This window comes from Sphingomonas sp. S6, assembly GCF_043498045.1.
In the GTDB taxonomy this organism is placed as follows: Bacteria; Pseudomonadota; Alphaproteobacteria; order Sphingomonadales; family Sphingomonadaceae; genus Sphingomonas.
In genome coordinates this window covers 1-57671 of the sequence record NZ_JBIEOE010000016.1, presented here as the reverse complement: position 1 = coordinate 57671, position 57671 = coordinate 1, and the positions used below count along the sequence as shown (strand labels likewise).

The 57671-nt window shown below is 61.5% G+C and carries 44 protein-coding genes, 3 pseudogenes and 1 riboswitch; of the genes and pseudogenes, 18 read left to right on the top strand and 29 right to left on the bottom strand.

Annotated elements, in window-relative coordinates:
- The first annotated feature begins 207 nt into the window (after window positions 1–207).
- The gene (wzx, locus tag ACGVWT_RS16680) at window positions 208–1629 is read left to right on the top strand and encodes an O-unit flippase-like protein (protein ID WP_394427385.1); all 1422 of its coding nucleotides are present in this window, start codon (window positions 208–210) and stop codon (window positions 1627–1629) included.
- A gap of 112 nt (window positions 1630–1741) precedes the next feature.
- The gene (locus ACGVWT_RS16675) at window positions 1742–2728 is read left to right on the top strand and encodes a glycosyltransferase family 2 protein (RefSeq protein ID WP_315472115.1); all 987 of its coding nucleotides are present in this window, start codon (window positions 1742–1744) and stop codon (window positions 2726–2728) included.
- A gap of 247 nt (window positions 2729–2975) precedes the next feature.
- Here ACGVWT_RS16675 and ACGVWT_RS16670 read toward each other — a convergent pair whose 3' ends face one another.
- The 15 genes and pseudogenes from ACGVWT_RS16670 to ACGVWT_RS16600 form a co-directional block, all read right to left on the bottom strand.
- On the bottom strand, window positions 2976–3845 hold the full coding sequence (locus ACGVWT_RS16670) for an NAD-dependent epimerase/dehydratase family protein (protein ID WP_315472116.1): 870 nt from the start codon (window positions 3843–3845) through the stop codon (window positions 2976–2978).
- Window positions 3846–3848: 3 nt separating this feature from the next.
- On the bottom strand, window positions 3849–4400 hold the full coding sequence (gene rfbC, locus ACGVWT_RS16665; RefSeq protein WP_315472117.1) for a dTDP-4-dehydrorhamnose 3,5-epimerase: 552 nt from the start codon (window positions 4398–4400) through the stop codon (window positions 3849–3851).
- A gap of 13 nt (window positions 4401–4413) precedes the next feature.
- A complete protein-coding gene (gene rfbH, locus ACGVWT_RS16660; RefSeq protein WP_315472118.1) occupies window positions 4414–5745 on the bottom strand; it encodes a lipopolysaccharide biosynthesis protein RfbH in 1332 nt (443 codons plus the stop codon).
- A gap of 12 nt (window positions 5746–5757) precedes the next feature.
- Window positions 5758–6846, bottom strand: a complete 1089-nt coding sequence (gene rfbG, locus ACGVWT_RS16655) for a CDP-glucose 4,6-dehydratase (RefSeq protein ID WP_394427392.1) — start codon at window positions 6844–6846, stop codon at window positions 5758–5760.
- Window positions 6840–7610, bottom strand: coding sequence for a glucose-1-phosphate cytidylyltransferase (gene rfbF / locus ACGVWT_RS16650; protein WP_315472120.1), 771 nt, complete (start codon window positions 7608–7610; stop codon window positions 6840–6842). Before rfbF ends, rfbG begins: the two co-directional genes overlap by 7 nt.
- A 12-nt stretch (window positions 7611–7622) precedes the next feature.
- Window positions 7623–8312 carry an NAD(P)H-flavin reductase gene (locus ACGVWT_RS16645; protein WP_315472121.1) on the bottom strand — a complete coding sequence of 230 codons (690 nt, stop codon included), beginning with the start codon at window positions 8310–8312 and terminating at the stop codon, window positions 7623–7625.
- 132 nt (window positions 8313–8444) lie between these two features.
- Window positions 8445–8612 (bottom strand): annotated as a pseudogene (locus ACGVWT_RS16640) (2Fe-2S iron-sulfur cluster-binding protein); the annotation flags it as partial.
- Between the two features lie 362 nt (window positions 8613–8974).
- Window positions 8975–9919, bottom strand: a complete 945-nt coding sequence (locus ACGVWT_RS16635; RefSeq protein WP_315472122.1) for a GDP-L-fucose synthase — start codon at window positions 9917–9919, stop codon at window positions 8975–8977.
- Window position 9920: 1 nt separating this feature from the next.
- Window positions 9921–10985 carry a GDP-mannose 4,6-dehydratase gene (gmd, locus tag ACGVWT_RS16630; protein ID WP_315472123.1) on the bottom strand — a complete coding sequence of 355 codons (1065 nt, stop codon included), beginning with the start codon at window positions 10983–10985 and terminating at the stop codon, window positions 9921–9923.
- A gap of 93 nt (window positions 10986–11078) precedes the next feature.
- A complete protein-coding gene (locus ACGVWT_RS16625) occupies window positions 11079–12335 on the bottom strand; it encodes a glycosyltransferase (protein WP_394427376.1) in 1257 nt (418 codons plus the stop codon).
- Window positions 12260–13048, bottom strand: a complete 789-nt coding sequence (locus ACGVWT_RS16620) for a WecB/TagA/CpsF family glycosyltransferase (protein ID WP_315472125.1) — start codon at window positions 13046–13048, stop codon at window positions 12260–12262. The genes ACGVWT_RS16625 and ACGVWT_RS16620 overlap by 76 nt, the downstream gene beginning before the upstream one ends.
- Before the next feature lie 51 nt (window positions 13049–13099).
- Window positions 13100–14329 (bottom strand): hypothetical protein, encoded by a 1230-nt coding sequence (locus tag ACGVWT_RS16615; protein ID WP_315472126.1) that lies wholly within the window; start codon window positions 14327–14329, stop codon window positions 13100–13102.
- A 20-nt stretch (window positions 14330–14349) separates the two neighbouring features.
- Window positions 14350–16545 carry a polysaccharide biosynthesis tyrosine autokinase gene (locus tag ACGVWT_RS16610; protein ID WP_315472127.1) on the bottom strand — a complete coding sequence of 732 codons (2196 nt, stop codon included), beginning with the start codon at window positions 16543–16545 and terminating at the stop codon, window positions 14350–14352.
- A gap of 21 nt (window positions 16546–16566) precedes the next feature.
- Window positions 16567–17250 (bottom strand): polysaccharide biosynthesis/export family protein, encoded by a 684-nt coding sequence (locus tag ACGVWT_RS16605; protein WP_315472128.1) that lies wholly within the window; start codon window positions 17248–17250, stop codon window positions 16567–16569.
- 62 nt (window positions 17251–17312) lie between these two features.
- Entirely contained in the window at window positions 17313–18389 is a 1077-nt protein-coding gene (locus ACGVWT_RS16600; protein WP_394427369.1) for an O-antigen ligase family protein, read from the bottom strand.
- Between the two features lie 666 nt (window positions 18390–19055).
- Between ACGVWT_RS16600 and ACGVWT_RS16595 the strand changes: the two genes are divergently transcribed.
- The gene (locus ACGVWT_RS16595) at window positions 19056–20345 is read left to right on the top strand and encodes an O-antigen ligase family protein (RefSeq protein WP_394427366.1); all 1290 of its coding nucleotides are present in this window, start codon (window positions 19056–19058) and stop codon (window positions 20343–20345) included.
- A 50-nt stretch (window positions 20346–20395) separates the two neighbouring features.
- On the top strand, window positions 20396–21883 hold the full coding sequence (locus ACGVWT_RS16590) for a right-handed parallel beta-helix repeat-containing protein (RefSeq protein ID WP_394427363.1): 1488 nt from the start codon (window positions 20396–20398) through the stop codon (window positions 21881–21883).
- A gap of 22 nt (window positions 21884–21905) precedes the next feature.
- Here the strand turns inward: ACGVWT_RS16590 and ACGVWT_RS16585 are convergent.
- A pseudogene (locus ACGVWT_RS16585) lies at window positions 21906–22595 on the bottom strand (IS5 family transposase); the annotation flags it as partial.
- Window positions 22596–22780: 185 nt separating this feature from the next.
- Between ACGVWT_RS16585 and ACGVWT_RS16580 the strand changes: the two are divergent.
- Window positions 22781–23815 (top strand): tyrosine-type recombinase/integrase, encoded by a 1035-nt coding sequence (locus ACGVWT_RS16580; RefSeq protein ID WP_315472088.1) that lies wholly within the window; start codon window positions 22781–22783, stop codon window positions 23813–23815.
- Window positions 23816–24007: 192 nt separating this feature from the next.
- A complete protein-coding gene (locus ACGVWT_RS16575; protein ID WP_315472089.1) occupies window positions 24008–25120 on the top strand; it encodes a DUF5694 domain-containing protein in 1113 nt (370 codons plus the stop codon).
- Here ACGVWT_RS16575 and ACGVWT_RS16570 read toward each other — a convergent pair.
- Both ACGVWT_RS16570 and ACGVWT_RS16565 read right to left on the bottom strand, forming a co-directional pair.
- Window positions 25117–25554, bottom strand: a complete 438-nt coding sequence (locus ACGVWT_RS16570; protein WP_315472090.1) for a hypothetical protein — start codon at window positions 25552–25554, stop codon at window positions 25117–25119. The two genes, ACGVWT_RS16575 and ACGVWT_RS16570, sit on opposite strands and share 4 nt — an antisense overlap.
- 168 nt (window positions 25555–25722) lie before the next feature.
- Window positions 25723–29151, bottom strand: a complete 3429-nt coding sequence (locus ACGVWT_RS16565; RefSeq protein ID WP_315472091.1) for a S8 family serine peptidase — start codon at window positions 29149–29151, stop codon at window positions 25723–25725.
- Between the two features lie 204 nt (window positions 29152–29355).
- Between ACGVWT_RS16565 and ACGVWT_RS16560 the strand changes: the two genes are divergently transcribed.
- Window positions 29356–29733, top strand: a complete 378-nt coding sequence (locus tag ACGVWT_RS16560) for an antitoxin Xre/MbcA/ParS toxin-binding domain-containing protein (RefSeq protein WP_315472092.1) — start codon at window positions 29356–29358, stop codon at window positions 29731–29733.
- Entirely contained in the window at window positions 29726–30448 is a 723-nt protein-coding gene (locus ACGVWT_RS16555; protein WP_394427357.1) for an RES family NAD+ phosphorylase, read from the top strand. The genes ACGVWT_RS16560 and ACGVWT_RS16555 overlap by 8 nt, the downstream gene beginning before the upstream one ends.
- A 142-nt stretch (window positions 30449–30590) precedes the next feature.
- Here the strand turns inward: ACGVWT_RS16555 and ACGVWT_RS16550 are convergent, their stop codons facing one another.
- Window positions 30591–31757 (bottom strand): PQQ-dependent sugar dehydrogenase, encoded by a 1167-nt coding sequence (locus ACGVWT_RS16550; protein ID WP_315472094.1) that lies wholly within the window; start codon window positions 31755–31757, stop codon window positions 30591–30593.
- Window positions 31758–31937: 180 nt separating this feature from the next.
- Here ACGVWT_RS16550 and ACGVWT_RS16545 point away from each other — a divergent pair, with 180 nt between their 5' ends.
- The 4 genes from ACGVWT_RS16545 (at window position 31938) to ACGVWT_RS16530 (ending at window position 39169) form a co-directional block, all read left to right on the top strand.
- Complete coding sequence (locus ACGVWT_RS16545; protein ID WP_315472095.1) at window positions 31938–34307, top strand: TonB-dependent receptor; 2370 nt, start codon at window positions 31938–31940, stop codon at window positions 34305–34307.
- A gap of 76 nt (window positions 34308–34383) precedes the next feature.
- Window positions 34384–35229, top strand: coding sequence for a tyrosine-protein phosphatase (locus ACGVWT_RS16540; RefSeq protein WP_315472096.1), 846 nt, complete (start codon window positions 34384–34386; stop codon window positions 35227–35229).
- Between the two features lie 122 nt (window positions 35230–35351).
- Window positions 35352–38153: a TonB-dependent receptor gene (locus tag ACGVWT_RS16535; RefSeq protein ID WP_315472097.1), complete on the top strand. Its 2802-nt coding sequence runs from the start codon at window positions 35352–35354 to the stop codon at window positions 38151–38153.
- On the top strand, window positions 38150–39169 hold the full coding sequence (locus ACGVWT_RS16530; protein ID WP_315472098.1) for a phytase: 1020 nt from the start codon (window positions 38150–38152) through the stop codon (window positions 39167–39169). The genes ACGVWT_RS16535 and ACGVWT_RS16530 overlap by 4 nt, the downstream gene beginning before the upstream one ends.
- 21 nt (window positions 39170–39190) lie before the next feature.
- Here the strand turns inward: ACGVWT_RS16530 and ACGVWT_RS16525 are convergent, their stop codons facing one another.
- The 7 genes from ACGVWT_RS16525 to rfbB form a co-directional block, all read right to left on the bottom strand.
- Entirely contained in the window at window positions 39191–40621 is a 1431-nt protein-coding gene (locus ACGVWT_RS16525) for a M20/M25/M40 family metallo-hydrolase (RefSeq protein WP_315472099.1), read from the bottom strand.
- 85 nt (window positions 40622–40706) lie between these two features.
- A complete protein-coding gene (locus tag ACGVWT_RS16520; RefSeq protein ID WP_315472100.1) occupies window positions 40707–41036 on the bottom strand; it encodes a WGR domain-containing protein in 330 nt (109 codons plus the stop codon).
- An 81-nt stretch (window positions 41037–41117) separates the two neighbouring features.
- Window positions 41118–41249 (bottom strand): hypothetical protein, encoded by a 132-nt coding sequence (locus ACGVWT_RS16515; RefSeq protein WP_315472101.1) that lies wholly within the window; start codon window positions 41247–41249, stop codon window positions 41118–41120.
- Window positions 41250–41483: 234 nt separating this feature from the next.
- Window positions 41484–42857 (bottom strand): sugar transferase, encoded by a 1374-nt coding sequence (locus tag ACGVWT_RS16510; RefSeq protein WP_315472102.1) that lies wholly within the window; start codon window positions 42855–42857, stop codon window positions 41484–41486.
- 189 nt (window positions 42858–43046) lie between these two features.
- Entirely contained in the window at window positions 43047–43985 is a 939-nt protein-coding gene (gene rfbA, locus ACGVWT_RS16505) for a glucose-1-phosphate thymidylyltransferase RfbA (RefSeq protein ID WP_394427347.1), read from the bottom strand.
- Window positions 43986–44009: 24 nt separating this feature from the next.
- Window positions 44010–44579: an NUDIX domain-containing protein gene (locus ACGVWT_RS16500; RefSeq protein WP_315472103.1), complete on the bottom strand. Its 570-nt coding sequence runs from the start codon at window positions 44577–44579 to the stop codon at window positions 44010–44012.
- 10 nt (window positions 44580–44589) lie between these two features.
- Window positions 44590–45660 (bottom strand): dTDP-glucose 4,6-dehydratase, encoded by a 1071-nt coding sequence (gene rfbB, locus ACGVWT_RS16495; protein WP_315472130.1) that lies wholly within the window; start codon window positions 45658–45660, stop codon window positions 44590–44592.
- Between the two features lie 285 nt (window positions 45661–45945).
- On the opposite strand from rfbB, the gene ACGVWT_RS16490 reads away from it, so the two are divergent.
- Window positions 45946–48612, top strand: a complete 2667-nt coding sequence (locus ACGVWT_RS16490; RefSeq protein WP_315472104.1) for a TonB-dependent receptor — start codon at window positions 45946–45948, stop codon at window positions 48610–48612.
- Window positions 48613–48630: 18 nt separating this feature from the next.
- Window positions 48631–50211 carry an alkaline phosphatase D family protein gene (locus ACGVWT_RS16485; protein ID WP_315472105.1) on the top strand — a complete coding sequence of 527 codons (1581 nt, stop codon included), beginning with the start codon at window positions 48631–48633 and terminating at the stop codon, window positions 50209–50211.
- Between the two features lie 147 nt (window positions 50212–50358).
- On the opposite strand, the gene ACGVWT_RS16480 is transcribed toward ACGVWT_RS16485, so the two are convergent.
- Complete coding sequence (locus tag ACGVWT_RS16480; protein ID WP_315472106.1) at window positions 50359–51765, bottom strand: L-serine ammonia-lyase; 1407 nt, start codon at window positions 51763–51765, stop codon at window positions 50359–50361.
- 124 nt (window positions 51766–51889) lie between these two features.
- A riboswitch (glycine riboswitch) is annotated at window positions 51890–51978 on the bottom strand.
- 352 nt (window positions 51979–52330) lie between these two features.
- Here ACGVWT_RS16480 and ACGVWT_RS16475 point away from each other — a divergent pair.
- The 4 genes from ACGVWT_RS16475 to ACGVWT_RS16460 all read left to right on the top strand — a co-directional run bounded on the left by ACGVWT_RS16475 (window position 52331) and on the right by ACGVWT_RS16460 (window position 55924).
- Window positions 52331–53266 (top strand): replication initiator protein A, encoded by a 936-nt coding sequence (locus ACGVWT_RS16475; RefSeq protein WP_315472107.1) that lies wholly within the window; start codon window positions 52331–52333, stop codon window positions 53264–53266.
- Window positions 53267–53925: 659 nt separating this feature from the next.
- Window positions 53926–54744, top strand: coding sequence for a helix-turn-helix domain-containing protein (locus ACGVWT_RS16470; RefSeq protein WP_315472108.1), 819 nt, complete (start codon window positions 53926–53928; stop codon window positions 54742–54744).
- 248 nt (window positions 54745–54992) lie between these two features.
- Window positions 54993–55655, top strand: a complete 663-nt coding sequence (gene parA, locus ACGVWT_RS16465; RefSeq protein ID WP_315472109.1) for a ParA family partition ATPase — start codon at window positions 54993–54995, stop codon at window positions 55653–55655.
- The gene (locus tag ACGVWT_RS16460) at window positions 55652–55924 is read left to right on the top strand and encodes a ribbon-helix-helix domain-containing protein (protein ID WP_315472110.1); all 273 of its coding nucleotides are present in this window, start codon (window positions 55652–55654) and stop codon (window positions 55922–55924) included. The genes parA and ACGVWT_RS16460 overlap by 4 nt, the downstream gene beginning before the upstream one ends.
- Before the next feature lie 363 nt (window positions 55925–56287).
- On the opposite strand, the gene ACGVWT_RS16455 is transcribed toward ACGVWT_RS16460, so the two are convergent.
- Both ACGVWT_RS16455 and ACGVWT_RS16450 read right to left on the bottom strand, forming a co-directional pair.
- The gene (locus ACGVWT_RS16455; protein ID WP_315472111.1) at window positions 56288–57124 is read right to left on the bottom strand and encodes a glycosyltransferase; all 837 of its coding nucleotides are present in this window, start codon (window positions 57122–57124) and stop codon (window positions 56288–56290) included.
- Between the two features lie 160 nt (window positions 57125–57284).
- Window positions 57285–57671: pseudogene (locus tag ACGVWT_RS16450) on the bottom strand (hypothetical protein); the annotation flags it as partial.

The window sequence follows — 57671 nt, the reverse complement described above, 5'->3', positions numbered from 1 at the left end:
GCGAATCAACACTCTAGGGCTATGAGCTAAAACTGCCTAATTGGCTCTAAGGCTAATCACTTACCCCCTCCAGCCCTATGCCTTTCAGAACGTCGATCCAATGAATTTATTCGATAATAATATAGATCGGTCGACGCATTTTAGTTCATATAAATTTAATTCTATAATAATTTCGGCCAATTCCGATTAGATTAATTATAGAAAACGGTGGGCGCGGGCCATAAAACGGAAACGGTAATGTCACGAGTAAAATCATTTTATGATAATATGATTTATGCTGGACGGTCAAGATTGGTAAAACAGCGCCGCTTCATTATTGGATTTGTGGCTCAAGCGCTGCAATATGGTGCATCGCTGATGCTGCTGCCATTTCTGGGTAGTAGGTTGTCATCCTCCGAAATTAGCGTGTGGTATCTACTGATAACTATACAGGGTTTAGCTGTCATAGCCGACTTTGGGTTTGGTGGATCTTTTGCTCGCGGTATTGCGACCGCCATGGCGGGAGCTGACCGCTTACAGGAAAAAGGATTTGTTGAGCGGCGTTGCGATGCGCCAAACTCTCAACTCATCGCCGATCTCATCAATGCAGCAAGGTCGTGGTATGCCCTGTTGGGGTTGGCGGTCTTTGTCATCATGACAACCATTGGTCTAACCTATGTGTTGAACGTAACCGCTGGTTCCCACCTCGATACCACGGATGTTGTCATGACATGGTGCGTTATGGCGTTCGCTACCGCGCAGTCGATGTACTTCTCATGGGTCAATCCGATTCTTGTTGGTGCGAATCGCATTGAACAGGATCTCATCAGCCTGATCATCGGCAAGGGGGGAAGTGCGCTGCTCGGCATCGGCGCGCTCTTGGCAGGAGGCGGAATGCTGTCTCTGGCGATATCGCAACTGATTGCGCTGGCATGCGGTCGCTTAGCAGCTGCCATATTCCTACGTCCGATTACCCGCAGCCTGCCTAAAGTGCCTCATGATCGGACCCGTACCTGGGCATTGCTTAGGATCATCGCACCGAATGCCACCCGCTCTGGTGTGGCATCGCTGTCTGGTTTTCTGATTACCCGCTCGAGTGTGTTTGCGGCGACCAGTTTCGTTGGGCTTGCTGCGGGGGGGGGGTATGCCATCACCCTGCAACTCCTCAGCGCCGTAATGCAGGTGTCTCAGCTGCCTGTGCAGTTCACTATGCCCCGCCTGGTCGCCCTCCAGGCAAAAGGCGATGGTCTGACCCTCCGGCGCGAGGCTATCCAACTGTCTGGTATTTTCATACTTCTTTTTTTATTCGGAGCGGCGTTTTTAGCCACGATAGTACCAGCAATTTTCGCCCACATTGGCCGTAGTATTACGTTATTACCTACGCCGTTATTGCTGTTTTTGAGCATCGTGATGCTATTAGAGGGATTGCACGGGGTAAGTGCTTTCATTCTCACAACAGGGAATAAGATTCCCTTTTCTCGCGCTGCGGTGCTATCTGCAGTTGCCGTAGCGATAGGAACAATTTTCGCCGGATGGCAGGGATGGGGAATTGGAGGAATCATCGCCGTCCAAGGACTTGTGCAGCTAAGTTACAATAATTGGCGTTGGCCATTGATGCTACTACAGGATACGCGCCTCGCGAAGGCATAAAGTCGACCGTATCCTTTTGCATGTTAATACCAGTGCCAGCGTAACGTTGGAGATAAATGTGATACTTACAGACCCGCAGTCGTTTCCCACTTATGCTCCACCAGCAATGTTGATGGCCAAGGGTGACGACGATCGTATACCCGACCTGTCGATTACAATTCCGACCTTCCGACGTTTTCAAATGTTACGCGAGACAGTGGAAAGCGCCATTGCACAACGGTCGTCACGGGTTATCGAGATCGTTGTCGTCGACAACGATCCGGCATCGATTGATGCTGACCGATTGATCGCGGAGTTGCCACACGTAAAACAGGCCAATTTTCGTTATTATCGAAATAGCGAAAACATCGGCATGACGGGTAACTGGAATCGCTGCATCGAACTCGGTCGTGGCCATTGGCACACGATGTTGCATGATGATGATCTACTTGATCCCGATTTTTCGGAAGCTATGCTGATGGTGCTTAGCGCGAATCCCCATATAGATGGGATCGCCTGTCAGAAACGCAACCTTGATCAGCGGAAAACGCTTGGTGAAAAACTCATCCAGTATGAGAATGGCTCACATCGAGTGCTTCATAACATAAAGCGGAAACTGATTGAATTCAGGCGTTATGGCCTGTCCGATCATCGTCGCGTAACGCCGCAAGCCTTATTTTGGGGCAACCCAATTGGTAATCCGATCGGTTTTATCTGCCGTAAGGCAGACGCGATCACCATCGGAGGATATGACGAATGTGATTATCCTGCGGCGGACCATTTGTTCTATGCGCGTTTCTGCCAGCGATTTCATCTGGTTCAAGATCGTCGAGCATTTGCAAGCTATCGCATTGCTGTAAACGAGACGCTGGGGGAGCCGGTGATTCGCGCCATGGTCCTCAGCACGCATCGTTTACAAGAGGAATATGTTGGGACGGGGGTTCCACTGTGGTGGCGTCATCTAATCCCGTTGAATACCGCGTGTGAAATCCAACGCTGGAACACGTTTTGGAACGTAAGCATAGATCGCCGTGCTATAGAGAAAGAGATTAAGACAATATTGCCTTACCCTAGAAAGTACTTGTACAATATAATTCGTACCGTACTCGGGGGAGTTTGAGCTAGGTATATATGTCCGAGTTGCTGTTTGATCAGAAAGCTGGCACACCGCCTCCCGCAGACAGCCACGTTCACGCTCTCCTGGCAATAGTGGCCCGATCAACGCATTTTTCGTCTATCAATTGGTGCCGCTTGCCCGCTCTTGTCGTCCGAAGGGCAGTGATCAGTCCCGGCATCACGCTGTCAGGCACTTACTAGGAATGCATGGGGGTAATAGACCATTATCACTGACGGGATCAGTTTATCAATCAGGTGGATATCATTGCCGGCAGAGCCTCAGCCAATGAGCGCTGTGGTCGCCAGTCCGGCAGGATCTTTTTGCTGGGATCAGTGGGAACCATCACTTCCCGATCACGATACGGTCTTCCACCAAAATTTACATTCAATGACAAAGCCAAAGCTTGTTCTACCTTGGTCACCAGACCGCGAAGTGTCTGTCGTTCCCCACTGACGAACCAGTCCTCCGCCAACGGATCCGGTGTGGTGATCAATCGCTGTCCCGCCGTCATGAAGGCGGCGACCACATCATCAACGTGCGTAAGATCAACAATCTGCTCGCCAGGCGACATATCCAGCACTTCACCGCTGCGGGCTGCATCTAGAAGGATACGAATTAGTTTGCGACGTGGATCGCCGGGACCATAGGTGTCAAAAAGTCGCAGTGATACGACAGATAAAGCCTCAGCGTCCTGATAATACGTCAGGATAGCGTCAAAAGCTTGCTTTGTTGCGGCGTAAAGATTGACAGGCAGTGGCGCTCCCGTTTCGGCAAATTGCCACGCTGTACCGGTGTTAACTAGGCGCCGACAGCCTGTTCTTACCATTGCTTCTACCAACTGCAATGGGAAGACGATGTTCGCCGTTGCAAGATCCTCTGCCTGCTCCGGCGTATGGGTGGCCAGGAATAGTGAGGCCAGATGGAACGTCACGTCAGGTTGCACATCCGACAGGATCGCCTGCAAGCGTTGTTGCGAGCCATCTAGCCAATGTATTTGCGCCGGGTGAGGTGGTGGCGTCGTTCGCGCTAGTGCGTGAACCTCCCATCCCGCTCGGGCCAAAACATCGACCAGATGGCCGCCGATGAAGCCGGTTGCACCAGTAACGAGCGCACGTGGCATGGATCAGTCCTGCGCAAATATGAAAGGAGTGTCGAAATCGCCAAAGGCTGGGTGTGACTTATCGCGCTTTGACAAAACGGGATCAGTCGTTGGCCAGTCAAAACCTATACTATCCCAAGCGATACCTGCATCGTATTCCGGTGAGTAAACGCTGGTAACCTTATAATACATACCGCTTGTTTCACTCAACGATACAAAACCATGGGCACAGCCAACCGGAAGATAAAGTCCCCGGCCGTTTTCGGCACTTAATTCGAAACTGAGCGCTCGTCCGAAGGCCGGAGATCCTTTGCGAAGATCGACTACGACATCCAACACTCTGCCGGTAAGGCAGAAAACCATTTTGGCGTGCGCAGCCGGCGGAAGTTGGAAATGCATGCCGCGCACCACGCCCTTTTTTGAAAGGGTGAAGTATTCCTCCGCCCAATCGGTGCGCAGCTTTGCATCTTCAAACAAGAGAGCGTGAAACGTTTTGGTGAACGCGCCACGTTCATCGCGGAGTACCGTTGCCTGAAGAACGTGGCAGCCTGGTATTTCGGTGTCCTCCACCAACATCGTCACAGCGTCCTCAGAAATTCAGCCCGAAGAATTCTTCGAGCTTCTCGCCGACATAATCGAAATGCTCCTGGCCCAGGGCCGGGAAGAGGCCCAGCCAGAAGGTGTTGTTCATGATCTGATCGGTGCGGGTCAGGTCGCCGACGACGCGATAGTTGACGTGCTCGAAATAGGGCTGACGCGTCAGGTTTCCGGCGAACAGCAGGCGCGTGCCGATCTTGTTCTGGTCGAGGAAGCGGGTCACATCGACGCGCTTGGTGTCAACGCCATCGCGCAGCATCAGCGGATAGCCGAACCACGACGGGTTCGAATTCGGCGTCGCTTCCGGCAGGATGAAGATCTCCTCCATGCCCTTCAGCCGCTGGGTAAGCAGGTCGAAGTTGCGGCGACGCGCCTCGACGAAACCCTCCGCACGATCGAGCTGGGCAAGGCCGCAGGCAGCCTGCATGTCGGTGATCTTCAGATTGTAGCCCAGGTGGCTATAAACGTACTTGTGGTCGTAGCCGAAAGGGAGCGAACCGTGTTGCTGGCCGAAACGGCTCCCGCAGGTGTTGTCGCAACCCGGCGCGCAATAGCAGTCGCGGCCCCAGTCGCGGATGCTCTCGATGATCGGCTTGAGTTCCAGCGACTGGGTGAAGACCGCGCCGCCTTCGCCCATCGTGATATGGTGCGCGGGGTAGAAGCTGACCGTTGCGACATCGCCCCACAGGCCGACGTTCTTGTACTGGCCGGTCTTGGCGTCGAAATAGGTGGCGCCGAGCGCGTCGCAGCAATCCTCGACCAGCCACAGGTCGTGCTCGTCGCAGATGCGCCGCACTTCGGCGAGGTTGAAGGGATTGCCGAGCGTGTGCGCGATCATGATCGCGCCGGTCTTCTCGGTGATCGCCGCCTCGATCAGGCTGGCGTCGATATTGTAGGTCGGCACATCGACATCGACGAACACCGGCACCAGGCCGTGCTGAATCGACGGGTTGACCGTGGTCGGGAAGCCAGCCGCGACGGTGATCACCTCGTCCCCCGGCTTCAGGCGACGATCGCCGAGCTTGTGGCTGGTGAGGCACGATAGCGCGAGCAGGTTAGCCGACGACCCCGAGGTGGTGGTGAGCACGAACGGTGCGCCGAGCAGCTTGGCGAGGCCAGCCTCGAATTCGGTGTTGAAGCGGCCCGTCGTTAGCCAGCCGTCGAGGCTGGCTTCGACCATTAGTTCGATCTCGGGTGCACCGATCACCTTGCCGGCGGGCGGGATCACGGTTTCGCCGGGGACGAAGGGGCGGGGTGCGAACTGGGCGTCGGCATACTGGGTCACCAGCGCGCGGATCTGCTTGCGAAGGTCGTCAGCGGTCATCGATCTGTCTTTCTATGCGGCGTGGGCGAGCGGGGTGCGGACGAAGCGCTCCAGCTCGGCGTTGCAATGGTCGTGCATGTCGGCACCGGACAGCCAGGCTCGATGCCAAGCGACGATGCCTTCCAATGTCTCTCCGAGCGACCAGCGCGGGCCCCAGCCGAGGCCGGCGCGCGCCTTGGAGATGTCGAGCTTGAGGTAACGCGCCTCGTGCGGCTGGACGCTGTCGTCGTGCGTCCAGCCCGCATCGTCACCCCAGGCTACGCACATCCGCTCGACGATCCACTGGACCGGGCGGGCATCGTCGTCGCGCGGCCCAAAATTCCAGGCTTCGGCGGCCGTCTGCGGATCGTTCCACAGCGCCTGGCACAGGACGAGATAGCCCGACACCGGCTCCAGCACATGCTGCCAGGGTCGGATCGCCAGCGGGTTGCGGATCAGCACCTTGTCGCCATCGGCGATCGCGCGGAGGATGTCGGGGATCAATCGATCGACCGCCCAGTCGCCCCCGCCGATGACGTTGCCGGCGCGGCCCGATGCGAGCGCGACCGTGCTGCCCTCGCCGAAGAACGAGCGGCGATAGGCGGACACGACGAGCTCGGCGCAGCCCTTGGAGTTGCTATAGGGGTCGTAGCCGCCCATCGGCTCGTCCTCGCGATAGCCCCACACCCATTCGCGGTTTTCATAGCATTTGTCGGTGGTGACGACGCACACCGCACGCACGTTGGCCGCCTTGCGCACCGCCTCGAGCAGGTGCACCGTGCCCATGACGTTGGTGGCATAGGTGCCGACCGGATCGTCGTACGAAGCGCGCACCAGCGGCTGCGCGGCCATGTGGATGACGATCTCGGGATCGGCCGCGACCAGCGCGTCTTCCAGAACCTCGCGATCACGGATGTCGCCGATGATCGAGATCATGCCGTCGGCGACGCGTGCGACGTCGAACAGCGCCGGGCGGGTGGGCGGCGTCAAGGCAAAGCCAGTGACCTGCGCCCCCATCTGTTGGAGCCACAGCGCCATCCAGCTGCCCTTAAACCCGGTATGACCGGTCAAAAAGACACGCTTGCCAGCCCAGAACGAAGCATCGACGGTGCCGCTCACCATACGCGCCATGGTGCCTTCTGACTATCCCAAAGCTTCTCGAGGTGTTGCTTGTCACGCAATGTGTCCATCGGTTGCCAAAAGCCGTGATGCTCGAACGCCATCAACTGACCATGCTCAGCAAGATTACGCAGCGGCTCCTGCTCCCACACCGTCGCATCGTCCTCGATATACTCCAGAACTTTGGGATCGAGAACGAAAAAGCCGCCATTGATCATGCCGCCATCCCCCTGCGGCTTCTCGAGGAAGTTTGTGACCTGCGCCTCGTCCATCTGCAAGGCGCCGAAACGTCCAGGGGGATAAGTCGCCGTCAAGGTCGCGGCCTTTCCATGTGCGCGGTGGAAGGCAATCGATGCCGTGATATCAATATCGCCGACGCCGTCACCGTAGGTGAATAGAAAGAGTTCTTCATCCCGTACATGCTCAGCCACTCGCTTGAGCCGACCGCCAGTCATGCTGTCATCGCCAGTATCCACTAGCGTCACACGCCAAGGCTCCGCGCGCTTCGTATGGACGATCATTTCGTTGGCGCGCATGTCGAACGTCACATCGGACATGTGAAGGAAATAATTGGCAAAATACTCCTTTATTATATAACCCTTATAACCGCAGCAGATCACAAAATCGGTAATACCATGTGAGGCGTATATTTTCATAATATGCCATAAGATCGGTCGCCCACCAATCTCAATCATGGGTTTGGGGCGCAAACTGGTTTCCTCGGCGAAACGCGTGCCGAGACCACCTGCTAGGATAACTGCCTTCATTCTTGTCCTATCTCAGTTCGAGCTGACGAACGCATCGGAGACGAAGCGGCGTGGAGGCAATCCGAGTGCGCTCAGGGCGTTACGTGCCGATGCGATCATTACGCTGGAGCCGCAAGCATAAACTATGGTGTCGGTAGGATCGACGCCATCGTCGATTGCTGCCTCGTGTACGTACCCTCGTCTACCGGCCCAATTGGGATCACCCCCGGATAGCAAGTGATGAAAGCCGATATTTAGTCCAAGGGAGACGGGGTCCCAGCAGAAATTCTCCGCCTCGCGATTGCCCCAAAACACGCGAATGCGCTGATGCGAGCTCGCCTCGCGGTCAACAGCCATCTCTTCCAATAGGGCTTTGACCGGAGCAATTCCCGTGCCCGTCGCTAGGAACAGGATGTTCTTCGATTCTGAGTTCCGACGGAAAAAGGTGCCGAATGGTCCTTCGAGGCGGATCAGATCATTCGGCTTGGCACGTTCGAACCAGAACGAACTTAGATGCCCGCCGGGATATCGCTTTATGATCAATTCAAGTAAGTTATCACTCCGAGGCGAGTTGGCAAGGCTATAGCTTCGGCGAACGCCATCGGCGATAACATCAATGTATTGACCGGCAACAAAATGTAATGGCGTGGCCGGCGGGGTCTTCAAGACAACACGGACGATTTCCGGGGCTAATCTGTCCATCAGAACAATACGCGCAGGCATCGTTCGTATCTCTATACCAGCCAAGCGGTCTAGCGGTTCAAGATCAAGTAAAATATCACTTTCTGCTGACCGGCAACAGGTCAGAATCATTCCGTCTAGAACGTCTTTTTCTGTAAGACTTTCGTCTTCGGAGCGTAGGACGGCGGATTTTCCTGCAAGCAACGGTGCTTTACAAATTCCACAACGACCTGTGCGACAGCTATACTCCAAGGTTATTCCTGCGGCTTGGGCGGCCTCAAGGATCGAAACCGCGGGGTCCGCGAGGAAGGACCGACCGTTGCTGAGAGTGACCGTGGGCATGACTGGTACGCGGATAACGATTTTTGCTATCTAGTCCAGTATTGGCGCGTCACCTTCTAGTGAGGTCGCACCCGCCTTGCACGCAACTGCCCGCGCCTGCTCATGCCCGTTTCGCTAAATATATCACGCACCCCCCCCCCTTTTTTTTATTGAAAGGAGGTATAATAGGATTATTTTATATTACGATTTCAATCGCACAAATAATCTGCGAAAGCATTAAATATAATGCGTCAAAGTAGACACCGAAATAAGATCAACGGGCTCAAGCTTTCGATTAAGGCAAATGACGTTTGTTGTAATTTCAGAGATGTTATTGTCCTGTGTTTGATAAATTATATTAATTCAAATTAAATGGAAATAGATCAATGGGATGAGATGCGATAGTTGCCCTGTTTGAACGCCTGGTAACTGAGGGCAATCCCATCGCGAAGCGAGACGGATGGCTCCCATCCAAAACTAGCAAGTTTGCTACTGTCCATCAGTTTGCGAGGCGTTCCGTCTGGTTTGGACGTGTCGTAAATGATGGTGGCGTCATAATCTAAAACGCTCATGACAAGCTTGGTTAAATCAGTAATAGATATATCTTGTCCTGACCCTATATTGACATGGCCCGCATCAGAGTACATTTTCATCAGATGCACGCAAGCATCTGCACAATCGTCGACGTACAAAAATTCACGCATTACTGTCCCGGTTCCCCAGACGACAACATCACCTTTTTCCGCTTTGGCTTGATCGACTTTGCGGATTAGCGCGGGCATGACATGGCTTGATGACAAATCAAAATTGTCTCCAGGTCCATAGAGATTGGTCGGCATTGCGGAAATAAAATCAGCGCCGTACTGGCGACGAAAGGCTTGAGTAAGTTTTATTCCGGCAATCTTCGCAATTGCATACCATTCGTTGGTGGGTTCAAGCGAACCGGTTAGCAATGCTTCCTCGACAATGGGTTGCGCAGCATATTTGGGATAGATGCAACTTGATCCTAGGAATAGGAGCTTTTCCACATCAGCCCGATGAGCGCCCGCAATGATGGCGGTCTCAATCAGCAGATTGTCGAGTAGGAAGTCGGCGGGATAGCTATCATTGGCTACGATTCCGCCGACTTTTGCAGCTGCAAGGAAAACGGCGTCCGGGCGGTTGGCTTTCATCCAGTCGCCCACGGCGACCTGATTACGTAGATCGACCACCGTACGGTCGACCGTTAAAATCTCACAGTCTTCGGACTCCAGACGCCGTACGATCGCAGAACCCACCATGCCGCGATGTCCAGCGACCCATACTTTTTTGCCCTTGAGTGCGTACATGTCAGGCTCCCTTGCCAATGGGAGCGGTCTCCATGATCTTTAGGTCGGCCTGCACCATTTCCCGCGCGAGATCGCGCGGCGACGTGTCATGCCGCCAGCCCAGTTTGTCCAATGCCTTGGAAGGGTCTCCAATCAGAAGATCCACTTCGGTTGGTCGGAAATAGCGTGGGTCGATCGCAACGAGCAGCCGGCCTGTATTGGCACAATACCCCTTTTCGTTGGCATCTTCGCCTTCCCAACGCAACGCGATGCCGACATCTTCGAACGCCCATTCCACGAAGGTCCGAACTGTCGTGGTCTTTCCTGTTGCGAGAACGTAGTCATCGGGTTGATCGGCTTGCAGCATCATCCACATGCCGCGCACATATTCGCGAGCATGTCCCCAATCGCGCTGGGCATTCAGGTTGCCGAGATACAATCGGTCCTGACGACCAAGAGCAATAGCTGCTGCAGCACGAGTTATCTTCCGAGTCACAAAGGTTTCCCCACGAAGTGGGCTCTCATGATTAAATAGAATGCCATTCGATGCGTGCATTCCATAGGCTTCACGATAGTTAACAACGATCCAATACGCATAAAGCTTTGCTGCTGCGTAAGGAGAGCGGGGATAGAATGGCGTGCTCTCCCGCTGAGGGACTTGTTGAACTAGTCCGTATAATTCCGATGTTGATGCCTGATAGAATCGGCAAGTTTTCTCCATCCCGAGAATACGAATTGCTTCAAGTAATCGCAGCGTTCCGATGCCGTCAGCGTTAGCCGTATATTCCGGTGTTTCAAAGCTGACTTGGACGTGGCTCTGTGCTGCTAGATTATAGATTTCGTCTGGCTGAGTCTCTTGAACCAAGCGGATTAGGTTCGTCGAGTCCGTCATATCCCCGTAGTGGAGCGAGAGACGGGGATCCTCGACATGTGGATCTTCGTATATGTCTTCGATACGGCCCGTATTGAAGGAGGAGGAGCGGCGCTTAAGCCCATGGACCCGATAGCCCTTCTCAAGAAGCAATTGCGCCAGATAGGCGCCATCCTGACCCGTTACGCCAGTAATGAGGGCTGTCTTTTTATGCATGATTTTGCTTGATCCTGTACCGGTCGTCAGCGTGTCGAAGTTGCGACGTTCATAAGGGCAAAAAGGCGAAAAACGGTAGTGGCGTGATGCCCATTAATAAGGGTCAGGCATTGCTACCATCTCGTGATAAATTTCTGTTAACATTGCAAGATTTCGCTCTGGGGAGAGTTGGCTGAGGTAGCGCTGACGCGCCCGAATGCCCATTTGCTGCACACCAAGTGGGTTTTCCACCATTTCGTGAACAACACGGCGCAGGTCTTGTGCGTCACCGGCTATGAAATGTCGACCTTCGATGCCGTCATCCAGTAGATCTCGCAGACTGCCAATGGCCGCTGCGATAACGGGAACGCCGAGCGCCATGGTCTCCACCACCGTCATGGGAAACCCCTCGTACCAAACGGATGGAACGATCAAAAATGACGCATTTGCCATCTGGCGGAGCACCGCTTGACGGTCCAGCTGGCCGATGAACGTTGCGTTGGCCGGAGCCTTGGCGACAAGTTGTGCGCGTTCCGGCCCGTCGCCGACGATCCGTAAAGGCAAGTCGATACCTTGCCAAGCATCGATCAAAGTGCTTGCGCCCTTCTCAGGACTAAGTCTGCCAACGAACAGGGCGTAGGCTTCTCCGTCTGCCGCAAGGGGGTCGGCGGCAGGGTGGGGGTCAGCAATGAAATTTGGCTTTATGCGAATTCGGGCAGGCGGTAGGCCTGCGGCGATCATGCGCGTTCGAGCAAACTCCGTAAGCGCTATGAAGCGGGTGACCTTGTTGTGCCAAGTGCCAACCTGACGATGATAGCCAATCATGGCAGCCACGGCCGCCGAACCTAATCGTGATTTGCGGTAACAGGCATGTCGCACCGCATGGAGTAGATTGCCTCCGATGCACGCCTCGCATGGTCGACCCTCGCGGAATAGTAGCCCATTGGCACAAGCGAGACGATAATTATGCAGCGTCATGACAACCGGCACATTCTCATCGCGACAGGCATCGAAAATACTGGGGCTAAAGCGGGGAAAAAAATTGTGGACGTGAACAATGTCGGGACGATTTGCGCGTAGTTTTTGTCGCACAAGTCGGCGCGATGTCGGGTTATATGCTGTGAATAGCGCAGCCTGCGCCTGCTTTACGACACCCCCGATGTTATCGTTTGTCAGGATAAGAGTATCTACAGCGTAGCCAGCTCGCGCCAGCAGATCGTGTTCTGCCGCGACGACAGTGTCTTCGCCGCCTTGTTGCTGGTAGCGGTTGTGGAGCAGAAGTATTTTTCGCGGGATCATTGCGTGACTGACGATTTCTCGCGCATCACATGCCAGACGAACTTGGGGGCCATGATGAGGTAACGCCGCCATAAGCGGCGTGGTTCGCTTGCAAGACGATGAAGCCATTCCAGTGACAAGCGGCGCATCACCACCGGTGCCCGCTTGACCATACCGGCGTGAAAGTCGAATGCCGCGCCGACTCCAAGCAATGTCGCACCAGGCAGGTGAGCCACATGGTCGCGCATCCAATATTCTTGTTTGGGCGTGCTGATGCCCACCCAGACGATCTGGGCCCCGGATTCCCGGATCATACGCGTTGCGGTATCATCCTCTTCGGGAGTCAGAGGACGGAAGGGGGGGCAGTAGGATCCCGCCACCTGAAGCCGGGGGTAGCGCGCCTTCAGTCGCTCAATCAGCAGCTCAGCAACCCCTTCTTTTCCACCGTAAAAGAAGTGCTTAAAGCCTTCATCTTGTGAAGCGTCGCACACTGCATCCATCAAGTCTGCACCGCAAACCCGCTCGATATCTCTAAATCCGCGCGAACGGGCTACGATGACCAGAGGCATGCCGTCGGGCGTAACCATCGCAGCGCGGCGCTGGATGTCCATCATGTCCGGATGGTCGATGGCGTGCATGATGCCATGAACGTCACGGACGCAGACGTATTGTGACTTACAGGAACGAATGGCGTTAAACACCGTACCCACGGCCTGTGGCATCGTCGTCCGGCTGACTGGAACGCCAAGAATGTCAACTGTCGGGAGCACCGGATGCTCTATGATATCGCCATCAGTCGCAGTCATATCATACAACCTTTAAGCTGGGGAGCATTGGTAGTGAAAAGAACCATACGTTCAGCGTATCGACATCTGTGTAATCCGAATATCGTCAATCCAAGGCATAGTTCCCCCCCCCGAACCATCAAGCGACGCATGCATGATGACTTGGATGAGCTGGCCTTTGCAGCCCGGAGGCACGATAACGCTCCCTGTCATGGATGTGCCACGTTCCGTAGCAGTCGGGAACGGCAGATCGATCAAAACTGTCTTGTCGGGGATCAGGCAGGACAAGACCAGCCTTGGCCGATCGATCCTGTCTGGCGCAACACTGCCGGCAATCGCTGTCAATCGGTATGCTCCTGGCGGTAAGTCCAGAACCTGTCGAGCTGCTTCGCCTTGTTCACCCGCTTCGGCAGAGAGGAACAAGGCATGACCCGATCCTACACCGCCGGGCTGTATTATTCCGCTGACCCCTGCACTTTCAGTCAGGTTCCAATCGAACGGCGGAAGATTACCGACATGTTCGAAGTCGCCTCCCCGTATCGGAGCTGTCGCTTCGGTTGGCCCCCGAACTGTGCCATACAGTGAGAGCGCGGCCTTTGTCTTGCCAGCATCGCTCAAACGCTTCATCGCAGAGATCAGATATGTCCTTTCTGTCGGCACATCGGCCCGCAGCTTTAGGGCGAGGACTACTTTAGGCAGGATAGCTTGGGCATTTGGGCTGGCAAGGAAGTAATCCATGGCGGCGGGCCACCACAAGGGCCGTCGCGCTAGCATACGAGCGAGTGGATCCCCAACGGCAGGCGACGCCGCAGCTTGGCTCAATATAGGAAGAAGCAGCGGACGCGTATTTTCTGAGACGCTCATTGCCCGGTCGTAGTGTATCAACGCCTGATCCACTCTTCCACGTTCAACCGCATTCTCGATGAGCCAAAGTTGCGTCGGAATGTTACGCCTCGATAGATGTTCGGAATAAGCGAACAATTGTTCCGCACGAGTGGTCTGATTGCGTAGAGCTGCAATAGTACCCATCGCGACCACTGCATCGACGCTAACTGCCTCACGGCGCAAGGCGGCACGGCTAAGTGCGACGATATTGTCACCGTTTGCTTTGGGATCATCGGCAATCTGGAGCAATGCCAAAGCGGCTTCGCCGGCAGAAGTCCGATAGCCCAATGCGAATGAAATAGCAGGTGCCCTGCGTGCCATGACTACCGAAAGTGTGACTGCACATGTCAGCCACACAAACAGGATGGCAGCGATGCCTCTGATAAGTTGCGGGACTTTTCCCGCGGTCTTAGTCATTGCTCCTACCGCAGGCCGGATCATTTCCGCTGTTCTGTGGCTTCACCATAGCCATAGCCATAGCCATAGTTATAGTCATATCCGTAATGTGCGCGTTTCGCATCAAACTTGGTTAGGATCACCCCGACCAGCGCCGTTTTGGTCGCGCGTAGTCGGCTGAGAGCCACCAGCACCATCCCCTTTTGGGTGCTATGTGATTCGACCACATAGACCATGCCTTCCACCTTGGTTCCTATTAGCGGAGCATCGGCAAGACCCATGACAGGCGGAGAATCAATAACGATATTGTCGAATTGATCGAGCAACTCAGCCAATAGATGTTCGAACCGGTTTCCGATCAAAAGGTCGGGCGCGCTGGGCGGCAGCGGACCAGATGTCATAATGCTGAGGTTCTCGTGGCCGCTTGGGCGGACCAACGATTGCCAATCTTCATCGCCCGCAAGGAAGTTACTCAGGCCATTGCGATTTTCGATGCCCAAAAGATGATGAACGGAGGGCGAACGCATATCGCCATCAACGAGGAGAACGCGACGAGACAAACGTGCCATCGACAAGGCCAGGGCGAAGGCGCTTGTTGATTTGCCCTCCGCGGGACGCGTACTCGTGATCGCGATGCTTCGAGGCAGACCATGGTCCGTGCTAAAGGAAAGATTCGTTTGAATTGACGTATAAGCTTCGCTGATCATCGATTTACGATCATCAAGCAAGGATAACGGCGCGCCAGTTAGAATCTTGGGAATCGTGCCGAGTAGCGGCAGATGCAGCTCACTCTTTATCTCGTCAGGATCCGCTATGCCTTGGTCGATCTGTTCCATTACCCAAGCCGCACCGACGCCAATCGCAAGGCCGGAGATTAGGGCAATAAGGAGATTGATGGCGAGCTTAGGGCTAGACGGTGATGCCGGGACCTCGGGCGAGTCAACTACTGATATGTTATTCGTTCCGACACCACCTGCAATACCGATTTCTTTATAGCGCTGCAGCAATGCATCGTAGAGTTGGCGATTTGTATCGGCGTCTCGCTGGTAGATATTATACTGAATGCTTCTACGGCGAAGATCTAGTACATCTGTCTTCATGTCGTTGACACGACGTTGCAAGGCATTTTCCCGCGCGACGCTCGCATCATAGGTCTCACGGAGTGAGCCACCCACACGACGCTCTTCACGTCCAATGGCCTGATCAAGTTGTGCGATCTGGTTCTGAAGTGCTTTGGCAGGGGGATAATCGGGAGCAAACTGCGCCATCATCTTGGCGTAGTTGCTCGCAAGCTCGGCCCGCTGTTGCCGCAAGGAGCCGAGTGCCGCATTCTGGAGGGCCTCTGGCGTCTGGCCCGCGGCAATGCCTAGGCGGCTCGCTGCCTGAATACGATCAGCACGGGCGCGTGCCAATTCCTGATTAAGGGTGGCGAGATCGTCGCTCGCAAGCGAACGTTCCGGGGTGTTGCCCGTGGTTGCATCGGCGGGGGCACTTGGCAGATTTATGATGCCTTCGCGCGCCGCATATCCTACCAGGCGGCGTTCCGATTCATCGATGCGTCGCCGCAGGTCGCTTAGGCGGGTTTCCAGAAACTGACGTGCGTATGCGGTGGTACCGAAGCGACGTTCCAAGGTCATCTGGATAAAGCTGGAAGCCCAGGAATCTATAACCCGTTTTGAAAGAACGGCATTCGGGCTGGTAAATCCGATCGTCACCAGACGGGATTGGCGCTCATGCTCAACAGTGAAATGATTAAGTAAGATTTGACCGGCAATCCGTATGCGGTCGGCCCGCGATGGCGCATCGGGACGTATCCGGCCATTGTCAAACCAGTCCTTTCCGGTGCCGAATGCGGCAAAGAACGCAGGATCATCTTGCAGGCGAAGGTTGGTTGCGACACGCTCCGCCAAGCTTCGTGCGATCAGAAGACCATATTGCGTCTCATAAAATTCTTGGTCGATAGCAGCTGACCTAGCGTCGTCTCGTACGTTGACAAGACCGCTATTCTCGCGCTGAATCTCGAGTGTGCTTTCTGCATGATACATGGGTGTCATCAGCAACGTGACGACTAAGCCCAGCGCGAGGGCTATCGCGATACTTGCAAGAATGACCCATTTGCGCCGACGCGCGATTGACATCACCTGTGTGACTAGAGGCCGAGCATTAGGCTCCAAGCTCCCTCCCTGTGGGAAAGAAGGGGTAGAGAAGCCATCGGATAGCGCGTTATTGATGTTCACCTGAGGACCCTTATCGAGGGATCACTGCCGATTGATCACGGCGACGAGGGGGGCTGTCAGCAACGCGGCGGTTTGGAAGGCGAGCTGGAACACACGACGTGCCCTGGATTCGCCGACCGAGACCACGTCGTTGGAATAGACTTCTGGATCAGGGTAAACGCCCTGTCGGATTGCACGTAGGTCGTACAAGGCAGCCATATCCTGCTGACCTACTCGCCGGAAGACGACGACGTAGCTGGTATTAGCTGCCTCCGTCAGGCCTTGCGCTCGAGCGATTGCGCCCAGCAATGTCATGCGACTGGTGACGGGAAAGGCGCCGGGCAAGCGAACTTCACCCTCGACGGCAATGCTCTGGTTGATTGTGTCGGCATTGACTTCGACCTGCGGATCTCGAACGTATCGACGCAAGCGATCGGCTATCAATTCGGAAAGCTGCGCCGGCGTCTTGCCAGCCGCTTCCAGCCTGCCCACGAGCGGCAATGATATCTGCCCGCTCGGATCAGTTACAACTGTGCGGCTGAGGTCAGTTACACCAAAGACGACGATGTCGAGTTTGTCGCTTGCTCCAATCACATAAGGACGGGCGCCATAACTGGCTGTTTTTGGGGTGGGCGCGGGAAATTCAGCGCCTGGTACGATTTGCAGGTCGGGACGACCGATTAGGCGATCGCCGCTCGCGCAGCCGGTTAGGGTGATCGCCAACACCGAGCCTAGCCATGACACATTCTTCATATCCGCATAAACCTTCAGGTGCGTCTGGCTGCGCACTAAGCGGAGCGGGCGGCATTGGCAACGTTAGCTCTGTTGTCGAAATCGAAGGCAAGCCATGCTGTTGCCAGCGCCAGGAGTCCGGACAGCCATGGCGTACGTAGCGGATAATCTGTCAGGCTCGAAGCACCGATGGCTAGAACGATAAAACCGCCGGCACGGCCTAAAGTCGCCGCAAACGACGGTGTCTCCCAAAGCCGCCTAATCAGTGCCATCGCTGTCCAAGTTACGAAGCCGATCAGCACAGCGAGTGCAGGAATTCCACCGGTAATCACCAACTCCAGCCAATCATTATGGGCGTGGTTAAAGAACGTGGCATGCAGCAAGGCATCTGGCTCGACCATCCTAAAGACCTGATCGAACGATCCAAAACCACTTCCAGTCACGATCAGATCCTTGCTCATCTGCAGCAAGGTCGGCAACGCGTTGAATCGTTGTTCGGAGGCGGCATCAAACCCTGTCAAACGATCAAGTGACAGCGCTCGCCCCAGCATCAGCATGGTCAAACCGAGCACTATCGGGGCTATAGCGGTAGCAAGCTTAATGGTGCGGCGCATCTTCCGATCGGAAAATACATAATTGATGCCGGTCGATACTGTGTAGAGCATCAGCGGGATGGCAATCAGCATACCGGTGCGCGAACCGGTTGATATGACGGCGGTAAAGGTGATCAACGCGAAGGCTAAGGAACTCCAAGTTATGGGCAGGACATGTCGGCCGCTGAACCGCGGATGTGATATAACTGTTAGCAACGGCAATATGCAGGCGAGGAACACCGCTTGGTGATTGCGATTGGCAAACAGCCCGCTCGGGGTGCCGACATTGCTAACCGCATATAGATAAAATGGGCTGTGTGGGCCACCTGCAACTTGAGCGACCTCAACAACGATACTGCTCGCAGCCACTCCCACGACAACGACGGCAAGCCAACCTTGCTGACGAGCGGTTAAATCGGCGGCCGTGACGAGTAGAGCTGTTGGTACGACCAGGGCGATCAGGCTGTTCAGGGTAAGGTCGGGCGTCAGCGAAATTGGTCGCCAGCCGACATTCTCGCCGATCGATTGGAGTCCCTGCATGATTGCGCCTCTCAAGGGCAACGATGACCAGAGGGGCGGAGGGAGCGGGATCAATTGGAACACTATCCATCCTGCAAAAGCGCTAAGCAGGATTAGTGGCACACGGACCCGCTGCAGGGTGACGGGCGTTGGATGCATCAGAGTGGCGAAAAGCGCCAATGCGGCGAAAGGACGCACATACAGGAGAGAAAGGGTATCCGTGCGGGACGCACCTCCACCCAAAGCGCAAATCACTACCAGTGCGATTGCGACCATGAACCGGTCGAACGGGAGCCGCGACCGTCGACCGGAGGGGTGCCGCGGCAGTATGGCTGAGCCATATCGGGCGGAAGGGGGGGATTCTGGCTGCATTTCGCGTCGCTAGTCAATAATGCGGATAGCGTCCACGCGCTATTGCCGCCTTCCTGAGGCTCTGCTTCGTTTCGACGTCGGATTGAACCGAAACATAAAGAACAGCGTGACCATCCAGAACGCGCCGATCTGCAGATAGTCAATCATTGCGCCGCCTCTTCGTTGTTCGCGGAGGTTAGAGTAATCCGGAATAACGGACAAGGGCTCGCTTCCGAGGATTGAAAATGGCAAGGCACCCTGCGTGCGGCCGTCTGCTCCAGCTGGCCTGCCGGTTTTCCGGGCACGAAAGTGCCCTCGCCTGGGATGCATAGGACGATGCGCTTACAAGATGACGCTCCCGAGCGCTGGGGGGATAATTTCCGTTCGCAGCTGACGCCCAGCCAGAGAGTGCGCCGAAACGAAGCCGTCAACCAAGCGTTGTGGCTTCTGCTTCCCTTCGCATACGCCTGCCTGTTTAGCTATATCCGTAACCTAGGCACCGTGCCGCTACTGATAGCGCTGGGCATGTTGGCCAGCTTCGGTATGGTATATGGGCGGCAGTATTTTCAGAAGCCATTGATGATATTCTCGTGCCTGGCAGTCATATACATTGGTCTGTCTTATCTCGGCATCATGGATCGTGGCATCACCCTAATGTTCTCCCGTGAGGCAATTCCTCAGCAGTCAGCCTATGCTGTTATTATGCCATTCGTTGTCGCAGCTTTTGCTGTATATCACGAAAAAGTAGAAGAGGGAAATGCAGTATTTCTTCGTCTAGAAACAGTGGTATTTATCATAGCGTGCGCAGCAAAACTATACGACTTTATTTATCCAACTGCTTACTATGGACAGGAGGCAGAGAGGCAATTTGCGGGTATTGCGCAGCTGGTAAATACAATGATGATTATGGCATTCATTTTTGTGAGGCGCATACTACAAGTAGAAAATATATCTTGGTTCCTTCGGTTTTTTTGCGCTTTAATTCTTTTAATAACATCATCATCTGCTCAGGCTGGAATTGTATTGTTTTTACTTTTGGTATTAATGATTTTGCCTGAATTGAGATTGAGGATAATATTTTTATTTCTATGTTTTTTTGTTATAGCTCCTATTGTTGGGGCGGCATTTGCCCAAAGCATATGGAGGCTAGATCCTAATACAGGCATCCGGCTGTTTTTTTGGCATGACGCCGTGAAGCGTTGGTGGGAAAGTGGTGGGGTTGGAGTCGGCTTTGGTACGGAAACCATACGGCCTATATATGATCTCAATGCTGCTGATGTGACGATCCTGACAATCGATGACCCAGGATTTATCTATGTCGGATCGCATAACGCATTCGTTGATGCCTTATACAGGATGGGAGTGTTAGGCTTTCTTCTGCTTTCTGGTTTTATACTTCGATTATTCGTTCGGGTTGTGCGTGGATTTCGGGGGAATACAATCTTCGATTGCTGGGTGACCTGTGCGTTGGTGACAAATTTGATGGTCAATGTCGGTTTGGCGAGCATCAATTTGTTTTTCGGATCGGCATTTTTGATTGGTTGGCTAGTGTATCGTATCACACAAGCCGATGCGGGGAATGATGCGGCCTTCATTCCGAGGGCGCAAAGCGGGGCCTGTCGATGAATATGGAGGCTGATGGGGCAGGGCCGTCTGAAATGACACGGCGTATGGTCATGCAGGGCGGGCTGCTGACAGTCCTCTCAAATCCCAAAGAGTTCGGAACCGAGCGAGTCCAGACAATAGGCTTATTCCCAGGCGCTGATCCCATAGACGTGCCGGAGAATATCAGTCGCGTGGCCACTGTGGGATTTACTGTTCCTGGAAGAGGAGGCGCCTATTATGTTGCGGATTCTGCCATGCGCGAGGCTGACTGTAGGGAAAGGCGGCTGAGTACCTTTCGAGCCAAAGATGGAAGATTTTTTAGGCTGGAAATTTCCGGACCTATTAATCTGGAAGTGCTCGGGCTGCGAATTGGAATGGCTGGGCGCTTTGCCAAGGCTAATGCTGCGGCACTTCGTGAGGCACTGATACTGTCCAAGACAATCTATTTTCCTGCGGGTGAGATTGATCTCAGATTGCCGGGGGGATTCTTGCTGCCGTCTTGTGACGGCATGACGATTGCAGGGCAGGGCTGGCAAACCCGTATCGTTGGGTATGGAAACATTTTCAGTATTCCGTCTCTTTCCGATCTAAAGATCGAAAATATGTGGATTGTTCAAACTACAAATGATGGTCCTGCGATACAGTCGTATCACGAAAATATAAGAAATCTAAAACTTATTAAGTTGAAGATAACTATTGTCGATAGTGCAAAATGTAGAAATAATAGCATATTAATTGTCTTGGATAAGAGTGCTGCGAAATATGGAAGTGCGGGTCTAAATGGTTTTATAGTCGAAGATTGTTATCTTGTATCCGGCAGAATGGGAATCGAAATTCAAAATCACGGAGATGGGGAGCGTTGTTATCGTTATCAAAACATCCATATAAAAAACTCGACGTTCTGTGGACTTCCTGTGGATAATGGGATGGGTGTTTCTTTATCTGGGTGGGGAGATAACTGTCTTGTCGAGGGAAACAAATTTATAGGATGCCGTGGTCCAAATATAGAAATTGTTGGGGCTGACCGAACAACGATTAAGGATAATTATTTTCTTGGTGAATCAAGAAATCTAGGCGCGCCTATATCGATCTCAAATTTTCGCGTAGCCCGACAGTGTCGGATTACTGGAAATAAATCCAACGGTAAGTCCGCTGTTGGGTTTTTTATAGAGGCGGTTGATGGAGCTTATATTGCAAATAATACAATGAAAACCTATGGAAGCTTTATTATAAAGGGAAAGAACATTGTTGTTTATAAAAATTGCCTTGTCGGGATGGGTAGTGCCCAGGTGGTTCAGATAGATCATGGGCAAGGGGTTTCGATTAAGGAGAATGTGATCGTCTCTAAGGATGCGAAACTAGATAAGAGGCCACTGATTGCAATATTTAATGGCGCCAGAGACTGTGTAATAGATAATAATATTATGTATAACGAGTATATCGATGACTCGGCAAAAGATCTATGGGTTAAAACAGTAAATCGCGAAGATAGCGCGAGAGTATATGGTAATATTATGTATGGCAGAGGTGGAAAACGTTTATCCCATAGTGTGCAATAAGTTTTAAACTCGGCTGCAGTCGGAAAGCGATTGCAGATCTGATGGAAACAATTGGTAGAAAGTTGCGGCAAGTTTGTCTTAATGGGGGCCATGTGGTGGGAGTCTTTGAAGCGGAACAAGGCGTGCTCGATCAAGTGTCGGCCGCAGTATCCGTCTTTGTCGTAGCGGATGGTACGTTTGTGGTTTCGTCGCCCGGGAATGACAGGAACGGCTCCGGCGTTACGTAGAAACGACGCACCCGATCGGCATCGTAGCCTTTATCGGCAAGGCGGTAACGCATTCGGCCAGTCCGTTCGAGAAGCGCGAACGCTGCCTTCGCGTCGTTGACATTACCGCCATCAGCGTCAGCACATAGGAGAGGCCGATCGTGTCGGTGGGAGCGTGGATTTTGGTTGTCGATCCGCCGCGCGAGCGACCGATCGCCTGGATCTGGCGCCTCCCTTTCCGCCGGAGGCCGCACTTTGCGCTTTGCCGTAGGCGCCGTCGATCACGGCACTCTTCGTAACCACGCTGGCATCTACCAGCATGTAGAGCAGCCTGAGCCAGAAGTCACGGCGCGGCCAGCGGTTGAACCGATTGTAGATCGTCGTGGATGGCCCGTAATTGGCCGGGCAGTCGCACTAGCGATTCAGCACATGCACGATACCAAGGACCATCCGCGGTCGCCTACCCGCTGCACGCCAAGCTGGTTCTGCGGCAGATGCGGCTTGATCGCCGCCCACGCTGACGGTCCCCCCGTTTCTCATCTGGATGTGATGCGAGGTTTCGGTCTCTATGACGTCTCTGGTCCCGTTTGGATGAGGACTGGACTTACGTCACAAATCATGCAGATCTGCCCGATAACTAAGATTCCCGGGCACAGCGCTAGCCCGTACAGATCAATCCTGTCATAGCCGGATGATGGCGCGCCAACGTCTCATTCCCGATGCGATCATCCCTGCCGTCGGTGACGACGGGCAGGCGCAGGCGTTGGCCGTGGCCCTCCAGCCGGCGCTGCCGGCGATCCTTGATGCTAAGATCGAGCGGGCCGCGGCCTACGCGAAGGCTGCGCGGTCATCGGCGACGCGGCGGGCGTATGAGTCCGATTGGGCGATTTTTATTGCTTGGTGCGATGCGCATAGCTTGGCGGCGTTGCCGGCGTCGCCCGATGTCGTGGCGGTATTCGCGAGCGATCAGGCCACGGCGGGACTTAATCCAGCCACGATCAACCGGCGTGTCGCGGCGATCGGGCATCATCATCGTGCCGCAGGCTATCCCGCGCCGACCGCCTTGCCGACGGCGGGGCGGCTCGCCGAGGTGCTGGCCGGGATCCGCGCCGAGCATGGCGGGGCGAAGCGCCGCAAGGCGCCCGCTGATGCTGCGGCGTTGCGGAACATGTTGGCCGCGATCGAGGGGGATGGGCTGCGCGCAACCCGGGATCGGGCGATCCTGGCGATCGGGATGGCGGCGGCCCTGCGGCGGTCGGAGATCGTGGCGCTGGAGGTGGGGCATGTCGGGATCGTGCCGGAGGGCCTGAGGCTGATGATCGCGCGGTCGAAGACCGATCGGGCCGGCGAGGGCGCAGTGATCGCGATCCCCGAGGGCACGCGGATCCGACCCAAGGCGTTGCTGCTCGCCTGGATGGCGGCGGCCGGGCATGCCGAGGGGCCACTGTTCCGACGGCTGACGCGCAAGGATGCGCTGACGCCGGCGCCGATGTCCGACCGGGCGATCGCGCGGCTGGTACAGACGCATGCCGCCGCGGCGGGATACGATCCGACGCTATTCGGGGGGCATTCCTTGCGCGCAGGCTTCATCACCGAAGGCGCGGCGCAAGGCGCGACGATCTTCAAGTTGCAGGAGGTCAGCCGGCATAAATCGGTGCAGGTCCTGTCCGAGTACGTGCGCAACGCCGACCTGTTCAAGGATCATGCGGGCCAGCGTTTCCTGTAGGCAGCCCGCTTCGCATCTGTGCGACACGACGATGGGGGCTGAAAGGGATGGCAGGATATGCCTCGTGGCACCAATGTATACATTAGCCCAAGAGGCGCCGCTGGCGCGGAGCGAACCGGGTCGTGAATGGCAGTGTTTTACTGCATCAAACCACTCGTGTTAGGCCGGTAACGGCATCGGGTGGGGGGTGACATGACGACACGGTTCGTACGCTGTTTGTTGATGGCAGGTGCGCTGCTGACGACGCTGGCCGCCCAGGCGCAGGACTATCATCCCGCCTTCCACCCCGAGACGCTGAAGGGACCGCCCGCCGGCAAGCCCAACACCGTGCTCGTGCTCGGCACACCACACCTGTCGGGGCTGCCCGATGCCTACGGCCCGGGCGTCATCGAGCCATTGCTGGTGCCGCTGCTCGATCGGCTCGCTGCATGGAAGCCGACCGCGATCGCCACCGAGGATTTGTCGGGGCTGCAATGTGATGCGATGCGCCGCTACCCTTATCGCTATGCCGAGACGGTGAAGATCTATTGCGCCGATCCCGTGGCGGCAGGCCGCACGACGGGGCTGGACGTGCCGGCCGCCAATGCCGAGGCCGAGCGGCTCCTCCTCGCCTGGCCCGCGTCACCGACGCCGGCACAGCGCCGCCATCTTGCCGCGGTGTTCCTGGCGGCGGGCGAGCGGTATTCGGCGTTGGTGCAGTGGCTGCGCTTGCCCGTGGCCGAGCGCCATGCCGGGGATAGCCTCGACGCCGCCCTCGCAGCGAGCCTCGACGCGTTGCAGCGCCGGCGCAACGAAAGCGGAATGATCGCCGCGACGCTCGCGGCGCGGCTGGGGCTGGAACGGCTGTGGAGCGTCGATGATCACACCGCCGACACGCCCGACGATCCCGATCCCGCGGTAGGCAAGGCCTATGAGGCGGCGATCGCCAAGGCGTGGGACAATCCGGCGAGTGCCGCGCGCCGCGCGGAGGATGCGCAGTTGCAGGCCGGCCTCGCCCGTCCTGGCGGCATGCTGGCGCTGTACCGCGCGATCAACGCGCCGGGCGCCGCGGATCGGGTGTACCGATCGGACTTCGGCGCGGCGCTGACCGAGCGGTCGCTGCAGGGCTTCGGGCGCTCTTACGTCGGCTATTGGGAGACGCGGAACCTGCGCATGGTCGCCAACATCCGCGATGTGCTGGGCCGCTATCCGGGCGCGCGGATGCTCGCGATCGTCGGCACCTCGCACAAGGGCTATTACGAGGCGTATCTCGACCAGATGCACGATGTGCGGCTGGCGGATGTGGAGGCGGTGCTGAAGCCCTAGCGCGGGATCAGGCGCAGGCGCGACGCTGGGCGGATCAGGTGTCCCCAGCGCGGGGCGCTCGCGCCGGTAAGCGTGTCGGCGAGGCGGGTGCGGGCCGCGGGGGAGAGGCGTGTCCATGTCGCGCGTTCACGCGGCGAGAGCGCGTAGAGCCGCCAGCCGCGGTTGCTCATGCAGGTTTCGACGGGGTCGCCGGTCGAGGTGGCGGCGGGTGGGAGGTCCGGCGCGGCGCCGATCGGGGGCGTGAGCCGGCGGTCCTTGACCACCGCCGGGCCGATGTCCGCCATCGGTTGGGTGGCGATCGCGAGGCAGCGGGCGAGGTCGGCGTCGCGGGTCGCGACGCTGGCGCCGGGGCGGTTGTAGAAGCGCTCCGGTAGTGTCGTCGACAGGGGGACGGACTGGGCCAGTACGAGGGCGGTGAGCAGGATCGCGGGCATGGGGCGTTTCTTTCAGCCATGGGTCTTGGGCCGGGGTGACGAAGGATGTGGGGTGGGTGGCGCGCGTGCATCGGCTGGTGGTGCCGGTCCGCGGCTGAACCCTCCCCAAACGACAAAGGGCGGCGGATCCGTCGACCCGCCGCCCCCGTCATGCCGTGTCGCGCTCGATCAGAACGACAGCTTCAGGCCGCCGCGATAGGCCTGGTTGCGCACGTCGCTACGTTCGAAGGTCGTGTCGGCCGACAGCGACAGCGTCGCATTGCCGGTGCGGTAGGAGAGGCCCGCCGACACTTCGCCCCAGTCGCGGTCCTGGTTCGCGACCGCGAACGGCGTGCGCAGCGGAGTGCCGCCGGCGAAGCCCGCCAAGAACACGTTCGAGCGGTCCTGGAAATCGTGGACGTAATAGGCCGAGGCGAACGGGCGCAGGCCCTGCGCATTGCCGTCGAGCTGCAGGCCGGCGCGGGCCTGGATGCTGCGATAGCTGTCCTTCGACGTGGCGAGCGCCGGGCCGGTGCCGGTTTCCGCGGTCGGCGTGAAGTCGATGCGGTTGGTGCGCACCGCGACGCGCGGGCCGAAGCGCAGCGCCTCGCTGCCGGCATTGTAGGTCGCGCCGATTTCGCTCGACAGCGCCAGCGCGTTGTCGCGAGCGCGCAGGTCGAAGGCGGTGCCCAGGAACGTGCCGGTGCGGCGGGTGCGCGACTGATAGACGCCCGCGCTGGTCTGCACGTCGAGCGATGGGCCGAGCGAGCCACCGATGCGGCCGTACAGCGTGCCCTGGATCAGCTCGCCGCGCGCGGTCTGGCCGGCGTTCGGCTTGCCGTCGATCTTGGTGTAGGAGAAGCCGAAGCCCAGCATGCTGGTGTCGTCGACCTTTGCCTCGATCCCCGCCGCGACGTAGAAGCCGTCGAACCGGTCACGCCCGGTCTGCGGCACCGTACCCGGCATCGATGCGCTGGACCCGTCGAGATAGCCACCCGCCAGGTAGACCGCGGCGTTTTCAGGCAGGACGTTTTCCTGCAGCGTCGTCGCCGGCGTGTCGCTGACCATCGCGGCCTGGCCCGGCATCGCGATCTCGTTGGCGGCGAATTCCATCGGCTTGCCGATCATCGCGATCGAACCGCCCTGGAACGTCTCGGGCGCCATCGCCGAGATGCGCTCGCGATAGAAGCGCGCCATATTGTCGGTCGCGACGGTGCCGATCGCGCGCTTGGTCGTCTCGGCGCGCGGCGCCAGGCTTTCCAGCGTCGCCTGGATCGTCGATGCCGACTGGAGGTCGAGGCCGCCGTAGATGCCGAACAGCGAATTGTACGCGGCCGACCGGTTGCCATCGAGCAGGCGGGCATAGGCCATCTGCACCGGCGTGTTGGCGACGACGCTGGTGTACGGGCGCGCCGCGACGCTCGCGGTGACCGCGGTCGAGCTATAGCTGAGCAGCGGGTACAGGATCGCGCTGAACGACGTGGTGTCGCCGAACGTGCCGGTGACGCCGTTGCTGGCGGTCAGAATCGTATAGCTGTCGCCGAAGCGCGGATCGCGTGCGGTCGGCCGCAGCGTCACCGTGCCGCCGCTCAGCACCGCGCGGTTGGTGGCGATCAGGTCCGACGTGCCGGGCAGGCCGACGTCGACCAGATACTGGCTGCCCGCCGCGAAGGTGGTGGTGCCCGCGACGGTGAGCATGCCGATCGCGCCGACGTTGCCCGGCGCGACGATGCCGCCGCTCGCTGCGGTCAGCGAGGCGAGGCTGCCGGTGCCGCCGATGGTGCCGCCTCCGGTCGCGGTCAGCGCCGAGCGGGTCAGCGCGCCGTTGACGGTCAGCGTGCCCTGTTCGACACGGGTCGCGCCGCTGTAGCTGTTGCTGCCCGTCAGGATCAGCTCACCCCCGCCGCGCTTGGTGAGGCCGCCGATGTCAGCGGGGAAGCTCGCCAGCACTTCGGCCGAATAGCGGTCGCGCGCGTCCTGGATGTTGTTGCTCCAGATGTCGACGCCGCCCGTCGCCACATTGACCTCGCGCGTCTGGCGCAAGGCGGTGGGGCCGGCCAGCGCGACGTCCATCTGCGGCGCGCCCCAGCCCGACTTCAGGTCGACGCCCGGTGTGTCGAGATCCTTCGAGCTCGAGACGAGGATGTCGGAGATGAGGCCGGTGTTGTAGTTCGGGAAGCGGCTCATCAGCACGGCCGCGAAGCCCGACACGTTGGGCGCCGCCATCGACGTGCCGGTCAGCACGCCATAGCCCGGGCCGGTGATGGTCAGGTATTGCTTCATGTCGGCCTGCAGCTGCGCATTGGCCTTGGTCAGCACGAGCTTCGAGAAATCGACGCCGAGGATGTCGGTGTTGGCCGAGACGATGCCGGCGATGCGGCTGGTGTAGCCGTCGGGATCGGCGCTGGTGAAGCGCGCGCCATAGGCGAGCGTGATGCCGACCGCCTGCTGCGCGAGGAAGGTGCTCTCCGCATCCAGGTCGAACTTCGTGCCGGCCTGCTGCGCGGCGAACTGGCGGTTGAGATAGCCGTTGAGGACGTTGATCCAGGCGTTGATCGCCGCATTCTGCAGCGCGCTCAGCGTCGCGGCGCTGTAGATCGTCGGATACATGGCGCGCGTGTATTTGGCCTGGATCCCGGCGCGATCGAGCGTCGTGACGTTGAAGGTCGAGACGATCTGGCTGCCCGGCGCGGCGACGCACCAGGTCGCGGTCTGGCCGCACAGGCTGGAGCTGGGATCGGCATTGCCGCTGGCCTGGTAATTGACCACCGACAACCAGTTCGAACGCAGGCGCAGGTCGTTGAGCGGCGTCACCGCGTCGAGGCTGGCATGTGCGCCCGCGTCGTTACCGGCCGAGAAGACGACGAGCACGTCGTTCTTGAGGACGGGGTCGTAGAAGCCGTTGAGGGTCTGCGCGAAGGTCGACCGCGCCTGCGCCAGCGACAGCGTGTAGGGCGCCGAGGTGCTGACGCCCCAGCTGTTGTTGATGATGCGCACCTTGCCGGTGTTGGCGAGGTCGACGATGTTCTGGCGCGGTGCCGAGACCGTCGTCGATCCGTCGATACCGACGTCGCGCGCCCACAGGAAGTCGCCGGCAGAGAAGTTGATCGTCGCGGCCAGGATGTTGGCGCCATAGGCGTTGCCGAACATCACGCCGTTGGTGGCGCGGTTGCCCGCAACGGTGCCGGCGACGTGCGTGCCATGGTAGCTCCAGGGCGTACGCGGATTGATCTGGCCGTCGTTGCCATAGCCGGACGGGGCCGCGGTGCGCAGGCCGGTGATCTTGCCGGCGCCGGAGAAGGAGGGATGGCTGAACAGCACGCCGCCATCGTTGACGCCGACCGTCTGCCCGGCGCCGTTGAGGCCCAGGACATAGGCATATTCCATGCCCATGAAGGCCTTCGAATAATCGACCTTGAACTGCGCGTCGTTGCGCCACGAGGCGAGCGCGGCGTTATAGTCGGTCGTGCGCGTGCCGTTGGCCATATAATAGCCGCCCGACGGCGGAGGCGGCGGAGTGCGGGTCTGCGCGGTGGCCGGCAGCGCGGTGAGCACCGTCCCCAGAGCCAGCGCGGACAACGCCAAACGCAACGACGCACGATACGACTTCACGGCCATGTAGATTCCCCCGGATCGGACGCTGCGGCGTCCGTCTTATGTCGGTGACACTCTTGTCATTTTGCCAAGCATGGCAATGGGCTTGCCGGTACGGCGCACAGGTTTTGCGCCATGGTGGCATTATCGCCACAGCTGACATATCCGCATGGTGCTTCTTTTCCTGTGAACGAATTTGCCTTATATCGTTCCGGAGGAGATATGACGATGGCGACCGCCCTTCCCTCTCGCGATCCTGATGCGCCGCGTGTGCTGAGCGAGGCGATCGCGCGGATCGCGACGTTCTGGCAGCTGTCGAATACGCGGCTGGGGGCGATCCTCGGCCTGTCGGCGCCGACCGTGTCGCGGCTGCGTGGCGGCAGCTATCGGCTGGAGGCGGGGAGCAAGCCGTTCGAGCTGGCGCAGCACCTGCTCCGCCTGTTCCGCTCGCTCGACAGCTGGCTGGGGCAGGACGACGAGGCGGCGCGATCGTGGCTGGCGACACCGAACCTCGATCTGGGCGCGGCGCCGCTCGAGCTGATCGCGAGCGTGCGCGGGCTGCTGCGCACCAGCGACTATGTCGACGCGCTGCGTGCACGTGTCTGAGGATTTGGACGCGGGGTATCTCGCCGATCACGCCCGCCCCTATCGCGGGCGGGTGATCCGTATGGTCGAGGCGCAGCACCGTATCGCCACCAACCGCCTTGCGGACGATGGCGAGGCGCAGGCGCTGCTCGAGGCATTGGCCGATGACGTCAAGCCGGCGCTGCCGCCCGCCGCGCAGCGCCTGCCCTGGCTGCTCGCCGCGCCGTTCCGTTATGGCCTGGGGCGGCCGTCACGGTTCCGAGCTGCCGACGTGCTGCCCGGCATCTTCTACGCGGCGGAGGATATCGCGACCGCGGTTGCCGAGACGGCATACTGGCGGCTCGTCGCCTTCGCCCGCTCGCCGGGTTTTCGCCGGCCGCGCACGCCGACGCCGATGTCGGCCTTCGCCGTCCATGTCGCGAGCGAGTCTGCGCTCGACCTGACGCAGGCGCCGTTCGACATACCTGCGGGCCGCTGGACGCATCCGGTCGATTATGCGGCGACGCAGGCACTCGCCGCAGCCGCGCGGGTCGCCGGCATCGGGGCACTGTGGGCGCCGTCCGCGCGGGCACGGGGCGGGATCAACGTCGCGGTGCTCGACCCCGCCGCTCTGGTGCCGCCCCCTGCCCCGCATTCGAGCTGGGCGTTCCTCGCCACGCACGACGGCCTGATCGCGACGCGCGAGATGCGCCCCGAGGCGCTGCGCTTCACTGCTGCGGGGTTCGGCATTAGTTGACATGTCGGGGTGTCGACATGTCGGCGTGGCGATCGATTGCCCAGGCCGTCGCCCCAGCGAAGGCTGGGGCCTATTGCGGCTCTTGAACCGCGCTACAACCGGGAGATCCCAGCCTTCGCTGGGATGACGATCCCGCCCGGTCCTACCGCGGCGTCAGCTCCACCAGCGCACCGTTGTCGCCGTCGCGCAGCACCCAGAGCGAGCCGTTCGGGCCTTCCTCCACCTCGCGCGTGCGGGACCCCAAGCCGATGCGGGCGACCTCGCGCGCGGTGTCGCCGGTGACGCGGACGCGGACCAGGCCCTGTTGCGCGAGGCCGGCGAGCAGGAAGTCGCCGGTCCAGCCTGCGAATGCGCTTCCGCGATACTGGATCATCCCGCCCGGCGCGATTACCGGCGTCCAGCTGACCAGCGGTGCAGTATAAGCGGTGTTGGTGCTGTGGCGCGGGATGGGCGTGCCATCGTAATTGTCGCCCTCCGACACCTTGGGCCAGCCATAGTTCTTGCCCGCCTGGATCAGGTTGAACTCGTCGCCGCCCGCCGGCCCCATTTCGGATTCGAACAACCGCCCGTCGCTGGCGAAGACGAGGCCGTAGGGGTTGCGGTGGCCGAGCGTCCAGATCTCCGGCTTCGGACCCGAAGCGAAGGGATTGCCCGACGCGGCGCTGCCGTCGAGGTTGATCCGCACGATCTTGCCGAGCGTGCCCGCCGGGTCCTGCGCGGGGGTGAATTGCTGGCGCTCGCCGGTGCTGACGAACATCGTGCGCCCGTCGGGCGCAAAGGCGATCCGCCCGCCCAATTGCCCGCCGGTCGTCGCCGGCGTCGCGCGCCACACCACCGTCACGTCGTCGAGCCGCGGCGTGCTGCCGGACACCAACGTCGCGCGCGCGACGGCGAGCTGCTGCCCGCCGGTCGCCGGTTCGGCATAGGTCAGCCAGATCCGCGCATTGTTCGCGAAGCCGGGGTCGAGCACGACGTCCTGCAACCCCAATTGCCCCGAATAGGTGACGCGCGGCACGCCCGACACCTGCGTCTTGGCGCCGGCTTGCGTAACGAGCAGCAACCGTCCCGGCTTTTCGGTGACGAGCGCACGCCCGTCGGGCAGAAACGTCATCGCCCAGGGATTGTCGAAGCTGGCGACGACGCGCTGGTTCACGGCCGTCACGGTGGGTGTCGGCGTCGGCGTGGCGGTCGCGGTGGGTGTCGGGGTCGGCGTGGGCGCGCTGCCGCTCTGCCCGCCGTTGCCGCCATCCTCGCCGCAGCCCAGCACCAGCGCGGCAAGCGCGACCGGCAACAGATGATATGTCCGCATGGGGTTCGTATCCTCTCCCGCGTCCCTGCCCTTTCCAAACGCATGGACCCCCACGGGGGTGCCCGGCCTGCGGTGAAGCGAGGCCATGGTCGGCCCGGTGTCTTCGTTCTGTTTCCAAAATGTAACTCAGTCGTCTTCGGACATGTCTAGCGCGCCGCCCGACGAACACGGGGGGACATCATGGTATTGCGTACGAATATGTTGTTGCGGTCGGCTGCGGCGGTCGCACTGATCGGCATGGGCGCCGGGACGGCCTGGGGGCAGACGGCCGGTAGCGCCGCGGCGGGCGCAGCGCCGACGATCACTGCGGAAGACGACCAGTCGGGCGGCCTCGCCGACATCGTCGTCACTGCGCAGAAGCGCAAGACGAACCTGCAGGACACGCCGATCGCGATTTCGGTGCTCGACGACAGCGCGCTGCGCAACCGTCACGTCCAGTCGCTGGTCGACCTGCAGGACGGCGCGATCCCGTCCTTGCGCGTCGCGCCCTTCTATTCGCGCAATTCGGCGCTGATCGTAAACATCCGCGGCGTCGGCGTCTTGAGCGACAGCAACCAGCCCGCGCGCGACCAGGGCGTCGGCGTCTATATCGACGGCGTGTATCTGGGCCGCGCGCAGGGCCTGGGCACCGCGCTGTACGACGTACAGAGCATCGAAGTGCTGAAAGGTCCGCAGGGAACGCTGTTCGGCCGCAACACCGAAGGCGGCGCGCTCAACATCGTCACCAAGAAGCCGACCGGGGAATTCGGCTTCAACGGCACCGCCGGCATCGGCAATTACGGCAGCTACAAGGGCGAGGCGCATCTCGACCTGCCCGCGTTCGCCAATGTCGCGGTGAAGCTGGACGGCATCGTCACCAGCCGCGGCGGGCTGGTCAAGAATCCGATGTCGGGCCAGGCGGACTTCAACGCCTTCGACCGCCGCGGCTTCCATGGCGAGGCATTGTGGAAGCCGGTGACGGGCTTCAGCGCAAACTATGCGTTCGACACGTCGTATGACGCCTCGACGCCGCTCTACCTCCAGTCGATCACCGCCGGCACGCTGCCGCGCGCCCCCGCCCAGCCGTTGCAGCCGACCCGCGTCGGCACCGCCAACGTCGGCGTTCCGCAGCAGCCCAGCATCGGCAAGACGCACGGCCATCGCCTGACGCTCGACTGGCAGGCGATGCCGGGCCTCGAGCTGAAGTCGATCACCGCCTATCGCGCGATGACGCAGTCGCAGTTCGACAATGGCAGCGCCAACACCTCGGTCTACGCGCCGAACGGCGCCTTCGCGCGCTACAGCCTCGCCTATTTCAAGCAGCACCAGTTCAGCCAGGAGGTGCAGGCGATCGGCGAGACGGCGCAGCTCCATTACCTCGCCGGCGCGCTCTATTATCGCGAGAAGGTGGAGGACAATGCGCAGGCGTTCAACACGATGCGCTGGAACGCCGACGGCACGGCCGCGAGTGTGATCCCGCTCGTCATCGCCGACCAGCGCATCGACCGCGCGAGCCACGTGACCACCGAAAGCGTCGGCGTGTTCGGCCAGGCGACCTGGACCCCGGATTTCGCCGAGGACCGGCTGCATCTGACGGGCGGCGCGCGCTGGACGCGCGATGCCAAGCATGGCGAATTGTTCATCGTCAACGGCGCGCTGCCGAGCGTCAACGGCGTGTCGGCACCGCGCGCCCTCGATGCGCATTGGTCGCGCATCGACCCGATGGTGACGCTGGCCGCTGATTTGACGCGCGACGTCCACGTCTATGGCAAGTGGAGCACCGGCTATAAGTCGGGCGGCGCCAATTCGCGCTCGCTCACCTATGCGCCGTTCAATCCGGAAACCGTGTCGATGTTCGAAGCCGGCGCGAAGATGGAATTCTGGGATCGGCGGGCGCGCTTCAACGTCGCCGCCTATGTCGGCGATTATAAGGACATCCAGATCGATTTCAGCGCCAATTACCAGCAATATGTCACCAATGACAAAGGCGAGCGGGTGCTGCTCAACACCACGCGCACCACGACCGAGACGACCAATGCCCCCGGCACCGGCCGCCTGAAGGGCTGGGAGGGCGACTTCACGCTGCTGCCCGTCACCGGCCTGACGCTGACCGCCAGCTACGCCTTCACCTATGTCCACATCCCGCCGACGTCGAACCCCTTCCCGCAGACCAGCGGCGTGGTGGTGACGACGCCGATCCGCATCTATCCGGTCTATACCCCGCGCAATGCGGCGAGCGGCGCGATCGATTACGAACTGCCGCTGACCGGCACGACGTTCCGCGCGCACCTCGACGGCAATTACGACGACGGCTTCTACGTCAATTACAACGATCCACAGACGGGGGTGCGCCAGCCCAAGGGGGACGGTGCCTTCGTCGTCAACGGCCGCCTGGCGCTGACCGACATCCGGCTGAACGGCACCGGCGCGACGCTGGGCGTGTCGATCTGGGCGCGCAACCTCTTCAACGAACAGCATCTGTTCTTCCGGGCGCTGAGCCCGCTGCTCGGCACCTATGGCTTCTTCAACGAAGCGCGGACGCTGGGCGCCGAAGTGAACGTGCGGTTCTGATGCCGCCCCGTGCTCCCGCGAGGTGCGGGAGCACGGGCGCCCCATGTCCCGTTCGTCTCCTTTTGAAGGACGATCCATGCGCCATTTCGCCCTCCTCCTCGCGCTGACGCCCGCCCTCGCCATTGCGCGGCAGGCCCCCGCCCCCGTTGCGCCCCAGGTGCCGCACGAACGCGTCGTGCCGTTGCAGGGCGGGCAGAATTTCCGCGATCTCGGCGGCTATCGCACCGCGGACGGGCGAACGGTGAAATGGGGGCTGCTGTATCGCTCGGGTGCGATGAACGCGCTGACCCCGGCGGACTTTGCGGCGCTGGCCAAGCGCGGCCTCGTCACCGTCTGCGACCTGCGCGACACGCGCGAGCGCGCCAAGGCACCGGTCGCCTGGCCCGAGGCGCATAAGCCCGCGGTCTTCGCCGACGATTACGACATGACCGGCGACATGCGTGCCCTCGCCGACCCCAAGCTCGACGGTGCCAAGGCCCGCAGCATCATGACGCACACCTATGCGGAGCTGCCCTTCCGCTTCGCCGGCGCCTATCGCCGCATGTTCGCCGAGCTCGCCGCGGGCCACGCACCGCTCGCGTTCAACTGTTCGGCGGGCAAGGACCGCACCGGCGTCGCCGCGGCGCTGCTGCTCACCGTGCTGGGCGTGCCGCGCGCGACCGTGATGCAGGATTATGTGCTCTCCAACCGCTATTTCGATCCCGCGCGCGCCGCCCGCCAGGATCCGAACGCGGCCGCCTGGACGAAAGCCCTGCCCGCCGACGTGGTAAAGGCGCTGATGGGCGTCGACCCCGCCTATCTCGACGCCGCCTTCGCCGCGATCGCCGCCAAGCCCGGCGGCATGGCGGCCTATCAACGCGATCAGCTGGGCCTCGACGCCGCGACGATCCGCCGTCTGCGCGCGATGTACCTGACGCGGTGAGGACGGGTGTCACGATAGCGTAACGCTGTCTGCATCCTCATGTAACATTCCCCCGCCACGGGCTGCGGCGACACGACCGGTGCGGGGCACGCATCGGCGCCATCACGCTCAGGGGGAGCATCATGCACGCCATCCGTCCGGCCTTCCGCGCGCTTGCGGGGGTTTCGCTTGTCGCACTCGGTTTCGCCGCGCAGCCGGCGCTCGCCGCTTCGGTCGATGCACCGGCCGCCACCCCGGCGGGGGCGCCGATCGAGGGACCAATCGTGTCGGGCCGCATCTATGACGCCAGCGGCCTCGCGCTGCCCGGCGCGCGCATCGTCGTCGAGGGCACGGGCGCGCAGGCGACGACCAATTTGCAGGGTGAGTTCACCGTCGCGACGCCGGATGCGAGCGGTGACGTCACCTTGCTGATCGACTATCTGGGCCGTCCGCCGGTGACGCGCACGATCACCGCGGCCGAGCGCGGCCGTGCCGTGTCGTTCACTTTGCCTGCGGCGAGCGGCGGGGAGGGCGACATCGTCGTCGTTGGCGCGTCGCTGGTCGACAATACCGCGCGGGCGCTCAACCAGCAGCGCACCGCCGACAATACGATCACCGTCATCTCGGCGGACGCGATCGGCCGCTTCCCCGATCCCAATATCGCCGAGGCGCTGCAGCGTGCACCGGGCGTCGGCATCGAGCGTGACCAGGGCGAGGGCCGCTACATCAACGTCCGCGGCGCACCGTCGGAATGGTCGGCAATCTCGGTCGACGGCATCCAGATCCCCTCGGTCGACCCGACGACGCGCGCCGTCGACCTCGACACGATCCCGTCGGACATCGTCGCCAATCTGGAAGTGACCAAGTCGCTCCTCCCCTATCAGGATGCGGATTCGATCGCCGGTGCGGTCAACATCACGACGCGCTCGCCGTTCGATCGCAAGGGCTTCGCGCTGACCGGCATGGGCGGCATGAGCTACAACCAGTTCGGCAAGGGCCACGATTATCGCGGATCGGCCGCGGTCAGCGATACGTTCGGCCAGGATCGCCAGTTCGGCGTGCTGCTGTCGGGCAGCTATTCCTCGACCCATCGCCGCCCGGACAATGTCGAGAATACGTGGAGCCAGACGCCCGCCGGCCTGCGCGTCACCGAGACTTTGTTCAAGGATTACGACACCAAGCGTCAGCGCATCGCCGGCACCGGTGCGTTCGAATGGCGCCCGTCCGACGCGACGCACGCCTGGGTGCGCGGCACCTATGCGCGCTTCCAAGACGACGAATTCCGCGACCGGCTGGGTATCCTGTGGAGCGAGGGCACGTTGCAGGCGGGGTCGACCGATCGCGCGGCGACCTACACCAACACGCGTATCGAAAAGCAGGTGCGTCACAGGAAGCAGGTGAACGAGATCTGGACCGTCACCGGCGGCCTGGAACAGCGGCTGGGTGACGGCACGATTCGCGCCGACGTGGCGTATAGCGAGACCTCGCAGACCTATCCGCGCCGCGACGAACTGCTGTTCCGCTCGACGTTGCGCCCCACGCTCTCGTACAATTTCGCCGACGCGGACCTGCCGAGCTATTCGCTGTTCACCAGCAAGGAGTATCTCCAGACTGGCACCTTCGCCTTCCGCGAGAACGCCTTCCGGTCGAACACGACGAAGAACGATGAGCTGACGGTCGCCATCCGCACCGATCTGCCGATCGCCGAGTACGTCACGCTGTCGACGGGCGGCAAATATCGCGAGCGCCACATCAGCGCCGACGAGGAGCGCTTCCGCGACCGCCGCAGCAGCGCCGCGCCCAGCCAGACGCTCGCCGGCCTGCTGTCCGATCAGGATTCGCGCAACTTCGACTATGACCTTGGCAAGCGCTTCGACACCGGCCTCGCCGACGCCTATTTCGACGCGGCCAAGACGACGTCGGAACGCCGCCTGCCGCAGTCGCTGACCGCCGATTACACCGCGGAGGAAAGCATCCTCGGCCTGTTCGGCATGACGAAGTACGTCAATGGCGGCACGACATTGGTCGCGGGCCTGCGCGTCGAGACGACCAACTTCCAGTCGAGCGCGCCATCGGTATCGCGGACCGGTGCGATCGTCACCGCGAGCGGCAAGGCGGGTTACGTCGACTTCTTCCCCAACCTGACATTGCGCCAGGCGTTCACGCCGAACCTGATCCTGCGGGCGGCGCTCTCCCGCGCGATCAACCGCGCCAACTTCCCGCAGCTCGCGCCGCGCGTGCTCGAGACGACCGAGGGCAATACGATCCGGGTGGAATCCGGCAATCCGCGCCTCAATCCGACGCTGGCGAACAACGTCGATGCGGGCCTGGAATATTATATCCGGCCGCTGGGCGTGATCTCGGTCAACGGCTTCTACAAGGACCTGACCGACTATCGCTATACGCTCAACCGGCAGGGCGTGTACCTGGGCCTGCCCGCGATCTTCAGCAGCCCGATCAATGCGCGCAAGGGCGAGCTGTACGGCGTCGAGCTGAACTGGCAGCAGCAGCTCTCGTTCCTGCCCGGTCTGCTGGGCGGCCTCGGCGTCTTTGCCAATTACACCTATACGCACGGGTCTGCGACGTTCGACGGCACGTACGGGGGGCGCAGCCGCTTCGCGCTGCCCGGCCAGTCGACGCATATGTGGAATGCCAGCGTCTTCTACGAGCGCGGACCCGTCAACCTGCGCGTCGCCTATACCAAGCGCAGCGACTATCTGGACGAGATCAACGCCGACAATCCCGCGCTGGACCTGTATTGGGAAGGCCGCGGTCAGCTCGACGTGACGGGCAGCGTGCAGCTGATGAAGGGCATCAACCTGTTCGCCGAGGGCAAGAACCTCACCAACACGCCGGGCGTGCGCTATTTCGGCGAGCGCTTCCGGACGTACGAATATGAGAAGTTCGGCTATTCGATCTTCGCCGGCGTGCGGGTGAAGCTGTGAGGAGCGCCCTCCCCGCCCTGCTGCTCGCCGGCTGTGCCAGCATTCCGGCCGCGGCGCCGCTGACGGAGGCGCCCGTTGTTGCAGCGAGCGCCGAAACCGATCCGGTCGACACCGCGCACGATGCGGCGGACGATCCTGCGATCTGGCGCAATGCGAAGGACCCCGCGAAGAGCCTGGTCATCGGCACCGACAAGAAGGCGGGCATCCACGTCTACGACATGGCGGGCAAGCGCGTGTCCTTCACCCCCGCCGCGCGGCTCAACAACGTCGATCTGCGCGAGGTCGGAGGGCGCGTGGTCGCGGTGGCGAGCGACCGGGCGGACGTCGCCCAGGCGCATGTCGCGCTGTTCACGCTCGACACGTCGGCACGGCGCCTGGTGCCGATGGGACGCTATCCGGTCGGCCCCGGCGAGGCTTATGGCATGTGCCTGTGGACGCGCGCGAAGGACAAGGCGCTGTTCGGCTTCGTCGTGTTGAAGGACGGCCGCATCGACCAGGTGCGCATCGACGTATCCGGTCCCTCGCCCACCGTCACCACGGTGCGCAGCATGAAGCTCGGCACGCAGGCGGAGGGCTGCGTCGTCGACGACCGGACGGGGACGCTCTACGTCGCCGAGGAAGACGTCGGCCTGTGGCGCTTCGCCGCGGACCCCGCCGCCCCCGCAACCGCCACCCCGATCGCGCGCGTCGACGGCAAGACGCTCGTCGCCGATGCCGAGGGCCTGGCACTCGCCCCCAAGGGTAGGACCGGTGGCTATCTCGTCGTCTCCAGCCAGGGCGACAACGCCTATACGCTCTATCGCCTGCCTGCCGTCACCTATGCCGGCCGCTTCCGCATCGGCGGGGGCGCGATCGACGGCACCAGCGACACCGACGGCATCGAACTGGCATTGGGCGACTTCGGTCCCGCCTACCCGCAAGGCCTGTTCGTTGCGCAGGACGGCGACAACGCGCCTGACACACAGAACTTCAAATACGTCAGCTGGGCGAAGGTAAAGGCGGCGCTAGGCCTGTAGGATTGTCGACACGTCGAGGTGTCAGCCGGCATAGGCCTTGACCAGGTCGTATAGATAATCGCGGCCCGTATAGACTGCCTTGACGATCGCGCGTTCGTTGAGGCCGTGCGTGCCGTTACCGTCCGGATCGCCGTACAGGCCCGGCGGGCCGTAGGACGGGATGCCGATCGCTTCCAGATAGATGCCGTCGGTCGCGCCGGTCGACATCATCGGCGCGAGCGGCACGCCCGGGTAATAACGCGCGAGCAGCCGTTCGGCGGGCTGGACGATCCTGGGGTCGAGCGGCGGGGGCACTGCGGCGGGTCCGCGATCGTCGACCTGTTTCACCGTCATGCGCGGATCGGCGATCACCCGTTCCAGCGTCGCGCGCACCGCTTCGGCCGACACGCCGGGGAAGATGCGGCAATTGATATTGGCGCCCGCGCGCTGCGGCAGCGCATTGTTGGCATGGCCGCCGTCCAGCAACGTCGCGACGCAGGTCGTGCGCAGCATCGAATGATAGCTTTTGTCGGTATTAAGCAGCGTTTCGGCAGCCTTGTCGGTCGGGTCGGCCGCGATCCGCTGCATCGCCGCGCCCATGGCATCGCCGCGCGCCTTGCCCGCGACGCGGAAATAGGCGCGCGTGGTGTCGGACATCTGCAATGGGAAGTCATAGGCGCGCAGGCGGCCGAGCGCGTCGGACAGTTCGTAGATGGCATTGTCGCGTACCGGCGCCGAGCTGTGGCCGCCGGGGTTGGTCGCCTCGATCCGGTAATTGACCGCCGCCTTCTCGCCGACATGGATGTTGGCGATCGCGAGGTTGCCCTTGCCGTCCGACCGCCCGCCCCCGCCTTCGTTCAGCGCGAATTCGGCCGCGATCAGTTCGGGCCGGTTCTGCGCCAGCCACTTCATGCCGTTGAATGCCCAGCTGGTTTCCTCGCCGCAGGTCAGCGCCAGCTTGATCGTGCGCTTGGGGCGATCGCCGCTCTCCTTGAACCGGATCATCGTATCGACCCAGATCGCGTCCATCGCCTTCATGTCGGCGGTGCCGCGGCCGTAGAAATAGCCGTTTTCCTCGACCATTTTATAGGGATCGCGCGTCCAGTCCTTGGGGTTGGCGACGACGACGTCGAGATGGCCGATCAGCAGCATCGGCTTCACCGTGCGGCTGGTGCCGGGCAGCGTCACGACCAGCCCGCCCTCCTTGGGATGATCGGGCACGGCGAAGCGCGTGATCGCGGACGCCGGATAGCCCGCCGCCAGCAGCCGCGTCTCGATCGTACCGGCGAGCGTGGTGCAACTGCCCGTTGTGATGCTGGTGTCGGTCTCCACCATCTGCTGGTAGAGCGCGCGGAAGCGGGCCTGGTCGGGGCGCAGCGGCGTCGCGGGCTGCTGTGCCGCCCCGCTGCCCGACAGCGTCAGCAGCATCGCGCCGATCGTCGCCCCAAGGATTCCCTGCGTCCGTCCCGCCATCGCCCGCCCCCATTGGTTGTGCGGACACTATGCATGACGCCCGCCGGCGAGAAAGGGAAATCCGGCAGTCACCGCCGCTTACGGCTCACGTCGTCAGCGCGTTACCCGGCCGGTCGCATTCCGTCGACGTGTCGACATGTCGGCGCGTCGGCACCATGGGGCGATAAGCGACCCCGATCCGCCGCACCGCCCTCCCCCGCCGCGCGAGCAGCCCGCGCACATAGGCGCAGGCCGCCGCCTCATCGGCAAAGCTGCGCACCAGCTCGCGCCCCTGCGTCCCGATCCGCCCCCAGCGCGTCTCGATCATCACCTGCCCGAACAAATCCCGATACGCCGCCACCCGCCACCGCCGACGCACGTTCCGCGCGGCATCGATGGCGACGAGATCAATGGGCGTGAACGGCAGCTCGTCCATGCCCGCAAGTCTAGGCGACGCCGACAGGCGTGTCCGACGGATTTCCTGAATCAGTGGCGAGCGTGTGATTCAACGGGTGAATCAGGGGGCGTCATCGCCACCGAGCAGCCGGCGAATGCGCGGGCTGACCCGGGCGCCGACCAGTGCGACGATCAGCACCAGGATCGACAGGCCCCAGATCGTGGCAAGTGCGATCAACAGGAAGCGCAGCATCGTGCGCGCGCTCCGGTCAATACGGTATGCGCGCCTTTATCACTTGTGCCGCTCCACCCAGGCACAAGCCCAGAACTACCGAGCCAACCGCATACCCAAGCGCGATTTCAACCATGCCTGCTCCTGTCGCGTCCCGCCCGTATCCGGCGGTGACGAGCGCAGCATAACCCCCCTTCACAAAAGTGTCATGAACTTTGCCCTCGTTCCGTCGCAGCGGCGACAGGGGGCTGGCCGTCAAAAGGCGTTGCGGTGGAGAATGACGCGAACGGTCAGGAAGATGATTTTGATATCGCGCCAGATCGACCAGTTTTCGAGATATTCGAGGTCTGCCTGCAGGCGGTTGCGCAGGTCGTCCTCGACCAGGGTCGCGCCGCGGAAGCCGCGCACCTGGGCAAGGCCGGTAAGACCCGGCTTGGTCGCGTGCCGGTCCCAATAGCGCTGGTCGACTTCCCAGAACAGCTTGTCCGCGGCGCGTGACCCCAGGGCGTGCGGGCGGGGTCCGACGATGCTCATATCGCCCTTCAGCACGTTCACCAGCTGCGGCAGTTCGTCGATGCTGGTCTTGCGGATGATCCGCCCGACCCGGGTGATCCGGTCGTCGTCGCGCGAGGCCGAGCGATGGCCGGCGCCATCCAATTGCTGGACGTACATCGAGCGGAACTTGAGCATCCGAAACATCTGGTTGCCGCGGCCGATACGCACCTGTTTGAACAGGATCGGACCCGGGCTGTTCAGCCGTACCGCAATCGCGGTGAGGACGAGCAGCGGTAGTAGGCACAGCAAGGCGGCCGAAGCCAGTGCGATGTCGAACAGGCGCTTGACGATCCGATCGGTCAGATCGAGCGGCCCCGCCGCGACGATGACCGACGGTACGTCGCGATTGGGACCGAGACCGAGCGGCGCCATTGCGGCCAGTTCGGGGACGACGATTTCGCTCTGGACGTTCGCGCCGCGCAGCGCCTTGGCCCAGGCCATGCGATGTTCGGGCGCGCAGGTCACGACGACACGGTCGGCGCTGGCGACCAACGTCGCGAGGCGATCGTACATGTGGGGATCGTGCGCTTCCGGGTCGAAATAGGATTCCGCCGCCATCACCATCGAGAACGTGCCGGACGGGATCGGTGCACCGCGATCGCATAGCAGGATCGAACTGAAGGGATTGCCGCCGACGAACCAAGTGAGATGGCGGACGAACACGTAGCGGGCCGTCACCAGCAGCAATGCGGCCAGCGCGGATCCGAGGCCGATCGTCAGGCGGGGAAAGGCGGTGGCGGACTTGAGGTAGAAGGCGGCAAGGATGACGCAGCCGATCGCGATCGCCAGCGCCTGAAGGCCCCGCCGGATCGCACCGAAGGGATCCTGAAGATTTTCGGAGTCATAAGCGTCGAGATTGGACGCGATCAGCGCGTAGAGCGGCATCAGCACGAGCGCGAAGACCAGCCAGCCGCTGTCGGCGACGAACGAGTCACGTGTCATCGCCGCAATTGCAAAGCCGGCAAAGATTGCGGCCATGTCGCAGCACAGCAAATAGGCGATGGCGCGGAACTGGAGCAGCACGCTGCGCGGGCGCCAATGCGTCTTCGCACTCTTGGAGTCAGAGGTCGTCATCACCTGCCTGGATGAAGGAGAGGGCCCGGTAAAGGTGTCGACGTTGCCCAACATACCCATACACCTAACCGCCCGGAAAGCCTCGCGAACAGAAGCACCGGATCTCTAGCGACAATGGTGGATGATCTCAATCTGGTCGTATCGGCCAGAACCATCTACCGGTGGTGGGGGTAGATCGACCATACGACCTTACGGAACTTGGGTAAAGGGTTGCCGCCGTTCCGCGGTCCGCCGCTCGCCTCCGTGGACGGGGGCTTCCGCTATCGCGGTCAGGATCGCGCGGCCGTAGGCGGTCTTGGCGAGTGCTTGGCCGCGGGCCTCCGCCGCTTCGCGGGGGATAAAGCCTTGGAGGTAGGCGATCTCTTCCAGGCAGGCGATCTGTATGCCCTGGCGGTGCTGGATGGTGCGGACGAATTCGGCTGCTTCGAGCAGGCTGTCGTGCGTGCCGGTATCGAGCCAGGCGAAACCGCGGCCCATCGCCTCGACGTGGAGCGTGCCTGCGGTCATGTAACGGCGCGCAAGGTCGGTGATCTCCAGCTCGCCGCGGGCCGAGGGCACCAACGCTGCAGCATGGTCGCAGACGCTGGCGTCGAACATGTAGAGGCCGGTTACCGCCTGGTTCGATCGGGGGTGTTCGGGCTTTTCCTCGAGCGATACCGCCTGCCCGTCGTCGTCGAAGGCGATGACGCCGTATCGCTCGGGATCGTCGACGCGGTAGGAAAAGAGCGTGGCGCCGCCCTCCGCCTCGATCCGGGCGACCGCGCGGCGCAGCAAGGTGCGCAGGCCGTTACCGAAGAAGATGTTGTCGCCGAGCACCAGCGTCACCGCCTGTCCCGCGATCCAGTCGCGCCCGATCGTGAACGCCTGCGGCAGCCCCTCCGGCGCGGGCTGTTCGGCATAAGCGATGGTCAGGCCGAGCGCCGATCCGTCGCCGAACAAGGTGCGGTAATGCGGCAGGTATTCGGGGCTGGAAATGATCAGGATGTCGCGGATGCCGGCGAGCATCAGCGCCGACAGCGGATAATAGATCATCGGCTTGTCATAGACCGGCAGCAGCTGCTTGTTGACGACCAGCGTCGCCGGATGAAGCCGCGTGCCCGTGCCGCCGGCGAGGATGATGCCCTTCATGCCCCGCAGCGTATCAGCGGGGCGCTAACAATTCGATGAGAACAACTCGGGCCGGCGCAGCCGCAGCGCCTGGAGCAGCATGAAGAACTTGGCGTCGCCGACACGGCCGCAGACTGCCTCTGCCCAGAGCGCGTCGAGCGGTTCCTCGCGTGCGTCGATCGTCTCGATCTCGTCCGCCGCGCCGCCTCCTGCGCCGACCCGGTCCACGGCGGCATATTCGGCGAGGAACAGATGGACGCGCTCGGTGGTGCTCGACGGCGTCATCCAGACGTGCGCGACCGGCTCGACGTGGCGCAGCCGCAGCCCGGTTTCCTCATAGGCTTCGCGGACGGCGGTGTCGGCGGGCGCCTCATCCTCGGTCACGCCGGCGATCGCCTCGGCGAAGGGCAGGCCGCCGAGATAGAGGACCGCGTCGCGCGTCTGGCGCACGGTCATCGCGACGCGCCGTACAGGATCATAGGCGAGCACGGTCGCGCCCGAGACATGCTCCACCACCGCCCGGTCGCATTCGACGTCGCCGAGCCGCACGCGCAGCATCTGGAGGCTGAGCCAGCCGCTGTAGAGCGGGCGGACGGCGAGAACGGTATCGGTCATGCCGGGGCCGCTAGAGGCTGGCGCGTGGGTCCGCCAGCCCCCGGCGCACGTCCGCGGCGCGGTCTGCGACGATCGGGCGCCACCAGGCCTCGTTGTCGAGATACCAGCGGATCGTCACCTCCAGCCCGGTGTCGAAGCTCTCGCGCGGGGTCCATCCGAGTTCGTCGCGGATCCGCGTCGCGTCGATTGCATAGCGTTGGTCGTGGCCGGGGCGGTCGGCGACGAAGGCGATCTGTGCGGTATAGGAGCGGCCGTCGGTGCGCGGGCGCAGGCGGTCGAGCGTGCGGCACAGCGCATGCACAACGTCGATGTTGCGGCGTTCGGCATTGCCGCCGATCGCATAGCGGCGGCCGGGCTGGCCGCGTTCGAATACGGCCTGCAGCGCGCGGGCATGATCGTCGACGAACAGCCAGTCGCGCACCTGCTCGCCGCGGCCGTAGACGGGCAGCGCGTCGCCCGCGAGTGCCTTGACGATCATCAGCGGGATCATCTTTTCGGGAAAGTGATACGGCCCGTAATTGTTCGAGCAATTGGTGACGAGCACCGGCAGGCCGTAGGTATGGCCCCAGGCGCCGACCAGATGGTCGGACGCCGCCTTGCTCGCGGCATAAGGCGAGCGCGGGTCGTAGGGTGTGTCTTCGGTGAAGCGGCCGGTCGGCCCCAGGCTGCCGAACACCTCGTCGGTCGAGATATGGTGGAAGCGGAAGGCAGCGCGGGCGGTCGCGTCGAGGCCCTGCCAATAGGCACGCGCGGCGGTCAGCAGGGTGAAGGTGCCGACGATGTTCGTGTCGACGAAGGCGGCGGGGCCGTCGATCGACCGATCGACATGGCTTTCCGCAGCCAGATGCGTGACGATATCGGGGCGGAAGTCGTGTAGCGCGGCCGCGACCGCAGCGCCGTCGCGGATATCGCCGCGCACGAAACGATAGCGTGGATCGCTTGCGACCGGCGCGAGCGCGGACAGCGTGCCGGCATAGGTCAAAGCGTCGTAGACGAGCACCTCATGCCCCGTCTCGCGGATCAGATGGCGGACGAGCGCCGAACCGATAAACCCGGCCCCGCCGGTGACGAAGATACGCATGGTCACGCCTCGTACCATGCGAAGGTTAAGACCTATAGGCGGGGGTTATGACCGATATGAACATTTGACATCGGTCGCTAACCTGCTGTCCGATCATCGCAAATTCGACGAAAATGACGGCGTGGCGGCGCGTATCGCAAAAGTGTCATGATATGACAGTCTTGCTGTAACGTTTGCTGCCTAGCAGCCCCCCACGGCGACGACGGTCCGATGTGATCGGAGGCGGGCGCCGCGTCGGTCGTGCGGGCCGGATTTCGGTCGCGCGTCGCCAAGGGGGATAAATCCATGTCGATGGTTCTGCGTGCCCGTCGGGCGCGCCTGCTGTGCTGTGCGTCCGTCATGCTGCTGGGGGCGGCAACACCGGCCCTTGCGTCCGGCCCTGCCCTGCCCGCCGATCCGGCCTCACGCGATGCTGCGGGCCCCGATCCGCAGACCGACATCATCGTGCGTGCCAACCGCCTGGCGACCGCACAGAAGGAACAGTCGCCCGCGGTGGTCGACACCATCGTCTATGACGACGTCGAGACGATCGCGGCGGACGGCAACATCGCAGAGCAACTACGGTTGCTGCCCGGCATCAGCACGATCGACGAGGGCGATGCGCCGCGCTTCGTGACGATCCGCGGCATTGCGCCCGATCTCAACCAGACGACGATCGACGGCATCACCCTCGCCTCGATCGGCAATGACGGCGAGGGATCGCGGATGATCAACCTGCAGATCATCCCGTCCGAGCTGTCGCAGCGCACCGACGTCTACAAGACCTTCACCGCCGAACAGGATGGCGGCGCGATCGGCGGCATCGTCGATATTGTGACGCGCAGTCCGCTCGACCTGAAGCGCCGCTACACGATGCTCGACGGCTATGGCAGCTACCAGTCGTTCCGCGGGCCCGACGGGCGCAACACGATCGGCGGCAGCGCGCAGCATTGGGGCGGTGGGGCCAAGGGCGTGTTCGCCGACCGCTTCGGCTCGCACGGCCAGTTCGGCATCCTGCTGTCGGCGCGCTACCAGAGCCGCACGCGCAATTCCGCCAAATGGTGGCAGCCGGTGAAGAATTACTTCGACGCCAGCGGCAAGGCGCTCGCCGGCCCCGATGCGGGCAATTGGGATGGGCGCGCGGTGCCGGGCGACCATAGCTACGGCAGCTATACCAACCGGCTGCGCACGGCGGGCAGCAGCGGCAAGCTGGAATGGCAGGCGAGCGACCGCATCCGCGCCTCGCTGCTCGGCTTCGGCTATCGTCTGTGGGAATCCTCGACGATGAACAAGAACGACTATTACACGCGCAGCACCATCGTCGCGCGCACCGCGAACGGCGGGCGGTCGCAGGTCAACAGCATCTATTCGCGCTATCGCTACGACACCTGGGACAAGAAGACGTACGGCGGCATCGCCTCGCTCGCCTGGCGTGGCGACGCGTCGCACCTCGACGTGCGTGGGGGCTATACGCGCGCGATCTACGACAACGTGCAGCCCTATGTCGGCGTGCGCACCTATCCCGCCAAGCTGTTCCTCGATTGGGAGGATGGCAGCGAGGCGACCGGCGGTATCCCGCGTGTGACGGGGATCAGCGATCCCAACGCGCCGTTTTCGTCGATCTACAAGCTCAGCACCGCCAACATCACCGAACGCTCCGCGCGCGAAGGCCTGACCGACCTGCGCGTCGATTATGCCTGGAATACCGAGGCGAGCGATCGCGGTTTCGGCCTGGCGACGGGTGTCGAGTTCCGCCGGCTCGACCTGTCGCGCGACCTCGACGTCAACACCTATCGCCTGGGGCGGGTGATGACCGACTATCTGGTCGATCCGAACTATCGGCCCGTCGGGTCGGCCATGTCCTTCCCCTGGATCGACTATACCCGCGCCAAGGGCAGCCTGTGGCAGCAGATCGGGCTGGATGCGCGCGCGACCGCCTATCAGGAACGGGCCAGCGACTATCGCTATGTCGAGCGGCTGTGGACGCCCTATCTGTCGCTGCATCACGCCAGCGACGCGACCCGGCTGGTCGCGGGGCTGCGCTACGACCATATCGGTTTCGATGCCTACCAGCCGGTGATCCGCAGCGGCGTGGTGCTGCCCGGCCAGACGGTGCGGCGGGGCGGCTATGCCTATCTTCTCCCCTCGTTCGCGGCGGATCATGACCTGGGCGATGGCACCAAGCTGCGCTTCGCCTACAGCCGCACGCTCGGCCGGCCGACGCCGGGCGACATCGCCCAGCCCGAAACGATCAGCTGCGGCGTCGAGGACGAAGAGGCGGGCGGCCCCGATTGCTCGATCCGCCGCGGCAATCCCAACCTGCGGCCGCGCCGCGCCGACAATCTGGACGTCGGCGCCGAATACTATTTCGGCACGCATGGCGTGATCGCCGTCGCCGCCTTCGCCAAGTGGATCAAGGACGACATCTACGTCCTGCGTTCGCTGCAGGAGGTCGACGGCACCACCTATGCGGTGCGCGAGCCGACCAATGCGGAGCGGTCGCGCCTGTATGGGATCGAGTTCCAGGTCGCCGAGCACAATGTCGACGTGCTGGGCCGCAAGGTCGATCCCTTCTTCAACGTGACCTTGCTCGACGGGCAGATGCACGTGACGGGCGAGGAGACGGGCACGCGGACGATCGACCGGCTGATGTACCAGCCGCGCGTCACGCTCGGTGCCGGCGCGACGGTACGCCTGCCCGAGATCGCGGGCGCGATCCGCGGCACCGTCAGCCATCGTTCGGCGTCGCTGACCGCGCTGGGGGTCACGCCCAAGGACGATACCGGCCGCGCGCCCCTGACGGTCGTCAACGCGGCGCTGTGGCACCGCGTGCTGCCACACGTGACCTTCAAGTACGAGATCAACAACCTGTTCGACGACCAGCCCAAATTCCTGGCCGGCAACCGTCTCCAATATGTCAACGAAATCGACGATTATGGTCGCGCCGCCTTCTTCCACATCGTGCTGAACTGACCGGCAAGGGACCTGACCATGATCGATCGCCGCCACCTGCTTGCCGCCTTTCCGATGCTGTGGATGGCGGCGCGCGCCGGTGCGCTGCCGGCGAACCCGCGCAACCTGATCGACGCGCCCGGTTTTCTGACGACGCCCTTCGCGCTCGGCGTCGCGGCGGGTGATCCCGATGCGGACGGCTTCGTCGCCTGGACGCGGATCGTCCCCGAACCCGCGCAGCCCGATGGCGGCATGGTGGCGGCGCCCGTCCGCGTCGGCTGGGAAGTGGCGCGCGATCCCGATTTCCGCCAGATCGTCCGCCATGGCGAGGCGATCGCCCACCCCGAACTCGCGCATGCGGTGCATGTCGAGGTGACGGGGCTCGAGCCGGCGAGGCCCTATTGGTACCGCTTCACCTGTGGTGGCCATCGCAGCCCGGTCGGGCGCGGGGCGACGCTCCCCCTGCCCCAGGCGCGGCTCGACCGGCTGCGCTTCGCGGTCGCCGGCTGCCAGAATTACGAGGAAGGCCTGTACACCGCGTGGCGGAAGATCGCCGAGGAGCCGGTCGATTTCGTCTTCCATTACGGCGACTACATCTACGAAGGCCCTGACCGCGGCCCTGCCCCGCGCCGCATCGCCGGCCGGGCGGTGACGCCGATCCGCCGCCACACCGGGGGCGAGATCCAGTCGATCACCGATTATCGCCTGCGCTACGGCCTGTACAAGTCGGACGCGGATCTGCAGGCCGCGCATGCCGCCGCGCCCTGGTTCGTCAGCTTCGACGATCACGAGGTCGACAACAATTGGGCGGGCGACCACGACCAGGACGGCACGCCGCCCGAACTGTTCCTGATGCGCCGTGCGATGGCGATGCAGGCCTATTACGAACATATGCCGCTGCGCCCGCGCTCGATGCCGGTCGGCGCACAGATGCGCATGTATCGCGATGCGCGCTTCGGCGACCTGATGCAGGGCTTCTTCCTCGACACCCGCCAGTATCGTTCGGATCAGGCCTATGGCGACGACGATGTCGTACAGGGGCCGGACGTCTACTCCCCCGACCGCACGATGATGGGCGATGCGCAGGAGAGCTGGCTGTTCGACGGCCTGACCCGATCGACCGCGCGCTGGAATCTCGTCGCACAGCAGGTGCGGCTGATGAACATGCACTACACCAAGCCGGGCAAGGACGTGCCCATCGCCTCGATGGATCAATGGTCGGGCTATATGTACAGCCAGCGCCGCCTGCTCAGCCACATCGCCGATCACTGTCCGGGCAATGTCATGACGGTCAGCGGCGACGCGCATCGCCATTATGCCGGCGATCTCGTCCACGATCAGCGCGGCGGAATCGTCTCCAGCGAATTCCTCGCCACCTCGATCACCTCAGGCGCGGACGGTGTCGGCGACGAGGACGACTTCACCCGCTCGGCCAAGGCGCACACGCCCGAACTGATGGCGATGACCGATCGCCGCGGCTACGTGCTGTGCGACGTCGGCCGCGATACCTTCCGGGGCGACCTCAAGATCCTCGATACCGTCGCGGTGCCGGACGGCCGCCTGTCGACCTATGCGAGCTTCGTGTCGGAACGCGGCAAGCCCGGGCTGCACCGGGTGTGATGCGGCGACGCCAAGCCCGTCATTGCGAGCGTAGCGCGGCAATCTAGGGCGTCTTGGTCCGGCTCTGGATTGCCGCGCTACGCTCGCAATGACGGATCAGGCAGATATCGTCCTATACCATTGTCGGCGTGTCGACACCCCGACACGTCAACATTCCACCACGTTGACCGCCAGCCCGCCGAGGCTGGTTTCCTTATATTGCGAGCGCATGTCCTCGCCGGTCTGGCGCATCGTCTCGATCACCGCGTCTAGGCTGACGACGTGGCTGCCGTCGCCGCGCAGCGCGAGGTAGGCGGCGTTGATCGCCTTGACCGCGCCCATCGTGTTGCGTTCGATGCAGGGGATCTGGACGAGGCCGCCGATGGGGTCGCAGGTGAGGCCGAGATTGTGCTCCATGCCGATCTCGGCGGCATTCTCGATCTGCGCGTTGCTGCCGCCCAGCACCGCGGCGAGCGCGCCGGCCGCCATCGAGCAAGCGACGCCGACCTCCCCCTGGCAGCCCATCTCGGCGGCCGAGATCGAGGCGCGCTTCTTGTACAGCATGCCGATCGCCGCGGCGGTGAGCAGGAAGGTGCGCGCACCCTCGCGCCGCGTGGCTTCGTCGCGCGCCACCAGCGTCTCGTAGAAGCGCAGGACGGCAGGCAGCACGCCCGCGGCACCGTTGGTCGGCGCGGTGACGACGCGGCCGCCCGCCGCATTCTCTTCGTTGACCGCGAGCGCCCACAGGCTGACCCATTCGAACACTTCGGCGGGGTTGCTGCCGGGGACGCAGCCGGTCAGGCCCTGCTCGATCGCGCGCGCGCGGCGCCGGACCTTCAGACCGCCGGGCAGCATCCCCTCCTGGGCGATGCCGCGGTCGATGCAGGCGTGCATCGCCGTACGCACTGCGTCGAGGAAGGCGTCGGTCTCGGCCGCCTCGCGCCACGCGGTCTCGTTGGCGCGGACGATCTCGGCGATGGTGAGGCCGGTCGCGTCACCCAGCTCGAGCAGCTCGGCGCCCGAGCTGAACGGGTGGCGCACCGCGACATTGCTCGCCGACGCCGGCGCGCCTTTGCGCAGGATCGCCCCCCCGCCGATCGAGAAATAGGTCTCGGTATAGGCGCTGCCGTCGGCGCGTTGCGCGGTGAAGGTCATGCCATTGGGGTGCTCGGGTAGAAATTCGCGCGGGTGGAAGACGACGTCGCTGGCGGCGAAGGCGAGTCCGTGCGTGCCGGCGAGCGGCAGCCGCCCCTCCGCGCCGATCCTCGCGAGGATGCCGGGCGCCGCGTCGGGATCGAGCCTTTCGGGCTCCCAGCCGGCGAGGCCCAGGATCGTCGCGGTATCGGTCGCATGGCCGCGGCCGGTCAGCGCGAGACTGCCGAAGAGGTCGCAGGTGACGCGGGTCGGCGCCGTCCCCTGCCCCACCGCCCGCTGCGCGAAGTCGAACGCGGCACGCATCGGTCCGACGGTGTGCGAGCTCGACGGCCCGATGCCGATCGTGAACAGCTCGGCAACGCTGATCGGCCGATGCAGTCCGCGGTCGAGCGGTAGAGGTGTAGACGTGTCGACGTGCATGCATGTCCTCATCGCCGGCTCCGATGCCGACCGTGCGCATGCCCCATCTGTCGCTTGTGCCTGAGATCGCTATCCCGTCGGCGGACGTAGGGGAGCATCCCCCGCGCCTCTCTCCAGATATTGTAGCATCGCCATGGTCCTTCTGCCTGAGAGTTTCCGGGGCGGTTGCTCCTTCGGCGCCGGGGCGTGCCCGGTCTCTCCCATGTCGATGGCGGCGGGTATCGGCCGGGGCGGGGGAGGGGTCAAGGGCGCGTGGTCTCGCCCTTCGATGCGTGATCCCGGAGCTGTGCTGATGTGCCCGCCCCATTGATCGTGTGTCAGACGGCGGGCCCCGCTCTTGCGAGATCGAACGGGAAGGGTAGGGGCGAGACGTACGGTGCGTCGCGAGGCCATGTCTGCGGGCGATCTGCCGACATGTCGACAGGACGACATGTCGCAAGGGGAAGGGATCAACCCGAACGGGTCCCCATTTCCTACTCGAAAGCACGAACTGTTGGAGGCTTGCCCCCATTTCCCCTCGTGAAAACGGCATGGGGGTCCAAATCTTCGTGCTTTCGAGTAGGAAATGGCCATGGCCCGTACCCCTGCTTCGAATCGTCCTGCCCATGGCCCCGACGGCATCCCCCAGCGCGATCTGTTCGCGCTCGACAGCCCGCTGCATGGCGAGATCCGCGGCGAACGCTCGCTGATGGCGTTCCCGTTCTTCGCATTGTCGAAAAACGCCTGGATGAAGCCGCTTACCTACGATCACGCGACCGTCTCGATCGAGGTGCGCCCTTCGGCGAGCGGCGTCGCGACGATCTACGACAAGGAAATCGTGCTCTACATCGCCAGCCTGATGGCGGCCAAGCTGGAGGCGGGCGATCGGGTCGAACAGGATTTCGTCTTCACGGCGCACGACCTGTTCTCGGCGACTGGCTCGAACCATTCGGCGCGCAGCTATGGCCGGCTGTCCGAGGCACTGGAACGGCTGCAGGGTACGCAGATCAAGACCAATATTGAAGCGGGCGGCGAAGGGGAGGAGGGGTTCTTCTCGTGGCTATCCGAAGCAAAGTTGCATTATAGCAAGACGAAGAGTGGCGAACGGCGCCTTAAAGCGGTCAAGGTGCGACTGTGCGACTGGCTATATCGCGCGATTCTGCTCGATCGCCATGTGCTCGATTATGCCGCGGCCTATTTTCAACTAGGACCGATCGAACGACGCATCTACGAAGTCGCGCGCTCGACCTGCGAAGAGGGGAACGTGCTCGACATCGATCTTGCCACCTTCCGGCTGCAGATCGGCTATCAGAACCCGCTGTCGAACTTCAAGGCGGCGCTGAAGCAGATCGTCGCGACCGACGGCATCCCCGATTACCACCTTGAGCTGGTCGAGGAGACCGAGGCCGCCCCCCCCGCCGGCGATGCCCCTCCGCGCCGCGGCCGGCGTGCGCCCCAGGCCCGCGTCGTCATTACCCCGCGTGGCCCTGCGCTGACTGCGGACAGCCCGCGCGAAGGGTGAGGCGGGTCGGCCTCGAAGGGTTTGCGAAGAAGAGGGATTGTCGCGCAGAGGCGCTGAGGGCGCAGAGGGGTATCGCACGCGGCAGCGCGCTATCTCCGTCGCGCGTGTGATAGACAGACCGCTGTTGCGGCACGCGCAGCATCTCCGCGTCCTTCGCGCCTCTGCGCGAACCCCTTCCTCGCGAATCACCGGCCGAATCACACGCACCCAATCGGGGCATGACGGCGCACCGATCCGCTCGAGTGTCGCCAATTGTTACTCGATAGCACGAAGTTGATCCGTGCTTATTCTACTCGAAAGCACGAATGGAGCGGCAATTCCTATCCGAAAGCACGAACTTTTTCTGGTTTAAATACTCGAAAGCACGAATCTTGGTCGCTTCCGTTGTTGGATCATTGCTGCAACAAGATCGGCGATGCGCGTCATGTCGACGCAGCGGAAAGCAGGAAGCGGCCGTGACCACATAAAGGAAAGCCCGGCACGAAGGCCGGGCATCCCAGAGGGGGTATTGAAGAGCGGCGTCGCCAAACGTCACTCCACGTGAAAGCATCACCACTTCACGGGCTCTTCCTACCGTCCCGCCCCATCGGGTGCAAGGATGCGCGTTTCGCGCCACGGTCTTTTTCGTCCCCGGTCCCGGCCCCCAAGGGGGAAGGAAGATGACGGCATTTGCCCTCAGCGCAGCGAGTGCGCGCGTACTCGCGCGCGCGGCCGGCGGGCGTACGGCCCACGCCGCGTCGGTCACGCCACGTGCGCGATCGGGCGGGCTGCACCGCACCGGCGCGCCCGTGCGCCGTGGCAGTATCGAGGCGGGGACGTTCGAGGAGGCGTTCTTCGCCGTCCCCGCGCCCGGCGAGACCGACCGCATGCTCACCGCCTGCCGTCGCGCGCGCGACGCCGGCCGCCGCCTGGCACGCGAAGCGCGGGCCGGCACGCGTACACTCTCGGTCACCGAACGCCGCCTCGCCGCGCTGACGGCCGGCGCGGTGCGTGTGTTCGAGGAAATCTGCACGCTTGCCCGCCTCAACCGTGGCCGTGTCTTCCCGAGCTACGACTGGCTCGCCGAGGCGACAGGCCTCGGCCGCGCGACCATCGCCCGCGCGCTGGTGCTGCTCGAGGCGGCGGGCTTTCTCGTCCGCCAGCGTCGCTTCACCCGCGACGAGGGCCAGGGGATGGGGGCAGGGGAGGGGCCCCGCTATCGCCAGACCTCCAACGCTTATCGCGCGCTACTGCCGGCGAGCGTGCGCGCTTATCTGCCGCGCTGGATGCGACCGGCGCCGCTGCCCGACGATGTCATCCAGCAGGAGGCCGACCGGCAAGAAGGGGAGGCGGGGATGCGCGCGAGCCTCAGCTGCCGCGAACTCGCGCAGGTAACGGTGGGCGGTGCGCTGGGTCGCACGCTCGCGCGCCTCGGTGCGCGGATCGATGCAACCTGCGAGTCTCAAAACGATCTGCAACCGCTTACCAATTCAATCTGATGGTAGTTCATAAAGCGCTGGCCTAGCCGGCCAACACATCCCGCCTGGCGGCGAAGACACAGAAAAGGCAGACACAAAACCACCCCAAACTGAGAATCCCACTGCGGGAGTGCCGGCTACGCCGTCACATGCCCCCTAGAAGGAGCAAGCGGTTGCCGACGGTGATTCCTTCGCCAGGTCGGGAATATGCGCTGTGCAACATGTCGACCACTTGCCACGTCGCCATGTCGACATGTAGGGTAGTGGCCATGCCAGTTATCGCGATCATCAGCCAGAAGGGGGGCGCGGGGAAGACGACGCTCGCCATCCACCTTGCCGCCGCGGCGCAGGATGCGGGGCGCGTCGCGCTCATCATCGATACCGACCCGCAGGCGACCGCGAGCCAATGGGCCGCCTGGCGCGGCGACGCACCGCCTGAAGTGATCGACAGCCCGCCCCCGCGCCTCGCCGCCAAGGTCGCCGCGGCACAGAGTCAGGGGGCCGAGCTCATCGTCATCGACACACCGCCCCATGCCGACAGCGCGGGCCGCGCTGCGGTCGAGGTCGCCGACCTGGTGCTGATCCCGTGCCGCCCGAGCGCCTTCGACCTCTCGGCGATCCAGACCACCGCGAAGCTCGTCCAGCTGTTGAAGAAACCAGCATATGTCGTCTTCACCGCCGGCAACCCCAATGCGCCGCGCGTCTACGAAGAGGCCGGCGAGCTGGTCGAAGGCTTCGGCACCCCGCCCTGTCCCATCCAGATCCCCGACCGTGCCGCCTATCGCCACGCGAGCGGGGAGGGGCGCACCGTCATGGAATACGAACCCGCGGGCAAGGCCGCCGACGACATCCGACAGATCTACACGTGGACATGTCGACAAATCGGCTTGCCCACCCCCCGCAAATCCACGCCCAGGAAAGCCGCCGCATGAGCCGCAAACCCAGCTTCGCCAACCTGCGCAGTGCAACCGCGCCGGCGCCCCAGGCTCCTGCCACAGCGCCTGTCGAGATCGCCCCGACGCAGACGGCAACGCCGGCGAGCCGCCAAGGCCGCAAACAGATCGCCGGTTTCTTCAGCCCTGAAATGTCGTTTGCGATGCATACTCTGGCGCGCCGTCAGGGCCGGAGCTTGCAGGCGCTGATGGCGGAGGCGTTCAACGACGTGCTGCGCAAGCACGGCGAAAGCCCGATTGGGGATTGAATCCAACTGCAATGCAAGGCTGTTCAATATTTAAAACTTTTTCTAAAGACAATGATTGACGACTTCTTGTCTTTCACGGTGCGACGCACCAGGGTATATGTCTATAGTGGTAGAGTAATCCGTGACCTTCGGATCATTATTTACAACCCGAAAGTTAGACAAAGCGGATTGACCAAGTAATGAAGAGATACAGCTACGAACAGCAACGCTTTGTCGAGATGTCCATATGCCGGCAACAGCTTCATCCGGTATCCTCGTAGGGAAAATAAGTTTTTCTGAAGCACAGCCGCTGGTTATAAGCGCAGCAAAAATAATCGTTGACTTCATAGCAAAGCATCCAAAATTCAGGAGTGCAACACAGTTCTAACTAGTCAATATTTTAATTATTTTATTGGCGATCTTTGCTCTCTTACTACTATTAAGCAAAGTAATAATTCGAATTATTCGCCTAAAATGCAAAGGCGCCCCGCGTATTGTCGGCTTTGTTATTATAGTATAGCGATCTATAATTTCCGAATGCTTTTGTAGCTGTATATTTCTTTTGTCCGAGGTTATGCTGCCTGATGACCTCACTCTATACTTAATTATTACACTATCTAAATTTCGAACTTTACCAAATTCTGCCACTCGACACCAAAGATCGTAATCTTCGGCAGGAAAGCGGCTTGAAGAATACCCTCCTGCCAGTATTATTTGTGATCGCCGGTACATTACGGCTGGATGGACAAAAGGCGAATAAAAATTAAGGGCAAATCGACAATCTGAGTCTGAACAAGGCATCGATAACCTGCCAAACGGAGATCCTTGATCATCGATTTTTGTGGCTTGCCCCCCTAACAGCACAAGATCTTTGTCCGAAAAAGCTTTTACCTGAAGATCCAAGCGATCAGGTAACATGATGTCATCCGCATCGATTCGTGCAATTAACGGCGCAGTTGCGGCATTCAGCCCACGATTAAGGGATTCTGCCAATCCCATGTTTGTATCATTGCGCAGAATGACGTATTTAAATTTAGCGTTTGCACGAATAATATCTGCCGTATTATCCGTTGAGGCATCATCAACAAATATAACGTCAAAATCACTAAACGTCTGTAAATTAATAGAACTAATGGTGTCTCCTATCCATGACGCTTCATTGTGAAACGCGCATACTATGGAAACGGCGGGAGTATAGTTATTAGAGCTAGATGAATACATGATGCACGCACTGATTTTATAAAGCGCCTAATCGATGCGATTGGGCAATGAACCTGCATGTACGCGATCATCCCTCCACATGAAAAGTAATTTTGACAATATCGCTTTGCCTGGCATTCGCTGCCACGCGGTGATCGCCACCATGGAATGGTTGGCTGGGCTATTTCTCGCTAGCATGGCAGTTGCGTTCTTGACCGGCGATATGACCGTCGAACGGTGGCTTGATCCGCGCGTCGCCAACATGGTCAAGTGATAGTGTGACCTGCTTCTCATTTTTAGGTCGGAGATAATTCAGCTTCGGTGTGCTCGTGCCCTGGGCGGGGCGGTTGCTGAACTCGGCGGATACGATACCGCCGAAGCTGCTGTGCGGACGTACGATGTCGTAGCCCGTCCGACATGCCTTGATGATCCGTTTCGCCACGGCGAGCGAGTGGAACGTATGGTCGTTTGTGGATCGGCGTGGAAAAGGGACCCCGGTAGCGGGGTGATCGGCGTCGAAAAGGGACCCCTCATCCCGGTGGTCTAGGCTGCTCGCTTGGCGGTGTGT

Coding starts and splice junctions, on each gene's coding strand:
- ACGVWT_RS16675 (WP_315472115.1), top strand. CDS start 1,742: ATGGCCAAGGGTGACGACGATCGTATACCCGACCTGTCGATTACAATT.
- ACGVWT_RS16670 (WP_315472116.1), bottom strand. CDS start 3,845: ATGCCACGTGCGCTCGTTACTGGTGCAACCGGCTTCATCGGCGGCCAT.
- rfbC (WP_315472117.1), bottom strand. CDS start 4,400: ATGTTGGTGGAGGACACCGAAATACCAGGCTGCCACGTTCTTCAGGCA.
- rfbH (WP_315472118.1), bottom strand. CDS start 5,745: ATGACCGCTGACGACCTTCGCAAGCAGATCCGCGCGCTGGTGACCCAG.
- rfbG (WP_394427392.1), bottom strand. CDS start 6,846: ATGGTGAGCGGCACCGTCGATGCTTCGTTCTGGGCTGGCAAGCGTGTC.
- rfbF (WP_315472120.1), bottom strand. CDS start 7,610: ATGAAGGCAGTTATCCTAGCAGGTGGTCTCGGCACGCGTTTCGCCGAG.
- ACGVWT_RS16645 (WP_315472121.1), bottom strand. CDS start 8,312: ATGCCTGCGCGTATTGTTCTGATGGACAGATTAGCCCCGGAAATCGTC.
- ACGVWT_RS16635 (WP_315472122.1), bottom strand. CDS start 9,919: ATGTACGCACTCAAGGGCAAAAAAGTATGGGTCGCTGGACATCGCGGC.
- gmd (WP_315472123.1), bottom strand. CDS start 10,985: ATGCATAAAAAGACAGCCCTCATTACTGGCGTAACGGGTCAGGATGGC.
- ACGVWT_RS16625 (WP_394427376.1), bottom strand. CDS start 12,335: ATGGCGGCGTTACCTCATCATGGCCCCCAAGTTCGTCTGGCATGTGAT.
- ACGVWT_RS16620 (WP_315472125.1), bottom strand. CDS start 13,048: ATGACTGCGACTGATGGCGATATCATAGAGCATCCGGTGCTCCCGACA.
- ACGVWT_RS16615 (WP_315472126.1), bottom strand. CDS start 14,329: ATGACTAAGACCGCGGGAAAAGTCCCGCAACTTATCAGAGGCATCGCT.
- ACGVWT_RS16600 (WP_394427369.1), bottom strand. CDS start 18,389: ATGCAGGGACTCCAATCGATCGGCGAGAATGTCGGCTGGCGACCAATT.
- ACGVWT_RS16595 (WP_394427366.1), top strand. CDS start 19,056: ATGCGCTTACAAGATGACGCTCCCGAGCGCTGGGGGGATAATTTCCGT.
- ACGVWT_RS16590 (WP_394427363.1), top strand. CDS start 20,396: ATGCAGGGCGGGCTGCTGACAGTCCTCTCAAATCCCAAAGAGTTCGGA.
- ACGVWT_RS16580 (WP_315472088.1), top strand. CDS start 22,781: ATGATGGCGCGCCAACGTCTCATTCCCGATGCGATCATCCCTGCCGTC.
- ACGVWT_RS16575 (WP_315472089.1), top strand. CDS start 24,008: ATGACGACACGGTTCGTACGCTGTTTGTTGATGGCAGGTGCGCTGCTG.
- ACGVWT_RS16570 (WP_315472090.1), bottom strand. CDS start 25,554: ATGCCCGCGATCCTGCTCACCGCCCTCGTACTGGCCCAGTCCGTCCCC.
- ACGVWT_RS16565 (WP_315472091.1), bottom strand. CDS start 29,151: ATGGCCGTGAAGTCGTATCGTGCGTCGTTGCGTTTGGCGTTGTCCGCG.
- ACGVWT_RS16560 (WP_315472092.1), top strand. CDS start 29,356: ATGGCGACCGCCCTTCCCTCTCGCGATCCTGATGCGCCGCGTGTGCTG.
- ACGVWT_RS16550 (WP_315472094.1), bottom strand. CDS start 31,757: ATGCGGACATATCATCTGTTGCCGGTCGCGCTTGCCGCGCTGGTGCTG.
- ACGVWT_RS16545 (WP_315472095.1), top strand. CDS start 31,938: ATGGTATTGCGTACGAATATGTTGTTGCGGTCGGCTGCGGCGGTCGCA.
- ACGVWT_RS16540 (WP_315472096.1), top strand. CDS start 34,384: ATGCGCCATTTCGCCCTCCTCCTCGCGCTGACGCCCGCCCTCGCCATT.
- ACGVWT_RS16535 (WP_315472097.1), top strand. CDS start 35,352: ATGCACGCCATCCGTCCGGCCTTCCGCGCGCTTGCGGGGGTTTCGCTT.
- ACGVWT_RS16525 (WP_315472099.1), bottom strand. CDS start 40,621: ATGGCGGGACGGACGCAGGGAATCCTTGGGGCGACGATCGGCGCGATG.
- ACGVWT_RS16520 (WP_315472100.1), bottom strand. CDS start 41,036: ATGGACGAGCTGCCGTTCACGCCCATTGATCTCGTCGCCATCGATGCC.
- ACGVWT_RS16515 (WP_315472101.1), bottom strand. CDS start 41,249: ATGCTGCGCTTCCTGTTGATCGCACTTGCCACGATCTGGGGCCTGTCG.
- ACGVWT_RS16510 (WP_315472102.1), bottom strand. CDS start 42,857: ATGACGACCTCTGACTCCAAGAGTGCGAAGACGCATTGGCGCCCGCGC.
- rfbA (WP_394427347.1), bottom strand. CDS start 43,985: ATGAAGGGCATCATCCTCGCCGGCGGCACGGGCACGCGGCTTCATCCG.
- ACGVWT_RS16500 (WP_315472103.1), bottom strand. CDS start 44,579: ATGACCGATACCGTTCTCGCCGTCCGCCCGCTCTACAGCGGCTGGCTC.
- rfbB (WP_315472130.1), bottom strand. CDS start 45,660: ATGCGTATCTTCGTCACCGGCGGGGCCGGGTTTATCGGTTCGGCGCTC.
- ACGVWT_RS16490 (WP_315472104.1), top strand. CDS start 45,946: ATGTCGATGGTTCTGCGTGCCCGTCGGGCGCGCCTGCTGTGCTGTGCG.
- ACGVWT_RS16485 (WP_315472105.1), top strand. CDS start 48,631: ATGATCGATCGCCGCCACCTGCTTGCCGCCTTTCCGATGCTGTGGATG.
- ACGVWT_RS16480 (WP_315472106.1), bottom strand. CDS start 51,765: ATGCACGTCGACACGTCTACACCTCTACCGCTCGACCGCGGACTGCAT.
- ACGVWT_RS16475 (WP_315472107.1), top strand. CDS start 52,331: ATGGCCATGGCCCGTACCCCTGCTTCGAATCGTCCTGCCCATGGCCCC.
- ACGVWT_RS16470 (WP_315472108.1), top strand. CDS start 53,926: ATGACGGCATTTGCCCTCAGCGCAGCGAGTGCGCGCGTACTCGCGCGC.
- parA (WP_315472109.1), top strand. CDS start 54,993: ATGCCAGTTATCGCGATCATCAGCCAGAAGGGGGGCGCGGGGAAGACG.
- ACGVWT_RS16460 (WP_315472110.1), top strand. CDS start 55,652: ATGAGCCGCAAACCCAGCTTCGCCAACCTGCGCAGTGCAACCGCGCCG.
- ACGVWT_RS16455 (WP_315472111.1), bottom strand. CDS start 57,124: ATGTATTCATCTAGCTCTAATAACTATACTCCCGCCGTTTCCATAGTA.